Source organism: Agromyces ramosus (assembly GCF_004216665.1).
Lineage (GTDB): Bacteria > Actinomycetota > Actinomycetes > Actinomycetales > Microbacteriaceae > Agromyces > Agromyces ramosus.
The window spans coordinates 1-55,886 of sequence record NZ_SGWY01000003.1; the positions used below are offsets into that span (position 1 = coordinate 1).

General features: G+C 71.7%; 55 protein-coding genes and 2 tRNA genes (1 of these 57 running past the window's edge). 32 read left to right on the forward strand and 25 right to left on the reverse strand.

Translation table 11 applies throughout. The features are described from left to right. Nucleotides 1–545 precede the first annotated feature (545 nt). Nucleotides 546–1,382, reverse strand: coding sequence for an aldo/keto reductase (locus tag EV187_RS11905; protein WP_130353313.1), 837 nt, complete (start codon nucleotides 1,380–1,382; stop codon nucleotides 546–548). Nucleotides 1,383–1,709: 327 nt separating this feature from the next. On the opposite strand from EV187_RS11905, the gene hrpA reads away from it, so the two are divergent. After that, entirely contained in the window at nucleotides 1,710–5,741 is a 4,032-nt protein-coding gene (gene hrpA / locus EV187_RS11910; protein ID WP_130353314.1) for an ATP-dependent RNA helicase HrpA, read from the forward strand. Nucleotides 5,742–5,956: 215 nt separating this feature from the next. After that, on the forward strand, nucleotides 5,957–7,618 hold the full coding sequence (locus tag EV187_RS11915) for a M20/M25/M40 family metallo-hydrolase (RefSeq protein WP_207221835.1): 1,662 nt from the start codon (nucleotides 5,957–5,959) through the stop codon (nucleotides 7,616–7,618). 45 nt (nucleotides 7,619–7,663) lie between these two features. Here the strand turns inward: EV187_RS11915 and EV187_RS11920 are convergent, their stop codons facing one another. Further along, complete coding sequence (locus EV187_RS11920; RefSeq protein ID WP_165391175.1) at nucleotides 7,664–8,158, reverse strand: SRPBCC domain-containing protein; 495 nt, start codon at nucleotides 8,156–8,158, stop codon at nucleotides 7,664–7,666. Continuing rightward, on the reverse strand, nucleotides 8,148–8,525 hold the full coding sequence (locus tag EV187_RS11925) for an ArsR/SmtB family transcription factor (protein WP_130353317.1): 378 nt from the start codon (nucleotides 8,523–8,525) through the stop codon (nucleotides 8,148–8,150). Before EV187_RS11925 ends, EV187_RS11920 begins: the two co-directional genes overlap by 11 nt. A 97-nt stretch (nucleotides 8,526–8,622) precedes the next feature. On the opposite strand from EV187_RS11925, the gene EV187_RS11930 reads away from it, so the two are divergent. The 8 genes from EV187_RS11930 (at nucleotide 8,623) to EV187_RS11960 (ending at nucleotide 15,898) form a co-directional block, all read left to right on the forward strand. After that, complete coding sequence (locus EV187_RS11930) at nucleotides 8,623–9,831, forward strand: MFS transporter (protein ID WP_130353318.1); 1,209 nt, start codon at nucleotides 8,623–8,625, stop codon at nucleotides 9,829–9,831. A gap of 13 nt (nucleotides 9,832–9,844) precedes the next feature. Further along, nucleotides 9,845–10,678 (forward strand): aldo/keto reductase, encoded by an 834-nt coding sequence (locus tag EV187_RS11935; RefSeq protein WP_423190888.1) that lies wholly within the window; start codon nucleotides 9,845–9,847, stop codon nucleotides 10,676–10,678. A gap of 160 nt (nucleotides 10,679–10,838) precedes the next feature. Further along, on the forward strand, nucleotides 10,839–11,813 hold the full coding sequence (locus tag EV187_RS11940; RefSeq protein WP_130353319.1) for a DUF4349 domain-containing protein: 975 nt from the start codon (nucleotides 10,839–10,841) through the stop codon (nucleotides 11,811–11,813). Nucleotides 11,814–11,822: 9 nt separating this feature from the next. After that, nucleotides 11,823–12,986, forward strand: a complete 1,164-nt coding sequence (locus EV187_RS11945; RefSeq protein ID WP_130353320.1) for an acyl-CoA dehydrogenase family protein — start codon at nucleotides 11,823–11,825, stop codon at nucleotides 12,984–12,986. Between the two features lie 108 nt (nucleotides 12,987–13,094). Next, nucleotides 13,095–13,271, forward strand: a complete 177-nt coding sequence (locus EV187_RS18365; protein WP_165391176.1) for a hypothetical protein — start codon at nucleotides 13,095–13,097, stop codon at nucleotides 13,269–13,271. A gap of 3 nt (nucleotides 13,272–13,274) precedes the next feature. After that, entirely contained in the window at nucleotides 13,275–14,153 is an 879-nt protein-coding gene (locus tag EV187_RS11950) for an alanyl-tRNA editing protein (RefSeq protein ID WP_130353321.1), read from the forward strand. 46 nt (nucleotides 14,154–14,199) lie between these two features. Further along, nucleotides 14,200–14,694: a cation:proton antiporter regulatory subunit gene (locus tag EV187_RS11955; protein ID WP_130353322.1), complete on the forward strand. Its 495-nt coding sequence runs from the start codon at nucleotides 14,200–14,202 to the stop codon at nucleotides 14,692–14,694. A 10-nt stretch (nucleotides 14,695–14,704) separates the two neighbouring features. Beyond that, entirely contained in the window at nucleotides 14,705–15,898 is a 1,194-nt protein-coding gene (locus EV187_RS11960) for a cation:proton antiporter (RefSeq protein WP_130353323.1), read from the forward strand. Between the two features lie 65 nt (nucleotides 15,899–15,963). Here the strand turns inward: EV187_RS11960 and EV187_RS11965 are convergent, their stop codons facing one another. Beyond that, nucleotides 15,964–17,085, reverse strand: coding sequence for an LLM class flavin-dependent oxidoreductase (locus EV187_RS11965; protein WP_130353324.1), 1,122 nt, complete (start codon nucleotides 17,083–17,085; stop codon nucleotides 15,964–15,966). 200 nt (nucleotides 17,086–17,285) lie between these two features. On the opposite strand from EV187_RS11965, the gene EV187_RS11970 reads away from it, so the two are divergent. Continuing rightward, the gene (locus EV187_RS11970; RefSeq protein WP_165391177.1) at nucleotides 17,286–17,945 is read left to right on the forward strand and encodes an NADPH-dependent F420 reductase; all 660 of its coding nucleotides are present in this window, start codon (nucleotides 17,286–17,288) and stop codon (nucleotides 17,943–17,945) included. A gap of 23 nt (nucleotides 17,946–17,968) precedes the next feature. Here the strand turns inward: EV187_RS11970 and EV187_RS11975 are convergent, their stop codons facing one another. Then, nucleotides 17,969–18,379, reverse strand: a complete 411-nt coding sequence (locus tag EV187_RS11975) for a VOC family protein (protein WP_130353326.1) — start codon at nucleotides 18,377–18,379, stop codon at nucleotides 17,969–17,971. Nucleotides 18,380–18,389: 10 nt separating this feature from the next. After that, nucleotides 18,390–18,830, reverse strand: a complete 441-nt coding sequence (locus EV187_RS11980; protein WP_130353327.1) for a helix-turn-helix transcriptional regulator — start codon at nucleotides 18,828–18,830, stop codon at nucleotides 18,390–18,392. Nucleotides 18,831–18,908: 78 nt separating this feature from the next. On the opposite strand from EV187_RS11980, the gene EV187_RS11985 reads away from it, so the two are divergent. From EV187_RS11985 to EV187_RS11995, 3 genes are all read left to right on the forward strand, one after another. Further along, a complete protein-coding gene (locus tag EV187_RS11985; RefSeq protein WP_130353328.1) occupies nucleotides 18,909–20,249 on the forward strand; it encodes a M20/M25/M40 family metallo-hydrolase in 1,341 nt (446 codons plus the stop codon). Nucleotides 20,250–20,320: 71 nt separating this feature from the next. Continuing rightward, on the forward strand, nucleotides 20,321–21,769 hold the full coding sequence (locus tag EV187_RS11990; RefSeq protein ID WP_130353329.1) for an MFS transporter: 1,449 nt from the start codon (nucleotides 20,321–20,323) through the stop codon (nucleotides 21,767–21,769). 28 nt (nucleotides 21,770–21,797) lie between these two features. Beyond that, complete coding sequence (locus tag EV187_RS11995; RefSeq protein WP_130353330.1) at nucleotides 21,798–22,493, forward strand: DNA alkylation repair protein; 696 nt, start codon at nucleotides 21,798–21,800, stop codon at nucleotides 22,491–22,493. Nucleotides 22,494–22,543: 50 nt separating this feature from the next. Here EV187_RS11995 and EV187_RS12000 read toward each other — a convergent pair whose 3' ends face one another. The 5 genes from EV187_RS12000 to galU form a co-directional block, all read right to left on the reverse strand. After that, nucleotides 22,544–24,028 carry an MFS transporter gene (locus EV187_RS12000; protein ID WP_165391178.1) on the reverse strand — a complete coding sequence of 495 codons (1,485 nt, stop codon included), beginning with the start codon at nucleotides 24,026–24,028 and terminating at the stop codon, nucleotides 22,544–22,546. A gap of 94 nt (nucleotides 24,029–24,122) precedes the next feature. Next, nucleotides 24,123–24,195, reverse strand: a tRNA-Ala gene (locus EV187_RS12005). 56 nt (nucleotides 24,196–24,251) lie between these two features. Next, a complete protein-coding gene (locus EV187_RS12010; protein WP_130353331.1) occupies nucleotides 24,252–25,316 on the reverse strand; it encodes a hypothetical protein in 1,065 nt (354 codons plus the stop codon). A gap of 52 nt (nucleotides 25,317–25,368) precedes the next feature. Continuing rightward, nucleotides 25,369–26,031, reverse strand: a complete 663-nt coding sequence (locus EV187_RS12015) for a GNAT family N-acetyltransferase (protein WP_130353332.1) — start codon at nucleotides 26,029–26,031, stop codon at nucleotides 25,369–25,371. Between the two features lie 2 nt (nucleotides 26,032–26,033). Beyond that, complete coding sequence (gene galU, locus EV187_RS12020) at nucleotides 26,034–26,933, reverse strand: UTP--glucose-1-phosphate uridylyltransferase GalU (protein WP_130353333.1); 900 nt, start codon at nucleotides 26,931–26,933, stop codon at nucleotides 26,034–26,036. Nucleotides 26,934–27,007: 74 nt separating this feature from the next. Here galU and EV187_RS12025 point away from each other — a divergent pair, with 74 nt between their 5' ends. From EV187_RS12025 to mscL, 3 genes are read left to right on the forward strand one after another with little or no spacing between them, the layout of a single operon-like run. Then, the gene (locus tag EV187_RS12025; RefSeq protein ID WP_130353334.1) at nucleotides 27,008–27,586 is read left to right on the forward strand and encodes a 5-formyltetrahydrofolate cyclo-ligase; all 579 of its coding nucleotides are present in this window, start codon (nucleotides 27,008–27,010) and stop codon (nucleotides 27,584–27,586) included. 28 nt (nucleotides 27,587–27,614) lie between these two features. Beyond that, nucleotides 27,615–27,986, forward strand: coding sequence for an FmdB family zinc ribbon protein (locus EV187_RS12030; RefSeq protein ID WP_130353335.1), 372 nt, complete (start codon nucleotides 27,615–27,617; stop codon nucleotides 27,984–27,986). A 34-nt stretch (nucleotides 27,987–28,020) separates the two neighbouring features. Then, nucleotides 28,021–28,467 carry a large conductance mechanosensitive channel protein MscL gene (gene mscL, locus EV187_RS12035; protein WP_130353336.1) on the forward strand — a complete coding sequence of 149 codons (447 nt, stop codon included), beginning with the start codon at nucleotides 28,021–28,023 and terminating at the stop codon, nucleotides 28,465–28,467. Between the two features lie 21 nt (nucleotides 28,468–28,488). Here mscL and EV187_RS12040 read toward each other — a convergent pair whose 3' ends face one another. Beyond that, nucleotides 28,489–28,701, reverse strand: coding sequence for a hypothetical protein (locus EV187_RS12040; protein ID WP_130353337.1), 213 nt, complete (start codon nucleotides 28,699–28,701; stop codon nucleotides 28,489–28,491). Next, nucleotides 28,701–32,375 (reverse strand): AAA family ATPase, encoded by a 3,675-nt coding sequence (locus EV187_RS12045; protein ID WP_242609641.1) that lies wholly within the window; start codon nucleotides 32,373–32,375, stop codon nucleotides 28,701–28,703. The genes EV187_RS12040 and EV187_RS12045 overlap by 1 nt, the downstream gene beginning before the upstream one ends. 226 nt (nucleotides 32,376–32,601) lie before the next feature. Between EV187_RS12045 and EV187_RS12050 the strand changes: the two genes are divergently transcribed. After that, complete coding sequence (locus tag EV187_RS12050) at nucleotides 32,602–32,910, forward strand: rhodanese-like domain-containing protein (protein ID WP_130353339.1); 309 nt, start codon at nucleotides 32,602–32,604, stop codon at nucleotides 32,908–32,910. A gap of 77 nt (nucleotides 32,911–32,987) precedes the next feature. Here EV187_RS12050 and ald read toward each other — a convergent pair whose 3' ends face one another. After that, a complete protein-coding gene (gene ald / locus EV187_RS12055; protein ID WP_130353340.1) occupies nucleotides 32,988–34,088 on the reverse strand; it encodes an alanine dehydrogenase in 1,101 nt (366 codons plus the stop codon). A 130-nt stretch (nucleotides 34,089–34,218) separates the two neighbouring features. On the opposite strand from ald, the gene EV187_RS12060 reads away from it, so the two are divergent. Beyond that, nucleotides 34,219–34,722 (forward strand): Lrp/AsnC family transcriptional regulator, encoded by a 504-nt coding sequence (locus tag EV187_RS12060; protein WP_242609588.1) that lies wholly within the window; start codon nucleotides 34,219–34,221, stop codon nucleotides 34,720–34,722. Between the two features lie 39 nt (nucleotides 34,723–34,761). On the opposite strand, the gene EV187_RS12065 is transcribed toward EV187_RS12060, so the two are convergent. Next, nucleotides 34,762–35,829 (reverse strand): ATP-dependent DNA ligase, encoded by a 1,068-nt coding sequence (locus EV187_RS12065; protein WP_130353341.1) that lies wholly within the window; start codon nucleotides 35,827–35,829, stop codon nucleotides 34,762–34,764. A 181-nt stretch (nucleotides 35,830–36,010) separates the two neighbouring features. Between EV187_RS12065 and EV187_RS18370 the strand changes: the two genes are divergently transcribed. The 4 genes from EV187_RS18370 (at nucleotide 36,011) to EV187_RS12080 (ending at nucleotide 37,811) form a co-directional block, all read left to right on the forward strand. Next, nucleotides 36,011–36,175 (forward strand): hypothetical protein, encoded by a 165-nt coding sequence (locus EV187_RS18370; RefSeq protein WP_165391179.1) that lies wholly within the window; start codon nucleotides 36,011–36,013, stop codon nucleotides 36,173–36,175. After that, a complete protein-coding gene (locus tag EV187_RS12070; protein ID WP_130353342.1) occupies nucleotides 36,172–36,444 on the forward strand; it encodes a hypothetical protein in 273 nt (90 codons plus the stop codon). Before EV187_RS18370 ends, EV187_RS12070 begins: the two co-directional genes overlap by 4 nt. A 138-nt stretch (nucleotides 36,445–36,582) precedes the next feature. After that, complete coding sequence (locus tag EV187_RS12075) at nucleotides 36,583–37,287, forward strand: TMEM175 family protein (RefSeq protein WP_130353343.1); 705 nt, start codon at nucleotides 36,583–36,585, stop codon at nucleotides 37,285–37,287. 170 nt (nucleotides 37,288–37,457) lie between these two features. Further along, nucleotides 37,458–37,811: a DUF7882 family protein gene (locus EV187_RS12080; protein ID WP_130353344.1), complete on the forward strand. Its 354-nt coding sequence runs from the start codon at nucleotides 37,458–37,460 to the stop codon at nucleotides 37,809–37,811. Here EV187_RS12080 and EV187_RS12085 read toward each other — a convergent pair. The 3 genes from EV187_RS12085 to EV187_RS12095 all read right to left on the reverse strand — a co-directional run bounded on the left by EV187_RS12085 (nucleotide 37,750) and on the right by EV187_RS12095 (nucleotide 42,529). Beyond that, the gene (locus EV187_RS12085; protein WP_130353345.1) at nucleotides 37,750–39,102 is read right to left on the reverse strand and encodes an MFS transporter; all 1,353 of its coding nucleotides are present in this window, start codon (nucleotides 39,100–39,102) and stop codon (nucleotides 37,750–37,752) included. The two genes, EV187_RS12080 and EV187_RS12085, sit on opposite strands and share 62 nt — an antisense overlap. Nucleotides 39,103–39,105: 3 nt before the next feature. Beyond that, nucleotides 39,106–42,030: an alpha-mannosidase gene (locus EV187_RS12090; RefSeq protein ID WP_130353346.1), complete on the reverse strand. Its 2,925-nt coding sequence runs from the start codon at nucleotides 42,028–42,030 to the stop codon at nucleotides 39,106–39,108. A 172-nt stretch (nucleotides 42,031–42,202) separates the two neighbouring features. Then, nucleotides 42,203–42,529 carry an ArsR/SmtB family transcription factor gene (locus tag EV187_RS12095; protein ID WP_130353347.1) on the reverse strand — a complete coding sequence of 109 codons (327 nt, stop codon included), beginning with the start codon at nucleotides 42,527–42,529 and terminating at the stop codon, nucleotides 42,203–42,205. Nucleotides 42,530–42,545: 16 nt separating this feature from the next. Between EV187_RS12095 and EV187_RS12100 the strand changes: the two genes are divergently transcribed. The 3 genes from EV187_RS12100 to EV187_RS12110 all read left to right on the forward strand — a co-directional run bounded on the left by EV187_RS12100 (nucleotide 42,546) and on the right by EV187_RS12110 (nucleotide 44,678). Further along, nucleotides 42,546–43,022 carry an SRPBCC family protein gene (locus EV187_RS12100; RefSeq protein ID WP_130353348.1) on the forward strand — a complete coding sequence of 159 codons (477 nt, stop codon included), beginning with the start codon at nucleotides 42,546–42,548 and terminating at the stop codon, nucleotides 43,020–43,022. A gap of 240 nt (nucleotides 43,023–43,262) precedes the next feature. Then, complete coding sequence (locus tag EV187_RS12105; protein WP_130353349.1) at nucleotides 43,263–43,880, forward strand: hypothetical protein; 618 nt, start codon at nucleotides 43,263–43,265, stop codon at nucleotides 43,878–43,880. A gap of 15 nt (nucleotides 43,881–43,895) precedes the next feature. Continuing rightward, entirely contained in the window at nucleotides 43,896–44,678 is a 783-nt protein-coding gene (locus EV187_RS12110) for a PspA/IM30 family protein (protein ID WP_130353350.1), read from the forward strand. 57 nt (nucleotides 44,679–44,735) lie between these two features. Here the strand turns inward: EV187_RS12110 and EV187_RS12115 are convergent. Beyond that, a tRNA-Arg gene (locus EV187_RS12115) sits at nucleotides 44,736–44,807 on the reverse strand. A 91-nt stretch (nucleotides 44,808–44,898) separates the two neighbouring features. Between EV187_RS12115 and EV187_RS12120 the strand changes: the two genes are divergently transcribed. Then, nucleotides 44,899–45,939 carry a lactonase family protein gene (locus EV187_RS12120; RefSeq protein WP_165391180.1) on the forward strand — a complete coding sequence of 347 codons (1,041 nt, stop codon included), beginning with the start codon at nucleotides 44,899–44,901 and terminating at the stop codon, nucleotides 45,937–45,939. A 241-nt stretch (nucleotides 45,940–46,180) separates the two neighbouring features. On the opposite strand, the gene EV187_RS18560 is transcribed toward EV187_RS12120, so the two are convergent. The 4 genes from EV187_RS18560 to EV187_RS12140 all read right to left on the reverse strand — a co-directional run bounded on the left by EV187_RS18560 (nucleotide 46,181) and on the right by EV187_RS12140 (nucleotide 49,848). Further along, complete coding sequence (locus EV187_RS18560; protein WP_207221836.1) at nucleotides 46,181–47,107, reverse strand: CHAP domain-containing protein; 927 nt, start codon at nucleotides 47,105–47,107, stop codon at nucleotides 46,181–46,183. Nucleotides 47,108–47,240: 133 nt separating this feature from the next. Then, nucleotides 47,241–47,738, reverse strand: coding sequence for an HNH endonuclease (locus EV187_RS12130; protein WP_130353352.1), 498 nt, complete (start codon nucleotides 47,736–47,738; stop codon nucleotides 47,241–47,243). 359 nt (nucleotides 47,739–48,097) lie between these two features. After that, nucleotides 48,098–48,916, reverse strand: a complete 819-nt coding sequence (locus tag EV187_RS12135; protein WP_130353353.1) for a C40 family peptidase — start codon at nucleotides 48,914–48,916, stop codon at nucleotides 48,098–48,100. 239 nt (nucleotides 48,917–49,155) lie between these two features. Then, entirely contained in the window at nucleotides 49,156–49,848 is a 693-nt protein-coding gene (locus EV187_RS12140) for an iron-dependent transcriptional repressor DtxR (RefSeq protein WP_130353354.1), read from the reverse strand. Nucleotides 49,849–49,916: 68 nt separating this feature from the next. On the opposite strand from EV187_RS12140, the gene serC reads away from it, so the two are divergent. Both serC and EV187_RS12150 read left to right on the forward strand, forming a co-directional pair. Further along, on the forward strand, nucleotides 49,917–51,032 hold the full coding sequence (gene serC / locus EV187_RS12145; RefSeq protein ID WP_130353355.1) for a phosphoserine transaminase: 1,116 nt from the start codon (nucleotides 49,917–49,919) through the stop codon (nucleotides 51,030–51,032). Nucleotides 51,033–51,037: 5 nt separating this feature from the next. Further along, nucleotides 51,038–51,304: a DUF2530 domain-containing protein gene (locus EV187_RS12150; RefSeq protein WP_130353356.1), complete on the forward strand. Its 267-nt coding sequence runs from the start codon at nucleotides 51,038–51,040 to the stop codon at nucleotides 51,302–51,304. Here the strand turns inward: EV187_RS12150 and EV187_RS12155 are convergent. Beyond that, the gene (locus EV187_RS12155; protein ID WP_130353357.1) at nucleotides 51,280–52,137 is read right to left on the reverse strand and encodes a DUF3027 domain-containing protein; all 858 of its coding nucleotides are present in this window, start codon (nucleotides 52,135–52,137) and stop codon (nucleotides 51,280–51,282) included. The genes EV187_RS12150 and EV187_RS12155 overlap by 25 nt on opposite strands. Next, nucleotides 52,130–52,510 (reverse strand): cold-shock protein, encoded by a 381-nt coding sequence (locus tag EV187_RS12160; RefSeq protein WP_130353358.1) that lies wholly within the window; start codon nucleotides 52,508–52,510, stop codon nucleotides 52,130–52,132. Before EV187_RS12160 ends, EV187_RS12155 begins: the two co-directional genes overlap by 8 nt. Before the next feature lie 108 nt (nucleotides 52,511–52,618). On the opposite strand from EV187_RS12160, the gene EV187_RS12165 reads away from it, so the two are divergent. From EV187_RS12165 to EV187_RS12175, 3 genes are all read left to right on the forward strand, one after another. Next, complete coding sequence (locus EV187_RS12165; RefSeq protein ID WP_130353359.1) at nucleotides 52,619–52,894, forward strand: multidrug ABC transporter ATPase; 276 nt, start codon at nucleotides 52,619–52,621, stop codon at nucleotides 52,892–52,894. Between the two features lie 10 nt (nucleotides 52,895–52,904). Then, nucleotides 52,905–54,770, forward strand: a complete 1,866-nt coding sequence (locus tag EV187_RS12170) for a helicase-associated domain-containing protein (protein ID WP_130353360.1) — start codon at nucleotides 52,905–52,907, stop codon at nucleotides 54,768–54,770. 68 nt (nucleotides 54,771–54,838) lie between these two features. After that, on the forward strand, nucleotides 54,839–55,886 hold the 5' portion of the coding sequence (locus EV187_RS12175; RefSeq protein ID WP_130353361.1) for a DNA repair helicase XPB. The gene runs 596 nt beyond the window's last position; 1,048 of the gene's 1,644 nt are visible here — the first part of the coding sequence; it begins with the start codon at nucleotides 54,839–54,841; its stop codon lies off the right edge, out of view.

Sequence of the window (55,886 nt, forward strand, 5' to 3'; positions counted from 1 at the left end):
CCCACCCCAAAAGGGCAGGCCAAGAGTTGAATCTCTGACCGAGAACAATCATTACTGACTGTCCATCAATCCAAAGGAATCCCACCCCCACCAAAGGCAGAGGACAGGGTTCAAAAATTGGCATTGAACATAGTGCACGCTGTTGAGTTCTCAAGGAACGGACGCACCTGAGTTTCAGCCTCGCGGCCTGCTGTCAGGGCAACCTATCTATCGTACCACTTCCCAAGCAGGACTCGCGCCACACAGGGCGATCCTGCGACCGTCGAGGCGGTCGGGAGACACAACGCGAACGTTGGTTTCCGTGAGGAAGTGGAGTTTCATCTTAGGCTTGAAATCACCGAGTCGCAATGCGACTTCGAGGCTATTTGGCTAAGAATCTCGCCATCCGGCCGGGCCGCTTTCCGCTTCCCGCACCGCCGTGGCGATGAGTAAGAATTTACGCGGATCCCGGGCGCCTGCCAAATCAGGCTCGCATCCCGGGCGTGTCGCGGCATCGACTACGGAGGTCGGCACCATCGACCGCCTGATGGGCGGCCCTTTCGCGGTCAGTTCACCGCATCCGGGTGCGAGCTCACGCGCCCCTCGCGCTCGAGTCCGGTGATCGCGTCCATCTCCGCCTCGTCGAGCTCGAAGCCGAACACGTCGAAGTTCTCGGCCATGCGCTCGGGTCGGTTGGACTTCGGGAAGACGATGTGGCCGCGCTGCAGGTGCCAGCGGATGACGACCTGCGCGGGCGTCACGCCGTGGGCGCCGGCGGCATCCGTCACCTCGGGAAGTTCGAGCAACGGGTACTTGCCCTGGCCGAGCGGCCCCCACGCCTCGATGGCGATGCGGTGCTCCTCGGCGAAGGCGGCGGTCGCCGGCTGCTGGTGGTAGGGGTGCAGCTCGATCTGGTCGACGGCGGGCACCGTCTCGGTCTCGGCCAGCAGGCGCTCGAGGTGCGGCACGAGGAAGTTCGAGACGCCGATCGAACGCGTGCGTCCCGACGCTCGCAGTTGCTCGAACGCCCTCCACGTCTCGACGTACCGGTCGTTCGCCGGGGTCGGCCAGTGGATCAGGTAGAGGTCGACATGGTCGAGCCCGAGCCGCTCGAGGCTCCGATCGAACGCGTCGAACACCGACTGCGTGCCCTGGTCGTCGTTCCACAGCTTCGTCGTGACGAAGAGCTGCTCGCGCGGGATCCCCGATTCGGCGATCGCTCGACCCACCCCCGCCTCGTTGCCGTAGATGCGGGCGGTGTCGATATGGCGATAGCCCACCTCGAGCGCTTCGGCCACGATGCGCTCGGTCTGCTTCGGATCGACCTTGAAGACCCCGAAGCCGAGCTGCGGGATCGAGTTGCCATCGTTCAGTTGGACGCGCGGTACGAGCGGTTGGGTCATGTCCCCATCCCACCACGCGGGTCGCGGGCTCCGACAGGGCGGTTCGCCCGCCGCGAAGCGCGGTGCGGCCCAACCCGCGAGCGCCTCGGCCGGGAGGAACAGGATCACGAGCGCAGGCAGGCTGGCGAGCCAGGTCAGGAGGGCGGCGCATCCGACCAGTGCGACGCGCAGCAGCGGGAGGCCGACGAGGCGGTGGACGGGCGCGGGCGCGACGGAAACGGGTCGGATGCCGCCACCGCGCCGGCCGACGAGGCATCCGTTGGCATGCGGCCGTGTCTCGCACAGCGCGGTGCGCGGCGCACCCGCCGATGCACCGGCGGCCCGCGCATGGGCGCCGCGTGGCGCGCCCGGGACGCCGTACGATGGAGGGCTGTGCTTCCCGCGATCACCTATCCCGCCGAGCTGCCCGTCTCCGGCCAGCGCGAGGAGATCGCGCGCGCACTCCGCGACCACCAGGTCGTGATCGTGGCCGGCGCGACCGGCTCCGGCAAGACCACGCAGCTGCCCAAGATCTGCCTCGAACTCGGCCGGGAGTCGATCGCGCACACCCAGCCGCGCCGCATCGCCGCGCGCACGATCGCCGAGCGCATCTCGGAGGAGCTCGGCGTCGAGCTCGGCGGACTCGTCGGCTACCAGGTGCGGTTCACCGACCGCGTGAGCGAGTCCACTCGCATCAAGGTGATGACCGACGGGATCCTGCTCAACGAGATCCACCGCGATCGCGAGCTCCGCCGCTACGACACGATCATCATCGACGAGGCGCACGAGCGCAGCCTCAACGTCGACTTCCTGCTCGGCTACCTGAAGCGCCTGCTCCCCCGCCGCCCCGACCTCAAGGTCATCGTCACGAGCGCGACGATCGACCCCGAGAGCTTCGCCAGGCACTTCGCGGATGCCTCGGGCGAGCCCGCGCCCGTCATCGAGGTCTCGGGCCGCACCTACCCGGTCGAGGTGCGCTACCGGCCGCTGGTCGCGGAGTCCGGCGCCGGCGGCGCCGGCGAGGACAGCGACGACGAGGGCGCCGCGGCCGAGGACAAGGACGTGCAGCGCGGCATCCTCGACGCCCTCGACGAGCTCGAGCGCGAGTCATCCGGCGACGTGCTCGTGTTCCTCTCGGGAGAGAGCGAGATCCGCGACGCGGAGGCGGCGGTGCGCGCGCACGCGACGCGACGCGGCGGTGCGGGCGAGACCGAGGTGCTCCCCCTCTACGGACGCCTCTCGTCGGCCGACCAGCACAAGGTGTTCGAGCCGTCGAAGGTGGCGGGGCTGCGACGCCGGGTCGTGCTCGCCACGAACGTCGCCGAGACGAGCCTCACCGTTCCGGGCATCCGCTACGTCGTCGACGCGGGCACCGCGCGCATCAGCCGGTACTCGGTGCGGTCGAAGGTGCAGCGGCTGCCGATCGAGGCCATCTCGCAGGCGTCGGCGAACCAGCGCTCGGGCCGTTCCGGTCGCACGAGCGACGGCATCGCCATCCGCCTCTACTCGGAGGAGGACTACGAGCGGCGGCCCGAGTTCACCGATCCCGAGATCCTGCGCACCAACCTCGCCGCGGTCATCCTGCAGATGGCGTCGCTCGGGCTCGGCCGGATCGAGGAGTTCCCGTTCCTCACGCCGCCCGACAGTCGCGGCATCCGCGACGGCCTCGAGCTGCTGCGGGAGCTCGGCGCGCTCGACGAGGGCACGAACGGCGACGGGCCGCAGCTCACGCGCGTCGGCCGCCAGCTCGCGCGGCTGCCCATCGAGCCGCGGTTCGCCCGCATGGTGCTCGAGTCGAAGACGCAGGGCGTCTCGCGGGAGGTCCTCGCGATCGTGGCCGGACTCACGATCCAGGATCCACGGGAACGACCGCTCGAACGGCGCGAGCAGGCCGACGCCTTCCACGCACGATACGTCGACCCCACCAGCGACTTCCTCACCCTGCTCAACCTCTGGAACCACCTCGAGGAGCAGCAGCGACAGCTCTCGGGCAGCGCGTTCCGGCGCATGTGCAAGGCCGAGTTCCTGAACTACCTGCGCGTGCGCGAATGGCAGGACCTCTACCGCCAGCTGGTGCGGCTCGCCAAGCCGTTCGGCCTCCACGTGGCCGAACGAGCCGGCGAGCCCGATGCCGACGGCATCCACCGGGCACTGCTGGCCGGCCTGCTGTCCCAGATCGGCCTGCGCGACGACGCGAAGACCTCGAGCGGCCGCGGCGGGGCCGGCGCCGCACGCGAATCCGAGCGTCGTGGCCGCCGCCAGCAGGCGGAGTTCGTCGGCGCCAGGAACTCCCGGTTCGTGGTGTTCCCCGGGTCGGCGCTCGCGAAGAAACCGCCCGCCGCGCTCATGAGCGCCGAGCTCGTCGAGACCAGCCGGCTCTTCGCCCGGACGAACGCGGCCGTCGATCCCGCGTGGGCCGAGCAGCTCGCCGGCCCACTGGCCAAGCGCACCTACAGCGAGCCGCGGTGGGAGCGCAGGCAGGGTTCGGCCGTCGCCGACGAGAAGGTCACGCTCTTCGGCGTGCCGATCGTCGCGAAGCGGCGCATCCAGCTCGGCCGAGTCGACCCGGCGCTCGCGCGCGAGCTCTTCATCCGGCACGCGCTCGTCGAGGAGGACTGGGACACGAGCGGGCTCGACCGCCGGCTCTTCGCCTTCGTGCGTGCCAACCGCGCCCTGCGCCGCGAGCTCGGCGAAGTCGAGGAGCGCACGCGCCGCCGCGACATCCTCGCGGGCGACGAGGCGGTCGTGGCGTTCTACGAGGCGAGGGTGCCGGCGGATGTCGCGGACACGCGCACGTTCGAGCGCTGGTGGCGGGGCGAGCACCGTCGACGGCCCGACCTGCTCACCATGACGCGCGCCGACCTGCTCGGCGCCGAGGCCGACGCCGAGCGCGGCGACGGGTTCCCCGACCGCTGGCGCCAGGCCGACCAGACCTACTCGCTCGCGTACCGCTTCGAGCCCGGCGCGGAGGACGACGGCGTCACGGTGATCGTGCCCCTCGTGCTGCTGCCGCGCGTGGAGGCCGGCGGGTTCGACTGGCAGGTGCCGGGGCTGCGCGACGAGCTCATCACCGCGTTGCTGCGCACGCTGCCGAAGGTGCTGCGACGCCAGGTCGTGCCCGCGGCGGAGTGGGCCGCGAGGATCTCCGCCGAGCTGCCCGACGGGCCCGAGGGCGGCGCGGAACGCCAGCCGTTCAACGCGGTCGTCGCGAACGCCATCCGGCGCCTCACGTTCGCACCCGTGGACCCGTCGGACTTCGACCTCGAGCGCGTTCCGCCGCACCTGCGGGCGACCTTCCGGGCCGTCGACGAGCGCGGGCGCACGGTCGGGGCGTCGAAGGACCTCGCCGGGCTGCAGGCGCGGCTCGCCGACCGCACCCGCGACGCGGTGGCGAAGGCCGTCACGGCGACATCGCGCGGCGGGCGTCGCGGGCTGGAGGCCGCACGGCCCGACGCGGCCGCGTTCGAGGATGCCGCGGCATCCGCCCCCACCGCGACCCGGGGCCCCGCGATCGCCGAGCGATCGGGCATCACCGCCTGGGAGTGGGACGATCTTCCGGCCCACGTCGACACGCGCCAGGCAGGCAACGTCATCCGCGCCTACCCGGCGCTCGTCGACGCGAAGACGTCGGTGGCGCTGCGCCTCGTCGCCACGGCGGAGGAGCGCGACCGGGCGTCGCGCCGGGGCATCCGCCGCCTGCTCGTGCTCGCCACGCCCACGCCGGTGGCCTACGTGCAGGAGCACCTCTCGAACGAGGAGAAGCTCGCCCTTGCGGCGAGCGCGTACGCCGGGCCGCGGGCGCTCCTCGACGACTGCCTCGCCGCCTGCGTCGACGCCGAACTGCGGTCGCGGCATCCCGACGGGCTCCTGCGCACGCGCGCCGAGTTCGAGGCGGTGCGCGACGCGATCGGCGCCTCCGTCGTCGAGCGCATGTTCGAGACGGTCGGGCTCGTGGCCCGCATCCTGCGCCTCGCCCGGGAGGCCGACCGCGCGATCGCGGGCGCGTCGAGCATCCAGCTGATGGCCGCGCTCGGCGACATGCGGGCGCAGCTCGATGCGCTCGTGCCGACCGGATTCGTCTCGACGACGGGGCTCGAGCGCCTGCGGCACCTGCCGCGGTACCTCGAGGCGATCGTGGTGCGAGTGCGCAAGCTCCAGGAGAACGCCGGGCGCGACCGGCAGGCGATGAACCAGCTCGAGCCGTCGATCGCGGCGTTCGAGGCGGCCGGTGGTCGGATTCCGATCGATCCCGAGGCGCCGGCGCACCTCGTCCGCGTCCGCTGGATGATCGAGGAGCTGCGTGTCGGCCTCTTCGCGCAGGAGCTCCGGACGGCCGAGACGGTCTCGCCGCAGCGCATCACGAAGGCCCTCACCGGCTGACGCGTCGGGGTGGGCGGATGCGGCGCCGTTCGCGCCGCTCGCGCCGACTCGCGCCGATCCGCCGACGGCACGCGCGTCGATCCGCCGACGGCAAGGGGGTTGACCTCGGGAGCCGCGAGGGTGAGAGTGGTTCGCGGCCGGGGTGGCGCCCGCATCGACACGATCGACTCGACGTCACAGCGCCCGGTTCTGCAGAGTCGCAGGGAGAAGACAACGTGAAGAGAAACCAACGGATCGGGATCGGGGTCGTGACCGCCACGGCGCTGGTCGCCCTCGCCGCAACGGGCACGGCCGCCTACGCCGCGGTGCCAACGGACACGAGCGAGTTGCGAGAAGCGGTCACCGCCGACGCGATCATGGACCACCTCGCCGAATTGCAGAGGATCGCGGACGACAACGGCGGCACGCGTGCGAGCGGCACCGACGGGTACGATGAGTCGCTCGACTACATCGCCGGGCTGCTCGAGGCAGCCGGCTACGAGGTGACCATCCAGGAGTTCCTGTTCAACTCGTTCCGCGAGCTGTCGGACCCCGTGTTCGAGCAGGTGACCCCGAATCCGGTCACCTACGTGCCGGGCGAGGACTTCTTCACGGCCGAGTACTCCGGCAGCGGCAACGTCGAGGCCGAACTCCAAGCCGTCGACCTCGTGCTCCCGCCGGGCGCCGAGGCGAGCACGTCGACCAGTGGGTGCGAGGTCGAGGACTTCGCCGACTTCGTCGCGGGCAACATCGCGCTCATCCAGCGCGGCACGTGCGACTTCTCGGTCAAGGCACAGAACGCCTTCGACGCGGGCGCCGTGGGCGTCATCATCTTCAACGAGGGGCAGGAAGGGCGCACCGAGACGCTGAACCCCACCCTCGGCGACCAGTTCAGCGCCGACCTGCCGGTGGTGGGCACCTCCTTCGAGATCGGCAACGAGCTCGCCACTCTGCTCGAGCAGGGTGCGGTTGAGATCCACCTGGCGACCGAGACGCTCATCGAGCTCGACGTGCCGACGGCGAACCTCATCGCCGAGACGCCGACCGGACGCGACGACCGCGTCGTGATGGCCGGCGCCCACCTCGATTCCGTGGCCGACGGCCCCGGCATCGAGGACAACGGCACCGGTTCGGCGACGCTGCTCGAGATCGCGCTCCAGATGGCCGATCTCGAGATCGAGCCGCGGAACACCGTGCGCTTCGCGTGGTGGGGTGCTGAAGAGGCAGGCCTCGTCGGATCGCAGTACTACGTCGACTCGCTCACCAAGCGCCAGGCGAAGGACATCGAGCTGTACCTCAACTTCGACATGATCGGCTCGCCGAACTACGCCCGGTTCATCTACGACGGCAGTGGCGACGCGTTCGGCATCAAGGGCCCGAGCGGCAGCGGCAACATCGAGCGGACCTTCGAGGAGTACTTCTCGTCGCAGGGCCTGATCTCGGAGCCGACGGCGTTCGACGGTCGCTCGGACTACGACGCGTTCATCACCGCCGGCATCCCGGCCGGTGGCCTCTTCACGGGTGCCGAGGACGCCAAGACCGCGGAGCAGGTGGAGTGGTACGGCGGACTCGCCACCTTCGACGGCGAACCGGTGTCGTACGACCCCTGCTACCACCAGGCGTGCGACAGCATGGACCCGATCGGAGACGGCGCCGACGCAGGCCTCTACGAGGCGCTGAACGAGGTGTACGGGGGTGCGCTCGAGTACACCGACGACGCCGACGTCACCAGGATCACCAACGTGAACACGCTCGCGCTCGAGGAGATGGCGGATGCCGCCGCGCACGCGATCCTCACGTACGCGATGTCGACCGGATCGGTGAACGGCACGGCGAAGGCATCGCCGGTCGCGATGGAGAAGGTCGGCGACCGACTCGGCGCGCACTTCATGCGCTGACGGATGCACCGACGGCCCTTCCGCTCCTCGCGGGAGGGCCGTCGGTCAGCCTCCGGCCGCCGCGAGCCGCTCGGCGTAGCCCGGCGCGAGCTCCGCCACGCGACGCGCCCAGGCCTCGCGGTCGCGCTCGGCGTCGGGCTCGGCGAGATGACGCGGCAGCGCCTCGAGGTAGGCGTGCCAGCCCGGACCGTACTCGGGCCTGGTCACGTGCTCGTGCCGGAGGTGCAGGCGGGTGCGCGCGCCGTCGGGCTCGAGCACCACCGTGAGCAGCGTGGGCTGCTCGCCGACGACGGTCCAGGTCGTCGTGAACCCGTGCGGGCGATCGCAGGACGTGACCTCGCCGTCGCAGTAGACGGCGCCGTCGGTGTCGAGCGCCTGCCATCGTCCGCCGAGCCGGAACTCGCCCCGGTACGAGGCCATCCAGCGCGCGAGACGGGCGGGCGTGGTGATCGCCTGCCACAGGTCGTCGGGATCGGTGTCGTACACCTCGTGGAACTCGAGCAGCAGCCCGGGCTCGTCGGGAAGGATCTCACCCGTCACGGCCATCATCGTTCCTCTCGTCGGGTGCGCCGAGCGGCTCGGCGCGTCGTTCGCGCCGGCCGCGTGCGACCTCGGTGTGCAGGGCGGCGAGCCCCGCCTCCCACGTCCCGCGGTAGCGCTCGAGCTGGCGGCCCGCGTCGTCGATTCCGCCGGGGTCGATCGAGTAGAGGCGCCTCGCCCCCTCCGGACGAACCGTCGCGAAGCCGTGCTCGCGCAGGATGCGCAGCTGGCGCGAGACCGCCGGCTGCGTGATGCCGAACTCGCCGCCGACCACGGCGACCACCTCGCCCGCACTCGCCTCCCCCGCCGCGAGCAGGTCGAGGATCCGCCGACGCACCGGGTCGCCGAGGACATCGAAGGCATGCACGGGTCGATTATAACACTTTGTGTTTATATACGTCGAACCTGATGCGTGAGCGCGGCCCGTGCTGCCGCGGCATCCGCCTCGATAGAGTGGACGGACCGTGGGTAGCTACACCGATCTCCTCAGAACCTCGGGCGTCGCTCGCATCATCGCCGCCCAGCTGACCGCTCGGTTCCCCTCGGGAATGCTCTCACTCGCCTTCCTGCTGCACGTCGAGCAGCAGACCGGCTCCTACGGTGCGGCGGGCCTCGTGCTCGCCGCCACGTCGATCGGCCAGGCGATCGCCGGTCCGCTCACGAGTCGCCTCATGGGCCGGTTCGGCATGCGCCCCGTGCTCATCACGACGCTCGCGGTGTGCGTCACCGCCGTCGTGGCGATCGGGGTCCTGCCCCTCACCGTGCCCATGTACATGGGCGTCGGGTTCATCGCCGGGCTCTCGACCCCGCCCGTGCAGCCGGCGGTGCGCACCATCTACCCGAAGATGGTGAACTCCCGGCAGCTCACCCCGCTCTTCTCCCTCGACGCCTCGGCGCAGGAGATCATCTGGGTCGTCGGGCCGGTCGTCACCACGTTCGTGTCCACCCAGATCGGCACCGTCTGGGGCATCCTGCTCGCGGCGGCCATGATGGTCGTCGGCGGCATCTGGTTCATCTCCTCGCCCGAGCTCGGCCGGGTGCGCATCCCGCGGTCGAAGCGCCGCTTCGGCGTGGTGCTCAGCCGCCCGCCGGTCCTGCTTGCCACGATCGTCGGCTTCCTCCTGATCGGCGCCTGCGCCGCGGTCGAGGCCGGCGTCGTCGCGGCGTTCGGCCACGACGGTGCCGAGGCCGGCATCGTGCTCGCGATCTTCTCCGTCGGCTCGCTCGCCGGCGGACTCTTCCTCGGGCACGTGCCGATCGGCCCGTGGGCGACCGCGCGCCGGCTGTTCATCGTCTTCGCCGGCGTCGCGCTCGCCGCGTTCGCCATGGACTTCTGGTGGCTCTCGGTCACGCTCTTCATCGCGGGCATCGGCATCGCACCGGCCCTCGCGGTGCTGTTCGCGATCGTCTCGGCGAGCGTGAAGTTCAGCGACACGGCCGAGGCCTACGGCTGGGTCGGCACCGGCCAGCTCATCGGCGCCGCGCTCGGATCGGCGCTCGCCGGGTTCCTGATCGACCTGAGCGGCGCCCAGGGCGCGTTCTGGGCCGCGACCGCCCTCGCGCTCCTGGGCGTGATCGCCGCGGTGCTCGGCCGCCCGTGGCACCCCGACCTGCGGGGTCGCGACGCGAGCCCCATCCCCGACACCGAACCGGTGCCGTTGCAACCCAGCTGAGTAGGAGACCCGGATGCCCCAACCGATCACGCCCGCCCCGCGGCTCTCGCTCGCCGACGGCGCCATGATCCCCCAGCTCGGGTTCGGCCTCTACAAGGTGCCGGCCGCGGATGCCGCGCGCCTCAGCCGCGCCGCGATCGAGATCGGCTACCGGCACCTCGACACCGCCGCGTTCTACGCGAACGAGGCGGAGGTGGGCGAGGCCGTGCGCGGGGCCCCGGTGCCACGCGAGGAGCTCTTCGTCGCGAGCAAGGTGTGGAAGGACGACAACGGGTTCGACTCGACGCTGCGCGCGTTCGACGCGAGCATGTCGCGGCTGGGTCTCGACTCGCTCGACCTCTACCTCATCCACTGGCCGGTTCCGTCGACCGACCGGTACGTCGACACCTGGCGCGCGCTCATCCGCCTGCAGGACGAGGGCCGCGTGCGATCGATCGGCGTCGCGAACTTCCACGCGCACCACGTCGAGCGCATCGTCGCCGAGACCGGCGTGGCACCGGTCGTGAACCAGGTCGAGCTGCACCCGTGGCTCCCGCAGGCGGAGTTGCGCGCCTTCGACGCGGAACGCGGCATCCGCACCGAGGCGTGGTCGCCGCTCGCCCGCGGCCGCGTGCTCGGCACGCCGCTCCTCGACGACCTGGCCGACAAGCACGGCCGCTCGCCCGCGCAGATCGTGCTGCGCTGGCACCTCGAACTCGGCAACGTCGTGATCCCGAAGGCGTCCTCGCCCGAGCGACTGCGCGAGAACCTCGACGTGTTCGACTTCGCGCTCGACGCCGACGACCTCGCCGCGATCGCCACGCTCGAGACCGGCGAGCGCACGGGCCGCGACCCCGAATTCGACTGAGCCCGGGGCGTCGGCCGAGCCGTTCCGACGCGGCTGAACGACCCGCGGGCGCGGTTCGTTGGGGCCGCTCGGCGATTCACAGCGAAGCGCAATCCGATCGTGATCCGACTCCCAGCCGGGGTCCAGACATGCGGTTCGCGCGCCGCAATACAGTGAGCGCATGAGACGACTCGGACCCGCGGCGGCAGCGGCCGCGATCACCGCCCTGCTCCTCGCCGGCTGCTCGGCGGGATCCGATGAGTCGAGCGAACCGGCCGTCGACGCGCCGGCCGCGCCCGTCGCCCCCGAGCCCGGCAAGGTCGACAGCCAGACGGCCGAGGACGCCGCCGGGGGTGCCGTCGAGGCGCAGCCGGCCGACCGCAGCGTCATCACCACGGGCTGGGTGTCGATCACGGTCGACGACCCCATCGCCTCCGCCGAGGAGGCGGCCGACCTCGCCGAGCAGGCCGGGGGCCGCGTCGACAGCCGCACCGAGAGCCCGGGCACCGACGCCCAGCCGCCGAGCGCGTCGCTCACGCTGCGCATCCCCTCCGACGAGCTCGACGCGTTCGTCGACGAGCTGCGCGAGCTCGGCGCCGTGAACTCGGTGTCGATGAACGCCTCGGATGTCACGCAGCAGCGCCAGGACCTCGACGGCCGCATCGATGCGCTCACCGCCTCGGTCGACCGCCTGCAGCAGCTCCTCTCGGAGGCGACCACGATCGCCGACCTCATCGCGATCGAGTCGGAGCTCACCACCCGGCAGGCCGAGCTCGACAGCCTGACCCAGCAGCGCGACTGGCTCGTCGACCAGGTCGACTTCTCGACGATCACGGTCGACCTCGTGACCGAGGACGTCGCCCCCGACCCGCAGCCCGACGACTTCTGGAGCGGGCTCGTCAGCGGCTGGAACGCGCTCGTCGCCTTCGCGAGCTGGCTCGGCGTGGCCGTCGGGGTGCTCCTGCCCTGGCTGCTCGTGGGGCTCGTCACCACCGCGGTCATCGTGGCGATCGTGCTGCTCGCCACGCGGCGTCGGCGCAGGGGACCGACCCCGTCGGCGCCGGTGCCACCCGAGCCGGCTCCCGCCGAACCGGCCGGCGCGACGACCGCGACGGGCGCCCCGCATGACCCGCACGACGGGCGTCCTCGGGCGTAGTCTGGCGTCGTGAGCGCGACGCCGGAGACCCTGCTGAACGACGACCTCCTGGAGCGGGTGCGCGAGCGCGCCGCGGGGTACGACCGCGAGAACGCGTTCTTCACCGAGGACCTCGTCGAGCTGCGCGAGGCCGGATACCTCACGGCGCTCGTGCCGGTCGAGTCCGGCGGCCTGGGCTGGGGCTTCGACGACGCGGTGCGGGCGCAGATGCGGCTCGCCGGCGCCGCTCCGGCCACCGCGCTCGCGGTGAACATGCACCTCGTGTGGACGGGCGTCGCGAAGATCCTGCGCGACCGAGGCGACGACAGCCTCGACTTCGTCCTCCGCGAGGCGGGCTCCGGCGAGGTCTTCGGCTTCGGGATCAGCGAGGCCGGCAACGACCTGATGCTCTTCGGCTCGCGCACGACCGCGGAGCCGCAGGACGGCGGCGGCTACCGCTACTCGGGTCGCAAGATCTTCACGTCGCTCTCCCCCGCATGGACGCGGCTCGGCACGATGGGTCTCGACACGGCGTCGGCGGATGCCCCGAAGATCGTGTACGGGTTCGTCGACCGGGAGGACCCCGACATCCGCATCCTCGACGACTGGGACACGATCGGCATGCGTGCCACCCAGAGCCGCACCACCGTGCTCGACGGGGCGTACGCCGCCCCCGACCGGATCGTGCGCCGGCTCGACCCCGGCCCCAACGCCGACCCGCTCATCTTCGGCATCTTCGCGAGCTTCGAACTGCTGCTCGCCGCCGTCTACGCCGGCATCGGGGCGCGCGCGCTCGACCTCGCCGTCGCCGCGGCGCACCGGCGCACCTCGATGAGGCGCGACGGCGCACCCCTGTCGCAGGATCCCGACATCCGCTGGCGGATCGCCGACGCCGCGATCGCGCAGGACGCGCTCGAGCCGCAGCTGCTCGCCGTCGCGCACGACCTCGACGGGCTCGTCGACCACGGGTCGCGCTGGTTCGCGAAGCTCGTCGGCATCAAGGTGCGGGCCACCGAGACCGCCAGGCAGGTCGTCGACCAGGCCGTGCGCGTATCGGGCGGATCGTCGTACTTCGCCGGCTCCGAGCTGGGTCGCCTGCACCGCGACGTGCTCGCGGGCATCTTCCACCCCTCCGACGACGAGTCGGCGCACAACACCGTTGCGAACGCCTGGCTCGGCCCGATCGACGCCTGACCCGCTCGCCCGCGGGGCGTGGCCGGCCCGGCACCCCGCATCGGAGCGCGCCCGCGCACTAGACTGGCGGAGCCGGCGCCGCCGCCGCATCACCACCGGGAGGTCCTCGTGAACGTCGTCGCTTTCCTCATCGCGATGGGATTCTTCGTCTTCGGCATGTGGGTCCTCAGCATCGCCCCCGAGCTCGCGGGGTTCGAGGCGGCCACGTTCTTCGGCGGCATCCTGTGCGTGGCCCTCGCGGTCGCGATCCCGGTGAACCTCCTCGGCCGCGCCGACGGCGTCTGACGGGTGACGCTGCCCGAGCGCGACACGCGCGTCACCTACCCCGACGGCGCCCTCCGCGCGACGACCCGCGTACTGCACGTCGCCCCCGCGGGCGACGGCCGGCTCGCCGTCATCACCGAGACCACGAGCTTCCACCCCGTCGACGCCGCCTGGCCCGACCAGCCCGCCGATGCCGGCGTCATCCGCTCGGGCGCCGCCGAGTTCGCGGTGCGCGATGCGGTGGTCGCCGCGACCGACGGCGAGGCGCTGCACCTCGGCGCCGACATCCCGGTGCGCAGGGGCACCGACGGGTGGGCCTTCGTGGTCGCGCACCTCGTCGACGAGGGCTCCTCGATCGCCGAGGGCGAGAAGGTCGAGATCGAAGCGGATGCCGCGTCGCGTCATGCCCTGTCGGCCGGGCACACCGCGTGCCACCTCGCCGCGCTCGCGCTGAACCGGGTGCTCGCCGACCGCTGGTCGAAGCCCGCCCGTGAGGACGCGCTCGGCAGCCCCGACTTCGACGGCGCCGCGATCGCCTCGTCGCGCATCCTGCCCAACGGGTCGGTGGACCGGTACCGCCTCAACAAGTCGCTCCGGCGCGCCGGGTTCGACACCGCGTCACTGCAGGGCGACCTCGACGGACTGCGACGCGATGTCGCCGCGCAACTCGAGCGGTGGGTCGCCACCGGGGCGTCCGTGCGGGTGGAACGCGAGGGCGACGGACTCACCGATCGGCGCTCATGGGTGTGCGAGCTTCCCGACGGCACGGCGCGCATCGCCTGCGGCGGCACGCACCTCACGTCGCTCGCCGAGCTGGCCGAGGTCGAGCCGTCGTTCACCGTCGTGGACGACGCCGGGACCCCGGTGCTCGAGATGGCCAACGCGGTGGGCATCCGACACTGAGCGCCGGGTGCCGGAGACACCCTCCGGCGGGGTTACGATAGCGCTCGTGGGTATACATATCGAGAAGGTCGACCTTCCCGGGATCGGCATTCGCCACGACCTCGTCACCGAAGGCGGTCGACGGATCAGCGTGGTCTCTCACCGGGACGGCGAGCGCGACCTCGGCGTCTTCGACGTCGACGACCCCGACGCCTGCCGCGACTCCATTCCGCTGAACGACGACGAGGCTGCGGCCCTCGCCGACGTGCTCGGCGCCTCGGTCATGCTCAGCCGGCTCACCAGCCTCAGCGATGAGACCGCGGGCCTGTACACCGAGCAGATCGCGCTGCCGACGGATTCGCCGTACCTGAATCGCACCCTCGGCGACACCAAGGCGCGCACGCGCACGCACGCGTCCATCGTCGCCATCGTCCGCGACAGGGAGATCATCCCCTCCCCGACGCCGGCCGAACCGCTGCGCGCGGGCGACGTCATCGTGGCCGTCGGCACTCGTGAAGGACTCGACGGAGTAGCTCGACTGCTCTCCACCGGCCCCGGCTGAGGCGGCCGGCATGCACGAGACGACGCTGCTCCTCATCGAAGTCGGCGCGCTGCTTCTCGGCATGAGCCTGCTCGGGCGCCTCGCGCTCCTGATCGGCATCTCGCCGATCCCGTTCTACCTGCTGCTCGGCCTCGCGTTCGGCGAGGGCGGCCTCATCCCGCTCGACGCGAGCAACGAGTTCCTGCAGACCGGGTCCGAGATCGGCATCATCCTGCTGCTCGCGCTCCTCGGCCTCGAGTACACCGCGACCGAGCTCTTCGGGAGCCTGAAGTCCGCACGCCTCCCCGGCATCCTCGACGGCCTGCTGAACGCCCTGCCCGGCGCGGCGCTCGCGCTGCTGCTCGGCTGGGGACCGGTGGCGGCGGTTGCCCTCGCGGGCGTGACGTGGGTGTCGTCATCGGGCGTGATCGCGAAGCTGCTGCGCGATCTCGGTCGCCTGTCGAACCGTGAGACGCCCGCCATCCTCGCGGTGCTCGTGATCGAGGACCTGGCGATGGCCTTCTACCTGCCCGTCCTGTCGGCGATCGTCATCGGCGTCAGCCTGCTGCAGGGCGCGATCTCGGTGGCGGTCGCGGTCGGGGTCGTGGCGCTCATCCTCTACGTGGCGCTGCGGCACGGACACATCGTGTCGCGTCTCTTCCCCGCCGACCAGTACGAGCCGCTGCTCCTCGGCGTGCTCGGGCTCACGATGCTCGTCGCCGGCCTCGCGGCCCAGGTCGGCGTCTCGGCCGCGGTCGGCGCCTTCCTCGTGGGCATCGCGCTCTCGGGGCGGGTCGCGGCGAACGCCAGCCAGGTGCTCACGCCCCTGCGCGACCTCTTCGCGGCCACGTTCTTCGTGTTCTTCGGACTCACGAGCGACTCGTCGGGCCTCGTGCCGATGCTGCTACCGGCGCTCGCGCTGGCAGTGGTCACGATCTTCACGAAGCTCATCACCGGCGCGTACGCGGCGCGGCAGGCCGGCGTCGGCACGCTCGGCCAGTGGCGCGCCGGCCTCTCGCTCGCCCCGCGCGGCGAGTTCTCGATCGTCATCGCCGGCATCGCGGTCGCGGCGGGCGTGGCCCCGGCCATCGCGCCGCTCGCCACCGCCTATGTGCTCATCACGATCATCGCGGGCACGTTCCTGGCACGGCTTCCGGATGCCGCGTGGTTCCGCGCCGCCGTGCGACGGCGAGCCGCCGCGCGGCCGGCCGCCGGCCCCGCCTGAGGATTCCGCGGCGGTACGGCGCTACCACGCCGGCGCCGACGCCGGACGCCGGCGTCGAGGAGCGATCAGTCCCGCGCGTGCTCGGCGGCTGCCGCGGCATCCGCTCGATCGGCCGCCGCGACCGCGTCGAGCTCGGCGTCCGCGCCGTCGGCCGCCTCGAGGAGCTCGCGCACGCGTGGCACGACGAGGGTGGCGTAGCGCTCGATGCTCCCCATCATCGCCTCGTGCGGAAGCGTTCCGTTGGAGTACTTCAGGTCGAACCGCACCGCGCCGATCGTGCGCATCGCCGCGGCGATCTTCTGCGCGACGTTCTCGGGCGATCCCGCGTAGAGCGCGCCGTTGCGACCGGCCTCGTCCTCGAAGTGCTCACGGCTCACGGGACCCCACCCGCGCTCGCGGCCGATCCGGTCGATGATGACCTTGTAGTGCGGCCAGAGGGTGTCGAGGGCCTCCTCGTCGGTGTCGGCGATGAAGCCGGGCGAGTGGATCGCGACCGGCTGGAGCGGATTGCCGAACTGGGCGAGCGCGCGACGGTAGAGGTCGGCGAGGGGCGCGAACCGCGCCGGGCTCCCGCCGATGATCGCGAGCACGAGCGGGAGCCCGTAGTGCGCCGCGCGCACCACGGACTCGGGGCTGCCGCCCACGCCGACCCAGGTCTTCAGGCGCCCGTGCTCGACGGGCGGGAAGACGAGCTGATCGGTCAGCGGGGCGCGGAGCTCGCCGCTCCACGTGACGGGCTCCTGCGGGAGCAGCGCGGCGAACAGGTTGAGCTTCTCCTCGAAGAGCTCCTGGTACTGGTTGAGCTCGAACCCGAACAGCGGGAACGACTCGATGAACGACCCGCGGCCCAGGATCACCTCGGCGCGTCCGCCCGAGAGGCCGTCGAGCGTGGCGAAGCGCTGGAACACCCGCACGGGGTCGTCGGAGCTCAGCACCGTCACCGCGGAGCCGAGGTGGATGCGCTCGGTGCGCCCGGCGATCGCGCCGAGCACCACCTCGGGCGCCGACACCGCGAACTCGTGGCGGTGGTGCTCCCCGATGCCGAAGAAGTCGAGGCCGAGCCGGTCGGCGAGCACCGCCTCCTCGACGACGTTCCGCAGCACCTGGGCGTGCGGCAGCGGCGACCCGTCGGGTCCCGCGGTCACGTCGCCGAAGGTGTCGAGTCCGAATTCGTAGCGCTCAGCCATCGTCCTGCCCCATTCCGCGTCTCCATACGTACGCATGTCCGCCGCAACCCCCGTCAGGCCGAGACTATTCCCCGCACCGCCGGCGAGACCAGCGGCCGAGCGGATGCCTCGACCCCCGAGCCGGGGGAATGCGCCCGGCATTCCGGGCGTTGCCGGATGATGTCGACGCATCGATCGCGCGCGTCGGCGAGAATGGAGGCGTGGACGTGACGGACCGGCCGGTCATCGGGATCTTCGGCGCGGGGAAGGTGGGCACCGCCCTCGCCCGACTCCTCGTGGCATCCGGATACGACGTGCTCATGACGGGCTCGCCGCGGCAGACCGCGCTCGACCTGCTCGTGTCGGTGGTCGCCCCCGGCGCCCGCGTCGTCCCGCCCGCCGACCTCGTCGCGCACGCCGACGTCATCATCGTGGCCGTGCCGTTCGGCAAGGCCGGCACCGTGCCATGGGAGGACTTCGGCGGCCGCATCGTCGTCGACGCCATGAACTACTGGCCACCCGTCGACGGGCACATCACGGCGATCGACGAGGACGACCGCACGACGAGCGAGATCAACGCCGCGCGCAACCCCCGGGCCCGGGTCGTGAAGTCGCTCAACCACCTCGGCTACCACGAGATGGAGGACGACAGCATGGACGCGGGGTCGCCGCTGCGCCGCGCCCTGGCCGTGGTCGGCGAGGACGCCGACGCGCGGGCCGTGATCGCGCGCATCATCGACGACCTGGGCTTCGACGCCGTCGACGGCGGCGGGCTCGCGAACGGCCGCGCCCTCGAGCCCGGGCACCCGGCGTTCGGCCGCGAGCTCTCCGCGAGCGAGCTGACGGCGCTCCTGTCGCCCGCCGCGCACCTCGCCGCCTGACGAGCCGACCGCCGCGCGACGGGTCAGGCCGAGGTCGCCTGCGAGATCCGGACGGTGTTGCCCGACGGATCGCGGAACGCGCAGTCGCGCGGGCCCCACGGCTGGTCGATGGGCTCCTGCAGGACCTCCGCGCCGGAGGCGCGCACGGTCTCGAAGGTCGCGTCGAGGTCGTCGGTGGCGAAGACGAGCATCGGCAGGACACCCTTGGTGAGCAGCTCCTGCATCGCGTCGCCGTCGGCCTTCGAGCGGCCGGCATGCGGCTCGGAGAGCACGATGCCGAGGCCGGGCTGCGCGTCGCTGCCGAGCGTGACCCAGCGGTACCGCCCGGAGGCCACGTCGTTCTGCACTTCGAGGCCGAGCGCGTCCCGGTAGAAGGCGAGCGACTCGTCGACGTCGTTGACCGTGACGTTGGTGTACTGGAGTGAGATGGTCATGACCCCGACGCTACGCCGCGGCCTCGCCCGTCGCTTCTCCGATCCTGCTCGATGCGCTGCGCACCGGGCGCGTGTGCGCCTTGGCCACGCAGGACGGCATGGCGTTGACCGCGTCGTGCTCGCGGCTCCGGTAGGCCGTCGGGGTCTCGCCGACGATCTCGGCGAACCGCGAGCTGAACGACCCGAGGGAGGTACAGCCGACCGCCATGCAGGCATCCGTGACGCTCGCACCGGCGCGGAGCAGCGCCATCGCGCGCTCGATCCTGCGGGTCATCAGGTGGCCGTACGGCGTCTCGCCGTAGGCGGCGCGGAACCGGCGCGAGAAGTGCGCCGGCGACATGAGCGCCTCGGCGGCCATGGTGGGGACGTCGAGCGGCTTGGCGTACTCGCGGTCGATCAGGTCGCGTGCACGTCGCAGGTACGCGAGGCTCTCGAGCTCCTGCGGGGTCATGATCCGACCGTAGCATCCGGCGCGTCCGGCGTCAGGAGCTCGGCGATCCGCGCACGCCGGATCTCCTAGGGTGGAGCAATGCCAGACCCCGTGACCGTGCGACCGGGCGCTCCCGAGCGGCTCGCGCGCATGGTGCAGCTGCCCACCGTCTCAGCGGACCTCGAGCAGCGGGGGCTCGCCGACTTCGATCGCTTCCGCGACCTGCTCGCTGAGCTCTACCCCCTGGTGCACGAGCACCTGGCGTTCGAGCAGGTCACCGACCTGGGACTGCTGTACCGCTGGCCGGGGCGCGGCGACGGCGATCCGGTGGTGCTCATGGCCCACTACGACGTGGTGCCGGCGGTGGAGGCCGACGGCTGGACCTTCCCGCCGTTCGAGGGCCGCATCCACGGCGGATCGGTACACGGGCGGGGAACGCTCGACGACAAGGGGCCGCTCCTCGTGCTGCTCGAGGCCGTCGAGAACCTCCTGGCCGACGGGTACTCGCCCGCCCGTGACGTGTACCTCTCGCTCGGGGGGAACGAGGAGAGCCACGGCGCAGCTGCGGCGGCGATCGCCGACCTGTTCCGCGAGCGCCGCCTCACGCCGTGGCTCGTGCTCGACGAGGGCGGTGCGGTGGTCGACGCGCCCCTGCCGTTCGTGAAGGTGCCGGCGGCCATGGTCGGCGTCGGCGAGAAGGGCGTGCTGACGCTGCGCCTCACCGCCCGCGGCGATGGGGGCCACGCCTCCGCGCCGCCCGCCACGACCCCGACCGCCCGCGTCGCCCGCGCGGTGCACCGGCTCTCGCCGAACCCGTTCCCGAAGCGGATGCCGCGCTCGATGCGCGCCATGCTCGCCACGTTCGTGCCGCACACCCGTGGCGGATCCCGACTGCTGCTGCGCACCCTCATCGCGCTGCCCCGGGTCACCGCGCGCGTCTTCGCACGGCTCGGCGGAGAACCGGCCGCCCTCGTGCACACGACCGTCGCGGCGACCATGCTCGAGGGAGGCACGGCCGCGAACGTGCTCCCCGCGAACGCCGTGGCGACGCTCAACCTGCGCATCGCGGTCGGCGAGACCGTCGCCTCCGCGACCGCACGGGTCCGGCGCGTCATCCGCGACCGGGCAGTGGCCGTCGACGTCGTGGAGGGCTCAGACCCCTCGCCCGAGTCACCCACCGACAACGCCCAGTTCGCCGCCATCGCCGCTGCGGTCGGCGAGGCGTTCCCAGAGGCCACCACCGCGCCGTACCTCATGATGGCGGCGACCGATTCGCGGTGGTTCCACCGATTCTCCCCCGCCGTCTACCGGTTCGCCCCGCTCGCGATGACGGCGTCGCAGCGGGCGTCGATCCACGGCGTCGACGAGTCGGTCACGATCGACAGCCTCGAGCGCGGCGAGCGCTTCCACCGAGCCCTCATCACGTCGTTGCCGGCCTGAGTCGCCCCGCCGACTACGGATCGGGTCATCCGACCCACTAGGGTGAATCCACCCCCAGCGAAGGAGCCTCGATGACGCGCGCTGCCAGACTCGGACCCGTCGCCGCGATCGTCGGCTTCCTCGCGTTCGTGGAGTTCACGAGCGGCATCATCCAGGGCTACTACACGCCCCTGCTCACCGACATCGCGCGGCACCTCGGCATCCACGACGCCGACGTGAACTGGCTCGAGGGCACCCAGCTCATGCTGTCGGCCCTCGTGGTGCCCGCCTTCGCCAAGCTCGGCGACATGGTCGGGCACAAGCGCATGCTGCTGTGGTCGACGGCGGTCACGGCGGTCGCGTCCACGGCGCTCGCCTTCACCGACCAGTTCTGGGTGTTCCTCGTGGCGTGGGCGCTGCAGGGCTTCTACGTGGTGTGGCTGCCGTTGGAGATCGCCCTCGTGTGGTCGCGCAGCCGCTCGGCCGACCGCCCCGCGGCCATGACCCGCAAGGCGGCGGGACTGCTGGTGGCCGCCCTCGAGGTCGGCGCCATCGCCGGGGCGCTCTCTGCGGGCGCACTCGCCGAGGTGCTGCCGATGCAGGTCCTGCTCCTCGTGCCGGCCGTCGCCGTGGTCGCGTGCTTCTTCGTCGTGTGGCTCGGAGTCAAGGAGTCGCCCGACCTCGCGGGCGGACGGCTCGACACCGTCGGGCTCGTGCTCATCTCGCTCGCGCTCCTCTCGCTCACGGGCGGCCTCAGCTTCATGCGCCTGAACGGACCGGCCGATGCGCTGAGCTGGGGACTGGTCGCCCTCGGCGTGCTGCTCGTCGTGCCGTTCGCCCGATTCGAGCTGCGGCACCCCGACCCGCTCATCGACGTGCGCATGTTCCGCTCGCCGTCGCTCTGGCCGGTGTTCCTCACCGCCGGGCTCTTCGGCGTCAGCGTGCTCGGGGCGCAGGCGCCGCTGTCGACCTTCGCGCGCACGGATGCCGCGCAGGTCGGCTACGGGCTCGGCGCCTCGAGCTTCCAGACCTCGCTGCTGATCGGGGCGTACGTGCTCTCGCTGGTCGTCGGCGCCATGCTGTTCCCGCTCGCCACGCGATGGGTCACACCGCGCATCGCCCTCATCGGGGCGAGCTCGCTCGTGTCCATCGGCTACCTGCTGTTCCTGCCCTTCCACGAGGGCTACGGGCAGGTGCTCGCGAACATGATCATCGCGGGCATCGGCTCCGGCGCGCTCGTCGCCGCGCTCCCCGCGGCTGCGGCGGCGGCCGCACCGGCCCACCAGACCGGCGTGGCCACCGGCCTCACGAACTCGGTGAAGACCGTCGGCGGTGCGATCGCCTCGTGCGTGTTCGGGCTCGCGCTGCTCGGCGCCGCCGGCGAGGCGGCCACGGGCACCGCAGGATCCTTCGCTGGCTACGTCACCGTCTGGCTCGTCTGCGGCATCACCGCGGCCGTCGCGGCGGTGCTGCTCGCGTTCGTGCCGAAGCTCGCGTTCTCCGACGCCCCTGCCGCCGAGGCCGCAGCGGTCGTACGCTGAGTCCCCGACGACCGGGAGGAGCCGCACCATGACGGATGCCGCAGCGCTGATCGCGAACCTCGAGGGCATGGCGAGCGCGGAGGAGCGCCGGAAGTACACCCGCTACTTCCCGCTCGACCCCGACGCGCCGTTCATCGGCGTGCGGATGGGCGCCGTGTTCGACCTCGCGAAGACCGCCCTCGACCTGCCGGCCGCCGAGCTCGAGGCGCTGCTCGAGCAGCCGACCCACGAGGTGCGCGCGCTGGCGTGCAGCATCATGGGCAAGTCCGCCGCACACCGCCGCACCACCGAGGATCGTCGGACCGAGCTGTACGAGCTCTACCTGCGCCGCCACGACCGCATCGACCAGTGGGACCTGGTCGACCTCGCGGCCCGCGACGTGGTGGGCGGGTACCTCCTCGAACGCGACCGCGCGCCGCTCGCCCGTCTCGCGGCATCCGGATTCTGGCCCGAGCGGCGCACGGCGCTCGTGGCGACCTTCGCCTTCCTGAAGCGCGGAGAGGTCGACGACGCGTTCGCACTGGCCGAGCTGCTCGTCGACGACGCGGAGCCGCTCGTGCAGAAGGCCCTCGGCTGGGTGCTGCGCGCGGCCGGCGACCTCGACCGCGAGCGGCTCACCGCATTCGTCGAACGGCACGCGGCGACGATGCCGCGCGTCGCGCTCCGCGCCGCGATCGAGCACTACGCGAAGGACGACCGAGCGCGGATCCTCGCCATCCGCTGAGACGCGGGGTCGGCGGGACGCGTCGGCATCCGCCGCCGCCGGGTCGGCCCTCAGGCGAGCGACCGCTTCAGGCGCCGCCGTGAACCGAGGTCGAGCAGTCCCACGCCGAAGGCGATCGCGATGAAGAGCGCGACCGCGGTCATCCCGAAGCCGTACGCGTCGTGGTAGACCGCGAGGTCCTGCGTCTCGGCCGTGCCCGTCTCGCGGTAGATCGTCGCGTAGAACAGCGACAGCGCAACGGCCGTGCCCACCGCGGTGCCGATCCGCTGGCCGAGCTGGCCGACCGACCCGGCGAGGCCGCCCTGCTTGACCGGGATGTCCGCGAGGGCGAGCGTCTGGTTCGGCGAGATGACCAGGCCGCCGCCGAAGCCGGCGATGACCATCGCGCCCGCCATCGCCCACGGCGTGAGCTCGGGCGGTGTGTACAGCGCCGCGAGCACGAGCAGGCCGATGCCGACCAGCACGGTCGCGAGGCCCCACACCACGAGGGGGCGGCCCAGCCGGTTCACGAGGTTGCCGCCGATCCACGACGACACCGCGCTCGTGAGCGCGAATCCGATGCTCACCATGCCGGCGAACACCGGTGCGAGGCCCAGGCCGTGCTGCAGGTAGAGCGTGGTGAGCAGGAACATCGAGGGTGCGGCGGCGAAGTACCCCGATGCGAGGACGGTGCCGTTGCGATAGGAGCTCACGCCGAACAGCGCGAGCGGCACGAGCGGGTGCCTGCCGGATGCCGCGTAGTGCCGCTCCCACGCGACGAACGCGCTCGCGGCGAACACGAACACGACGAGAAGCCACCACCGGGCCGGGTTGTCGTCGGGCGACCCCGTGGTGAACAGGAACGGCCACATCAGCGCGACGACGGTGATGCCGAACAGCAGCAGGCCGACCGGGTCGAGCTCGAGCTTGCGCGAGGAGGGAAGGCGCGTCTCGGGCAGCAGCCAGAGCGCGAGCGCGATCGCCGCGAGCGAGAGCGGCACGTTCATCCAGAAGATGCCACGCCAGCCGTCCTCCGGGCCACCGATCGCGATCGCGAGGCCGCCGAGGGTCGGCCCGAAGGCCGTGGCGACGCCGATGGTGGCCCCGAACAGGCCGAACGCCTTGCCGCGCTCGGCGCCCTGGAACAACTGCTGGATCAGGCCGAGCACCTGCGGCATCTGGATGCCGGCAGCGACCCCCTGCAGGAGCCGGGCGATGAGCAGCACCTCGCCGGTGGGCGCGAGCGCGCAGGCGAGGCTCGTGAGCGTGAACAGGCTGAGGCCGATGACGAAGAGCGTGCGCCGCGATCGCTGGTCGCCGATGCGGCCGGCGGGGACCAGCGTGAGGCCGAACGTCAGCACGTACCCCGACACGATGAGCTGCAGCTCCGTCGACGTGGCGCCGAACGCCGCCTCGATCGACGGCAGCGCCACGTTGACCTTCGTCAGGTCGAGGATCGTGAGGCCCGCTACGGCCACGCACACCCAGTAGGCACGCCAGCGCTTGGCATCCGACAGCGGGATCGACAGCGTGGGCGGTTGCGACGGTTGCGACATCCCGTCCACCCTACGCCCGGGTCATCCGCCGTCAGCGCATCCGCCGTCAGCGACGAAACGAGGCCGGCATCCGGGTGGATGCCGGCCTCAGAAGTGGACCCAGGGGGATTCGAACCCCCGACCTTCTCATTGCGAACGAGACGCGCTACCAACTGCGCCATGGGCCCGAGCGAGAACGAGCCTACCATCCCCGCGAGGGTGGTTCGAACCGGTGCGGCGGGGGTCAGCCCGCCTGCCGACGACGTCGCAGCACGGCGTCGAGGTCGTCGAAGGCGGGGCTCGCATCGTCGACGATGCCCATGCGGGCATACGGGCTCGCCGGCTCCGCGGCCTGCTCACGGCGAGCGGATGCCGCGGGCGCGTCGGGCTGTCGCAGCGGCCGTCGCTCGATCGTCGCGACCTGGGGCTCGAGCTCCTCGACGCGACGCGCGAGCTCCGCGTCGGCGGCGACGCGCCGCAGCTGCTCGGCCGCCTCGATCGACGCCATCGCTGCTGCGGCGATCGTGCCGCGGGAGAGGTGCAGCGGCTTCGGCAGCGGCTGCGGCGTCCACTCGTGCGCCTCGTCCTCGGCCTCGGGCAGGTCGATCGGCTCGAACGGCACCGACTCGGGCACGGCGACGGGCACGGCGACGGGCGACGCGATCCGCACGCGGGCGAGTCGCACGAGTCCGGCGAACGCGACGACGATGCCGAGGGCGCCGCCGCCCGCGATGTAGGGCGAGGCGCCGAACGCGGCGGCCACCACCCCGCCGACCGCCGTGAGCAGGGAGGCGAGCAGCAGGAGGGAGCAGAGCCCACGGCGCCGGCGCAGGGAGCGGCGCCGACGTGCGACATCCGCCGCCGTCACGCCGACCGGCGCGGGCTGGGGCGATGACGCGGGCGCCGCCTCGAACGCCATCGCCGTCGCCGTCGCCGGGATCGTGGCGATCGGCTCGGTGATCGTCTCCTGCGCGGCGGCCGCGAGTTGCCGTGCCGCTTCGGCGGCCTCCTCGGCGGCGCGACGCTCGGCGATCGCGAGGTGCTCGGCCGCCTCGGCCGCCAGCCGGGCGGCAAGTTCGTGCTCGTGCAGGATCCTCTGCTGCGAGGCCACCTCGCGAGCCGTCGCCTCCACGCGCACCGCCTCGGGCGTCTCGGCCGTCTCGGCGAGGATGCGGAGCGTCTGCTGCAGCCGCACCGCGTTGCGCTCGGTGTCGAGGTACTGCCGGCGGCGCAGCCAGCTCGGCAGCAGGTACGCGATCCAGAGCGCCGCGGCCGCAGCCACGAGCACCCCTCCGCCGATCACGTCCATGCGACAACGCTAGGTCACGGTGGACGAATGGCCCCGCTCGACGCGGGCGTGTTCAGCGATCGGCGACGTGCAGCGGGTACGCGGCGGCGGCGCGGTCCTCCGGGGTGACGCGGGCCGCATCTTCGGGCACCCGTCCGTCACGCCAGCGACGCAGCACGCCCCGGGGCACCTCCTCGGCGACGAGCGCGAACGCGAAGTGATCGCGCCAATCCCCGTTGATGTGGATGAACCGCCGCCGGAGCCCCTCGTAGCGGAATCCGAGCTTCTCGACCACCCGCAGCGACGGCTGGTTCTCGGGCCGGATGCAGATCTCCATGCGGTGCAGGCGCAGCACCGAGAAGCAGTAGTCGGTGGCGAGGGCGACCGCGGTCGGGGTGATCCCGCGGCCGGCGACGGCCTGGGAGACCCAGTACCCGATCGTCGCCGACGAGAGCGAGCCGAAGGTGATCGACGAGACGTTCAGCTGCCCGACGAGCTGTCCGTCGACCTCGATGACGAAGGGCAGCGCATGGCCGCTGCGGGCGTGGGCCAGCAGGTTGCGGATGCTCGCTCGGGTGTCGATGACCGAGCCGCCGCCCGGGTACGTGGCCTCCCACTGACGCAGCCACCCGCGATTGTCGAGGAGCACGCGTTCGAGCGCCTTCGCGTCGCGCGCTCGGATCGGCCGCAGGGTGACGTCCCCGTCACGCAGCGTGGGGATCGCGGCCGCCGCCATGGTCAGTTCCGATCGAAGCCGGCGACGTACTCGACGAGCCAGGGTCTGAGGTCGGGTCCGAGGTCGTCGCGATCGGCCGCGAGCTGCACGACGGCCTTGATGTAGTCGAGCTTGTCGCCGGTGTCGTACCGGCGCCCGCGGAAGACGACGCCGTAGACGCCGCCCGTGCCCTCGACGTCGCCCGCCATCTCCATGAGCGCGTCGGTGAGCTGGATCTCGCCGCCCTTTCCCGGGGCCGTGTGCTCGAGGATGTCGAAGACCTCGGGCTTCAGCACGTAGCGGCCGATCACGGCGTAGTTCGACGGGGCGACGTCGGCCGCCGGCTTCTCGACGAGGCCGGTGATGCGGACCACGTCGGGGTCGTCGGTCGTCTCGACCGCCGCGGCGCCGTAGAGGTGGATCAAGGCGGGGTCGACCTCGAGGAGGGCGACGATCGTGGCTCCGCGCCGGTCGTGCTCGTCGAGCATGCGGGTGAGGAGCGGATCGCGGGCGTCGATGAGGTCGTCGCCGAGCAGCACGGCGAACGACTGGTCGCCGACGTGCTTGCGGGCGCGGAGCACCGCATGCCCGAGCCCCTTCGGGTCGCCCTGGCGCACGAAGTGCACGTCGGCGAGGTCGCTCGACTCCTGCACCTTGGAGAGCTTGGCTCCGTCGCCCTTCTGCGCGAGCGTGTGCTCGAGCTCGGCGACGCGGTCGAAGTGGTTCGCGAGGGCGTTCTTGTTGCGCCCGATGATCATGAGGACGTCGTCGAGCCCGGCCGCGACGGCCTCCTCCACGACGTACTGGATCGCCGGCTTGTCGACCACCGGCAGCATCTCCTTCGGCATCGCCTTGGTCGCCGGGAGGAACCTCGTACCGAGGCCCGCCGCAGGGATGACGGCCTTCGTGATCCGTTGAGTCATGCGGACAGCGTAACCGGATGTCGCGCCACGGCGCGCGGGAGGACCATGGGACGCATCGTCCTAGGATGTGTGCCATGCCCGACGATCCGGACGTCCAGAAGCGCGTGCTCCGCGCCGAGCTCCGCGAGCGCAGGCGGAACATGCCGGCGCACGAGCGCGAGCTCGCGACGGAGGGCCTCACGGCCCGTCTCGAGGAACTCGTCGGATCGACGGGCGCGGAGTCCCTCTCGTGCTACCTCTCGATGCCGACCGAGCCCGACACCCGGCCGTTCGTCGACTGGGCGGAGGCCCGCGGCATCCGCGTGCTGTTCCCGATCACCCGCGAGGACGGCCTGCTCGACTGGACCGTCGGCGAGGAGGACGTCGAGTCGCTCGGGCTCCACGGCGTGCCCGAAGCGGCCGGCGAGCTCCTCGGGCCGATGGCGATCAACGACGTCGACCTCATCCTCGTTCCCGCCGCCGCCGTGGACGCGACCGGCATGCGGTTGGGGTGGGGGCGGGGCTATTTCGACAAGACCCTCGGTTCGATGGGAAAATGTCCTCCGGTGTACGCCGTCGTCTTCGACAGCGAGTTCGTCGAGCAGGTGCCGCGCGAGGTGCACGACCAGGCCGTGAACGGGGTCGTGACGCCGACGCGCATCATCGCGTTCTGAGCGTCGCGCCACGATCCGGAAGAGTCTCATGCCCACGTATTCCTACCGCTGCACCGAGTGCGACAACGCATTCGACATCCACCAGGCGTTCACCGACGACACGCTCACCGTCTGCGAGGTGTGCGGCGGTCGCCTCCGCAAGCTCTTCAACACGATCGGCGTGACCTTCAACGGCTCGGGGTTCTACCGCACCGATTCGCGCGGCGAGGGCACGGCGTCGAAGTCGGATGCCGCGGGCGGCGGTTCCTCGTCGAGCGGATCGTCCGGCGGCTCGTCGTCGGGCGGCTCCTCGGGCTCATCGGGCAGCTCCTCGGGCTCATCGGGCGGGTCCTCCTCCGGCGGCTCCACGTCGGGCGGCTCGGGTTCGTCCGGATCGGGGTCGTCCGCTAGCGTGGCCTGACGTGCCGGAGCAGAGCCAACGTCGAGGAGGGTCCGTGCTCAAGGGATTCAAGGAGTTCATCCTCCGCGGGAACGTGATCGAACTGGCGGTCGCCGTCGTCATCGGCGCCGCGTTCACCGCGGTCGTCAACTCGATCGTCGCGAACCTCATCAACCCGCTGATCGCCGCGCTGTTCCGGGCCGACAGCCTGGACAACGCGCTCGTCATCAGCATCCCGACCCTCGACGGCCAGACCGCCGACGTGAGGATCGGCGCGGTGCTCGGCTCCATCCTCACGTTCGCCATCGTGGCCGCGGTCGTGTACTTCGTGTTCGTCCTTCCGATGAACCACCTGAAGGAGCGTGCGGCGGCCAAGCGCCAGGCGGGCACGCCCGACGCGGACGAGCCCGAGAACGAGCTGACGGTGCTCTCCGAGATCCGCGACCTGCTCGCCGAGCGCCGCGGCGCCGAGTCGGTGAGCAGCGGCACGCACTCCGAGTAGCCCGGGGGATCCCCGCGGCGGTCACCAGTGCGGCGGTCGCTCCCGGGTGATGCGATCGTCGTCGGGATCCGGCCGGGTGCGCTTGCGCGTGCGCTTCGGGCGCGGGTCGGGTTCGGGCTCCGCCGCCGGCGCGGCCTGCTCGGGGGCCGGATCCGACCCGGGCGCGGGCGTCAACCGCGCGCGCCGCGCGGTGCCCTCGGCGCGCTCGACGCGCTGCCGCGGCTCATCGGACATCAGCCGGCCGCGGCATCCGCCGGTCGGGCCTCGGGCTTGCCGAGGAGCGTGGCGACGCGGTTCGCGACCGCCTCGGGGTTGCCGAAGAGCTCGAAGCTGTGCACGCGGAGGTAGTGCCAGCCGAGGCGGCGCAGCACCTCGGGGCGGAGCCGCAGCGACTCGCGCAGGCTGAGGCCCGTGAAGGCCTCGTCGGTCTCGACGACCACGGCCTTGCCGGCGTGGGCCGCGGCGAGGGCGAGCCGTCCACGATGACCGACGCTGACCCGGATGCCCCGGCGCGCGAGCCGGGCGGCGAGGTCGCCCAGCATCGAGGCACCGGCCTCGCCGTCGACGTCGGCCGCGGCGCGCTCCTCGGTCTGGGTCAGGATGTTCGCGAGGGCGAGCACGCCGTGCGACTGGCGCTCCTCGTCGATGTCCTCGGGGCGGAACGCCGAGACGAGGTCCATCGAGCGCCGTGCCCTGGTCATGCCCACCGCGAGGAGGCGATCGCCGCCCGGCTCGCCGAGCGAGCCGAAGCTCGACAGCAGCCGGCCGTGCGGGGTGCGCCCGTAGCCGACCGAGAAGATGACGCGGTCGCGGCTCTGCGCCACCGCCTGCTCGAGCGTGAGCACGGTGAACGGCTCGGCCCGGTCCTTCAGGATGAAGTCGGAGAGGTCGGTGCGCTTCGCGAAGGCCGCGAGCACCGCCTGGTGCACGCGTGCCGCGTGGCGGGCGCTGGCCGTGATGACCATGAGCGACTCGCGCGGACGCTTCACCGCGTGCTCCATCACGAGCTCGACGACCTTCGCCACCTCGGAGTCGATGCTCTCGACCGTGCCGGTGACGGCGTCGGGCAGCCCGTTGCCGCGCACGTAGTGGAGTCCGAGGCTGCCGTGGCCGAGGAAGCTGCCCGCCCACGGGAGCGACTCGATGCGACCGGCGTAGAACCGGCGGTTCACGAGCTCCGCCAGGTCCTCGCCGCCCGCCCGGTAGCTGCGGGTGAGGGTGAGGGTCGGCAGGAGCTCGCCGAGGCGCGCGAGCGCCGAATCCGCGTGGAGGGCGTCGACGCCGTGCTCGGTGGCCCGACCGGCGCCGTGCTCGGCATCGTCGATGCCGGTCTCGAAGAGCGTCGGAGTCTGGGTGACGGGGTCGCCGAAGGCGATCACCTGCTTCGCCCGGCGGATCGCGCCGAGGTTCTCGGCGATCGTCGTCGACCCCGCATCCACGAGCACCACGGCGTCGAAGGCGATGTCCTCGTCGATCTCGGGCACCTCGTAGGGCGACGCGAGCCACACCGGCGCGAGTGCCCGGAACAGGTGCGGCGTGCCCTCGTGCAGCGACTCCGGGCGCACGCGGTCGCCCCGGAGCATCCGCTTCAGCCGCTCGGCCTCGTCGGGGTGGTCGACCAGCGCGACCTTCCAGTTCTCGGCGAGGTGCCACGCGAGCTGGGGTCCGGCGGCGGAGGCGTGCGCCTCGTCGACCAGGCGGAAGTCGCCTTCGAGTCGATCGAGCACCGTGGTGTTCGCGCCGAGCAGTGCCCGGTCGTTCGCCAGCATCGCCTCGAGCACCGACTGCCACCAGGCGAGCTCGAGCTCGGCGGCCACGGCCTTCTCGGGCACGTGGCGCTTCGCCAGGTCGAGGAGCAGCGGATCGAGTCCGAGGTCGCGCAGGCGCGACAGCACGGCGGTGCGCTCCTGCAGGTTCGTCAGCACCTCCGACTCGGCGGCGAGTCCGGCGAGGTTCGCGATGAGCTCGCGCACGGGCCGCGCGGCCAGCTGCCGCGGCGTGCCGACCACCCCGAGCGGCCCGTCGAGGGCCGCGAGGTCGGTCGCCACCGTGCGGAAGGCGACGTGCACGTCGTCGATCCCGACCGGCACGCCGGGAATGGCGCCGGCCTCCGAGTACCGCTGCCACAGGGTGCGCTGCTGCTGGATGCCGCGAAGCGCGGCGTTGAGGTCGGTGACGTGCACGCCGGGGCGCACGTACTCGAGCGCGAGGCGGCGCAGGCGGCGACGGTTGGCTCCCGACATGCCGGGCGAGTCACGGCGCGACGAGGTCGCGGCGATGAGCTCGCCGAGCGGCCGGTCGAAGACCGACGGGAGGAAGCGGTCGAGGGTCTCGCGCACGTCGAGGAGCAGGCGCAGGAACACGCCGAGCTCGGCGACCGACTCGAACGGACGCAGCCGGGTCTGCGCGATGAGGCCGCGACCGCGCTCGAGGAGCCGTGGCAGCTCGGTGGCGCTCAGCCGCTTCGCGAGCTCGTGCGCGTGGGTGGCCTCGTCGGACGAGGTGAACGACGCGCCATACCAGGGCGAATCGCCCGGGCCGTATCGGAACTCGCCGAGCTCCGCGGCCCGCGCGAGGTCGCGCGCGACGCGGTCGCGGCCGCCGGCGAGTGCGACGAGGGCGGCGTGATCGAGCCGCGCGGTCGTCGACGGCGGCAGCGGGACCAGGGCGAGCCGAGCGAGCTCCCCGAGCGCGTCGAGCACCGAGACGTGCAGCTCGGGGTCGCGCCGGGTCAGCGCCGCGCGGTAGTCGAGCAGCACCTTGCGCAGCCGCACGAGCGCGTCGTCGACGTCGGCCACACGTGGCTGCTCGGCCTTCTCGTTGCGCGAGATCGACTGGATGAGGTCGCGGCGCAGGCTCGCGGTCGTGACGGCCACGCCGCCGAGTCCGACCTGACCCAGGCGATGCGCGATGCCGTCGAGGCTCGCCCGGCGCGCGCCGACGACGAGCACGCGCTTGTCCTTGGCGACGAGGGCGCCGATCGAGTTCACGATCGTCTGCGTGCCTCCGGTGCCGGGGAGCGTCTTCACGACGAGGGACGAGCCGGATTCGACCTCGGCGACGACCTGCTCCTGCTCGGGGTCGGCGTCGAGGAGGAGGGTGTCGGTCGACGGGGGGCGCTCGTCCTGCGCCACGGGCCTGGCGCGCTCGCCCTGCTCGGCGAGGGCGGCCCGCGCGGCCTGGTTACCGGCGATCGCATCGATGAGCGGGTGGTCGAGTCTCCGCACGTCGGCGGCCATGGCCGGCCCGACCTCGGCGAACGAGGACACCACGAGCCGCGGCGCGACGTGGAACCACGGCAGGTGCGAGGTGAGGCCGCGCAACCGATCGATGACGGGCTGCGGCTTGAACACGCCGTTCGTGATCGCGAGCGCGACGAACGCCTCGGCGTCGAGCGTGATCTGGAACTGCTCACGCAGCTCGCGGGCGAGCGCGGGATTGAGGAACGGCTGGCCCTTCAGCTTGAGCTCGAAGTCGCGGCCGTAGCGGCGGATGGCGAGCGGTCGAAGCAGCACTGGCGCGAGGTACTCCTCGCCGGCGTTGCGCCACGACGCGAGGCCGATCGCGAGGTGCACCGACTCGATCCCGCGCACCGAGCGCAGCTCGATTCCCTTCTGGGTGATCTCCGCCGCGGCCAGGCGGGCGTTGCGCAGGGCGAGCTCGTCGCGGATGAGGCTCGAGAGCAGCGTCGACTTGCCCGTGATGAACTGGGGCAGGCCCCCCGGATGGGTCGTCGAGAGCTCGATGCGCGTGCGCGGCGTGTCGACGAAGCGCACGAGCGGCGACCGACCGCCGACCTCGGCCAGCTCGCCGTGCCACCGGCGCCAGGAGGGCTCGGCGACGTTCCCGGCGACGAGTCCTGGGTCGCCGAGGCTGAGGCCTTCGGGGCTGGTGATGTCCTGTCGCATGGGATCCGGGGTGAGGCGTTCGGCTGCGGCATCGGGCTCGGACCCGAGGATGTCCTCCTCGTCATGGTTCCGATCGAGCCGCCGCACACGGACACCATACGTGGCTTCGCGCGGAATCACGGGAGCATCGCCGCATCCGACGGGTTTCGGCGCGGGTAGGGTGGCACCGGCGGCGGATGCCCCCGCGCCGCCGCCTCGACCGGCATCGACCCTGCAGGAGCCGCCCATGCGAAGCATCACCCCGTCGGAGGTGCACGCCGCCGACGACCCCTACATCCTCGACGTGCGCGAGCCCGACGAGGTCGCGCAGGCCCGGATCGAGGGCGCGCGGCACATCCCCCTCGGCTCGCTCACGGCACGTCTCGACGAGATTCCCCGCGATCGCGCCGTGTACGTCCTCTGCCATGTCGGCGGCCGCAGCGCGCAGGCCACGCAGTACCTCGAGGGCAACGGCTTCGACGCGGTGAACGTCACCGGCGGCATCGTGGGCTGGTACCGGGCCGGCCTGCCCGTCGTCATGGGCGCCGAGTCCTAGGCAACGGATCCGACGGCACGAGGCGCCGACCCGGGTCCTCCGGATCGACGCCTCGTCGTGCGTCGGCGGCCGCGGCGTCAGAGCGCCGCGTGCAGCTCCAGGCCGTGCGCCTTGGCGACGCCCTCGTTGGTGAGTCGACCCCGGGTTGCATTCAGGCCCTTGGCGAGCGCCGCGTCCTCGGCCAGCGCGGCCTGCCATCCGAGGTCCGCGATCTTCATCGCGTAGGGCAGGGTCGCGTTCGTGAGGGCGGGCGTCGACGTCGCGGGGACGGCGCCGGGCATGTTCGCGACGCAGTAGAAGATGGCGTCGTGCACGCGGTAGGTCGGCTCGGCGTGCGTCGTCGGGTGCGAGCCCTCGAAGCATCCGCCCTGGTCGATGGCGATGTCGACGAGCACGGCGCCCGGCTTCATGGCGGCGACCATCGCGTCGGTCACGACCTTCGGCGCGGCGGCGCCCGGAACGAGCACCGCTCCCACCACGAGGTCGGCGTCCTTGAGCTGGCGCGCGATCTCGTAGGACGAGGAGGCGAGGGTCTTGATGCGGTGGTCGTAGCGTGCATCGAGCTCGCGCAGCTTCGGCAGCGAGATGTCGAACACGGTCACGTCGGCGCCGAGGCCGAGCGCGGTCGCGGCGGCCTGCTCGCCGGCGACGCCGCCGCCGATCACGACGACCTTCGCCGGAGCCGTGCCGGGGACGCCGCCGAGGAGCACGCCGCGGCCGCCCTTCGACGCGTGCAGCGAGGCGGCGCCGACCTGCGGGGCGAGCCGGCCGGCGACCTCGCTCATCGGGGTGAGCAGCGGCAGGGACCGGTCGGCGAGCTGCACCGTCTCGTACGCGATGGCGGTGACCCCGGAGTCGATGATGGCGCGTGTGAGCGGCAGGTCGGCCGCGAGGTGGAGGTAGGTGAAGAGGGTGAGGTCCTCGCGCAGGAAGCCGTACTCCTGCTCGATCGGCTCCTTCACCTTGAGCACGAGCTCGGCCGACCAGGCCTCTGCGGCGGAGCCGACGATCGTCGCGCCCGCCTCGCGGTACTCCTCGTCGGTGTAGCCGGCGCCGACGCCGGCGCCCGCCTGGATGTCGACACGGTGGCCGCGCCCGACGAGGGCGTGCACCCCCGCGGGCGTCATGGCGACGCGGAATTCGTTGTTCTTGATCTCTGCGGGCACGCCGACGTGCATGGTGGTCTCCGAATGCTGTGGGTGGAATTGCCTCAATCGTCGCCTGTTGTTCGCTGTTTCGGAAGCCCTTCCGCATGATGTTCGCTAGGATCGTCGGTATCCATTCACTTGTTCGGAAGGATGCCCCTCCGTGGCCGACGCACCGCAGATCAGCGCACCCGGCCGGATCGAGCTCGACGACGTCGATCGGCAGATCGTGGCGATCCTGCACGAGAACGCCCGCATCCCGAACGTCGAACTGGCCCGCGAGGTGGGCATCTCCCCGTCGACCTGCCTCGCGCGCGTCCGCTCCCTCCGCGAGCGCGGGGTGATCGTGCGCTACACCGCCGAGATCAATCCGGCGGCGCTGGGCTTCACGTTGCAGGCGCTCGTGAGCGTGCGCATCCGGCCGGGGGCACGACACCTCATGGAGCAGATCTCCGATGAGCTCCGGCAGGAGCCCGAGGTCGCACAGCTCTTCTTCCTCGGCGGCACGGAGGACTTCCTCATCCACGTGCGCGTGCGCGACAGCGAGCACGTGCGCCAGTTCGTGCTGAAGAACCTCTCCGCGAACCCGGCGGTCGCGCTCACCGAGACGAACCTGGTGTTCGAGCACCACACGGCGCTCTCGGCGGGACTTCGCGCGGTGCTCTGAGCCCGGCGGCCACGTGGCATCCGCCCGCCGGCGTGCCGCTCACCCCCGCAACGGCAGGATCTCGGACAGCGCGAGGTCGTCGGGCGACTCGAGCTGCTCGTAGGTGCAGCTCTCCGGCGTGCGGTCGGTGCGCCACCGCCGGAACTGCGCGGTGTGCCGGAACCGATCGCCCTCCATCTTCTCGTAGGCCACCTCGACGACGAGCTCGGGACGCAGGGGCACGAACGAGAGGTTCTTCCCTGCGTTCCACCGGCTCACGGCGCCCGGCAACCGCGTCGACTGGTGCGCCTCCTGGTCGGCCCACTCCCCCCATGGATGCTGCGACAGGTCGTCGGCGACGAGCGGCTCGAGCTCGGCGACGAGGCTCGCCCGCCTGGCCATCGGGAACGAGGCGGCGACGCCGACGTGGTGCAGCCGGCCGTCGTCGTCGTAGAGCCCGAGCAGGAGCGAACCGACGATCCCACCGGTCTTGTGCCACCTGAAGCCGGCGACGACGCAATCCGCCGTGCGCTCGTGCTTCACCTTGAACATCGTGCGCTTGTCGGGCTGGTAGGTGCCGTCGAGCGGCTTCGCCACGACGCCGTCGAGGCCTGCTCCCTCGAAGCGCGTGAACCAGTCGTTCGCCTCGGCCAGGTCGGCGGTCGCGGGCGTGACGAACACGGGGTCGGATGCCCCGGCGAGCGCCTCCACGAGTGCACGCCGGCGATCCGCGAACGGCTCGTCCATCAGGTCGTCGTCGGCGATGGCGAGCAGGTCGAACGCGACGAACGAGACCGGGGTCTGCTCGGCGAGCATCCGCACCCGGCTGTCGGCCGGATGGATGCGCTGCTGCAGCGCGTCGAAGTCGAGCCTCCCGTCGGAGACGAGGATGATCTCGCCGTCGACGACGCAACGCGGCGGCAGGTTCTGCCGCAGTGCCTCGACGAGTTCGGGGAAGTACCGCGTCATCGGCCGCTCGTTGCGGCTGCCGAGCTCGATCTCGTCGCCGTCCTTGAAGACGATCGTGCGGAAGCCGTCCCATTTGGGCTCGACGTGGCCGACGTCGGGGATCTCCTTCACGGATTTCGACAGCATCGGCGCGAGGGGCGGCATCACCGGGAGGTCCATCCGTCCATCTTGCTGCGCCGGCGCCGACTCCGCAGCCCCGAGTCCGCCATCCGTACCGACGCCCGGTGGGTAGCACCGGCTCGCGGGCGGGTCAATCCCCTGCCCCCGCGGCACGGGCGTGCGTAGCGTCGGAGCTGGCCGACCTAGTTGGCGCGGTCGGCCGCGAGCGAGGAGAGCACCGATGAGCGACCCCGACCCTACCGATCCGAAGGCGGCCGACGAACTCGATGCCGCGGTGGATGCCGCCGAGCGGCATCAGCGTGCCGAGGAGGACGCCGACGCCGACGAGCACGTCGTCATCCGCGACCCCGAGACCGGCCACGTCGCAGAGGAGCCGGCGCCATGAGCTCCGTTCTCGACGACCCGGCCCACGACGAACGCCCGAGGCAGGGCAACATCCTTCCGCCGATCGGCATCTGGTGGCCGATGCTCGAGCGGCCGCTGCAGCGCGAGGTGCTGGAGAACCTGGAAGCGCCGCTCCGCGGCGCCGTCGTGCGACGCATCTACGACCTCTGCGAGCTCGAGGGCGAGCCGATCCCCCGCGGCGGGCTTCGGCTCGGCGTCAACGAGCGCGCCTACATCGCCGGCTGGATGCACGCCGTCGACTGGAACTGACCCCTCGGTCGGGCGTCGCCCGGGTCTCGTCCACGGATGTCGCGGCTGCGGCATCCGCGCACGCGTGCTCGCACGGGCGGAACGGCACCCCGGCGCGTCGAAGGCCGCTGACGCCGCCGCGCGGGGCACACTCCTGTCGTGGAGACTGAACCGGCGACCGCCGAACGGCACTACGCGCGCGACACCCTGGAGTTCGCGCGCGCCTTCACGTTCTTCGACGCGGTCTACGCCTTCGCGCTGACCCTGCTCGTCGTCAACATCGACCCGCCGGAGGCGGCGGACTGGACGAGCCCGTCCGCGCTGCTCGGCAGCGGCCTCGAGTGGCAGCTGCTCGGCTTCGCGATCAGCTTCTCCGTGATCGCGGTGTTCTGGCGGGTGAACCACCGGATCGTCGCGGGCTTCCGCGCCCTCAGCCCGGGCACGATCACGGCGAACCTCGTGGCCATCGCATTCGTCGTGCTCATCCCGTTCTCGACCCAGGGCGTCAGCGACGTCGAGACCGCCGACGCCCCGCTCGCGGTGGCCGTCTACGCCCTCGACATCAGCTGCGCGGTGCTCGCGCAGGCGGCGTTGTTCTACGTCGCGCGGCACGACGGCGTGCTCGCGCACCCGCTTCCCCGACGCGCCGATCGGGCGAAGCTGCTCGACACGCTGACGATCCCGGCGATCTTCCTCGTCTCGATCCCGATCGCCTACGCCTGGGGCGCCGATGCGGGCCGGTGGACGTGGGCGCTGCTCATCGTGGTCGGTCCGATCAGCGGACGCCTGACGTCCCGCCGGGTGGCGCGGATCGTCGCCGAGGACGCCGCGGCCCGCGGCATCCGCTCGGAACCCGACGCCTGACGTCGATCACGCGGGCACCCGTACGTCCCGTCGGCACGACCGGACACGAACCAGACGCGCCCGGCCGAAGTCAAGACCCTCCCGCGAATCCGATACGGCGGAAAGGATGTTCCGACCCGGCTCCGCGCACTCCGCGCGCGTCGATCGCCGGCGTCTGCGAACGGAGCGGAATGGGCACGTTGGTCTACGACAGCGGTGTTGCGGCGGAACTGGACGATCGGACGCTCGCGCACCTGCAGGTCATCATCGTGAACAAGCTCCGCCGGCAGGAGAGCTTCCCGTTCACATGGAACGATGAGCGCCGGTCGATGACGGTCTGGCTGAGCCCGAACACCCCGATCGCGTTCGTGTACCACGGCAACCGCCCGCCCCGGCTCAACCGGGCATGGCTCGAGGACCTCGCGCTGATGGCGAACTCGGTGGGCGGCCTCGTGGTCGTGCCCGAGCCGTCGGACGACGCGCTCAGGGCCGAGGCGCCGGAGGTGCTCCCAGCCGATAGAACAGGAACGGGATCGCCGAGATGAGGCAGCTGGCGGCGGGCACCAACGTGATCGAGGCGAAGACGAGATCCTGCATCGCGGGCGTGACGGTCACCCCGGCTTCATAGCCGGCCATCACCACGAACGCCCCGAACACGAGCACGGCCAGTGCGTTCATGATCTTCGTGGCGAAGGTCAGGCTGGCGAAGGAGATGCCGTCGTTGCGCACGCCGAGGCGGCGCTCCGCGTCGTCCACGGAATCGGCGATCATCGTCGCCTGGGTCACGAGGAAGATCCCGAGCGTCAGGCCGGTCAGGAAGATGAAGACGAGGATGGCGCCGAGGTTCGCGAAGCCCACGAGGTACATGGCCACGTACAGGGCGGCGGCGACCAGGGAACTGCCCACGATCAGGGTGCGGCCGGTGAGGTGGCGCAGCAGGAGCGGGGTGAGGAACGACGAGACGACCATTCCCAGGATGATCGCGGCGCCGACGAGGGTGAACGTGCCCTCGTCGCCGTAGGCGATCACCACGAACACCGCCCCGCCCGCCTGCACGATGAACCGGCCGAAGCCGAGCACCGAGCCGAGCAGCACCATCAGCAGCGGCGTGTTCCTGAACAGCGTCGTCGCGAGCTGGCGCATCGAGAGGCCCGTGGATGCCGCAGTGGTCTGCCGCTCGCGGGTGAAGAAGAAGGCGAGCAGGAACACCGCCATCCCGAGCACCGAGGTGATGAAGACGGCGAGGGACCAGCCGCTCGACGTCGTCTGCGGTCCGGAACTCAGGAGACGCGCCAGCCACGGCATGCCGAGCGTGGCGAGTCCGAGGGCGATGGCCCCGAAGGCGCGCACCATCCCGATGACGCGCGTCCGTTCGACCGGATCGCTGAACGCGGAGCCGATGAGACCCCAGAACGGCACGTCGCACACCGTGTACGCGAGGCTCCAGAGCACGTAGCAGACGCCGAAGTACACGAGCTTCACCGGTTCCGCGGTGTCGGGGACGGTGAAGAGGAGTCCCGAGAGCAAGGCGACCGGCGCGGCCGAGAAGAGGATGTAGGGACGCAGCTTGCCCCATCGGGTGCGGGTCATGTCGATGATGCTGCCCATCACCGGGTCGAGGATGGCATCGACGATCTTCGAGACGGTGATGATGACCGTGACCACGGCCAGTCCCGCCGTGCTGATGCCCGCGTACTGCAGCAGGTACACGAGGATGAACGTGGACACGGTGGTCAGCACGAAGTTCTGGCCGAAGCCCGCGCTGATCACCGCGATGCGCTGACGCCGCGGCGCGACGGCGGGCCCGGTCGACGTCTGCTTCGCGGTCGCGGTCACGGTTCAATCCTCCAGCAGGATCGTCTTGATCTCGAACGGGCGGAACGCGAGCCGCCCGAGGTCCGCCTCCCCGGCGGGCCGCTCGATCAGGTCGGTCTCGCGCGCGGTTCGGTGCGGCAGGTCGACCCGGAGCCTGGTCGTGGTCGGGCGTCCCAGGCTCTCGTAGAGACGCAGCACCACTCCCTCGCCCTGCTCGGCAACCTTCACGGTCTCGATGATCACACCGGGGTCGTCGACGACCGCGACGCTGTCGAACCGCACGCCCTCGGTCATCCGCAACGGGTTGTTCAGGCGGTAGGCCTCGCGCACGACCTTGGCGAGGTCGCCGTCGTCGAAGGGGCAGAACGCATACGTGAAGCGATGGATGCCGCGATCGGCGGTCCGGTCGGGGAACGTCGGCGAGCGCAGCAGGTTGAGGCTCAGCAGGCCGTTCTTGGCCCGATGACCGTACTTGCCGTCGTTGAGCAGCGCGAACCCGCCGCCGGCGTCCTCCGTGGCGATCCACTTGTGCGCGCACACCTCGAACTGGGCCTTCTCGACGGCGTCTCGCTCCGTCGTGACCCGCTCGATGTGCCCGAACTGGATCTCGCAGCGCACCGACTCGCCGTAGTGCGTCGGGCGGAACTCGGCCCGGAGCATCCGATGCCGCTCGTGCCAGTCCACCTCGGTGTCGAAGCGCACCACGTCGCTGCCCGCCTCGAGGACGACGCGCTGGTCGATCGTCAGGGTCCGTCCGCGGTACACCTGGCGGCGCACCGCGACGGGGCCGTCCACCGTCGTCTCCACGTGGCTCACTCGCAGCACGCGCGGCGGGGCGTCCACGTAGTCGGGCTTGATGTCCCAGGCGTTGAACGGCCAGACGTAGGGATCCCTGTGCACCACGAGTCGGTTCAGGCCGCCGGCGGCGTGCTCCGCGCCGTCGCGGTCGAGGCACGAGGCGATCGCCCCCGTGTCGTCGAATCGCAGGGTCAGGATGCCGTTGCTCAGGGTGTCGGCAACGGATGCGAGCTCGGGGAGCGCCTCGACGGGCTCCAGCGGCACCGCGGCGTACGGCGGCACCTTCGCGTGGAACCAGCGCTCGTCGTGCCTCACGAATTCGCTCCGAGGCAGGCTGGTGAGGTTCAGTGCGGTGGGCGAGTCACCCTCGCGCGGCAGGCGACCGACGAGGCGGTCGGCGTACGCGTCGAGGCTCGCCTCGATGCGCTCGTAGGTCTCGGTCGCCTCGCGGTTGACCCGCGCGATCGACGAGCCCGGGACGATGTCGTGGAACTGGTTCAGCAGCACCTCGCGCCAGTGCTGCTCGAGCACGGGCCGGCTGTCGTCGTGCGCGAGCACGGCGAGGGCCTCGGCCTCGTGCAGCTTGCGCTCGACGAGGCGGTTGTGCCGCTTGATCCGGCCCTGCGTCGTGTAGGTGCCCTGGTGCGTCTCGAGGTACAGCTCGCCGACGTGGGTGTGCGCGAGGTCACGCCGCTCGAGCGATCGGAAGAAGCTGCCGGCCGAGGAGTACTCCAGCCGCGGGAGTCCTCGGAGACTCCGCTCGCGGCGCGTGAGCTCGTGGTGGATCTCGTTCGGGCCTCCCCCGCCGTCACCCGATCCGTAGACGAGCAGCGCCGTGTTCAGCGCGCGCTCGGGATACTGCCTGATGCCCGTGAGCAGGTTGTCGGCTGCACCGCGGCTGTTGTAGTCGCCCTCCGGCGGCATGTGCACGAGCACCGTGGATCCGTCGATGCCCTGCCAGTGGAAGGTGCGGTGCGGGAAGTCGTTGATCTTGTTCCAGGCGAGCTTGATCGTCAGGAACCAGTCCATTCCGGTGCCCCGGAGGATCTGCGGCAGGTTGCCGTTGTACCCGAAGGTGTCGGGGAGCCAGCAGAGCCGCAACTGGTCGTCGGTGAGCCCGAACTCCTCCTGGAGGAAGCGTCGACCGACGAGGGCCTGCCGCACCAGCGACTCCCCCGACGGCAGGTTCGTGTCGGGTTCCACCCAGAACGAGCCCTGCAGCTCCATGCGCCCCGCAGCGACGGCGCGACGCATCCGCTCGAACAGGGCCGGATGCCGCTCCTTCATCCACGCCATCTGCTGCGGCTGCGAGGTGCCGTAGACGTAGTCGTCGCGTCGGTCGATCGCGTTCAGCGCGCGGACGTAGGTGCGTGCGGCCTTGCGCCGCGTCTCCCGGAGGGGCCACAGCCAGGCCATGTCGAGGTGACCGTGGCCGACGGCGCTGTACACGAACTCGCTCGTCGATGGCTCCGACAGCCGCTCGGCCAGTGCCGCGCGCGCGCCGGTGGGATCGCCCTCGGTGAAGCGGGCGTCGGCGTCGCGGAGGGACCGGCGCAGTCCGGATTCGAGCGCGGGGTCGTCGGTCGCGCCGGCCAGCACGAGCAGCGTGAGGTAGTCGTAGTAGAGCGCGTGGACCTCGTCGTCGCGGGTCGCGAGGTGGGCGCCGTGGTAGACGGCCCGGCCCACCTCGTAGAGGATCCAGCCGTTGTACGTGACGTCGGCGAAGAACTCGATCCTGCCCGACGTGGCGTCGACGTTCAGCACCGGCCGGAACCGGGCGCCGCTGTTCGGCAGGTCGCCCTGCTGGAACACGGTGCTCACCGAGTCGAGGAGCTCACCGTCTGCCGAGTGCACGAGGCCTTCGCCGCGGATGCCGAGCATCACGACCGGGTGATCGACCCCGGCGGGCACGTCGCCCGTGATGTGCAGCCACGCGCAGTCGAACACCCCGCCCCAGCGGGTGCCGGGCCGCAGCGGCGCGAACGCCGTGCGGTCGAGCTCGTCGAACGGGATCGGCTCGGCCGAGCGGACGATCTCGGCGTCCAGCGTCGCGACGGGCGCGTAGATCCGCCTGCGGATGCGCATGAGCCGGCGATACTCTCGGGGCTGCTGCACACGGAGGCCGAAGAGCCACGACGCGAACCCCGCCATCCGTGCCCTCTCTGCCCGATGGGCCGCCTCGGATCCGCCGCTCCACTGCGGGACCGGATCACGTCGGCGGCTCGCGGTCGTCAGTCTATGCCAGTGCGTGAACCTCGAAGCGGAGCTCCGGCAGCACGTTCGGATCGGATCCGGGCGGGACGGGAGCGCCCCGCGCGACGACTCACTCGGCGTCGCCGAGCCGCTCGAGGAGGTCGACCGCCGCGCGGGCGTAGTCGCTGATCCATCGATCGTGGATGCGCTTGATGGGCAGCGGCGCGAGGGCGAGATGCCGCTCCCGGCCGATCCTGCGTCCCGTCACGAGTTCGGCGCGCTCGAGGACGCGGAGGTGCTGGAGCACGGTGGTGCGATCGAGGCCGGGGAACCGCGCGCAGAGCTCGCCCGTGGTGCACGGGGAATCCTTGAGTACATCGAGGATCCGGCGACGCGTGTGCGAGGCGAGCGCCTTGAAGACGAGATCATCGGACCCCTTGCCGCCACCGGGTGACATGTTGTAAAACTACAACATGAACGAGGAACGCCGGCTCGACACGCTCGGCTTCACCGTTTCCGGTCGCATCGCCAGGCCCGTGGCCGAGGTGTACGAGGCCGTCGCCGACCCCGAGCAGCTCTCGAAGTACTTCACCACCGGTGGGGCACGCGGCCGACTCGAGGCGGGCGGCGAGGTCACCTGGGACTTCCATGACTTCCCGGGCGCCTTCCCGGTCACCGTCGTCGCGGCGGACCCGCCGCGACGGATCGTGATCGAGTGGGAGGGCGAGGCGACGACGGGCGACCGGGGCTCGACCACCACCACCTTCGAGTTCGAGCCGGTCGACGACGGCGCGAGGACCCTCGTGACGATCACCGAGGCGTCCTGGCAGGTCACTGCCGACGGGGCGAAGCACGCATTCGGCAACTGCGCGGGTTGGACCGGCATGCTCGCCGCGATGAAGGCCTGGCTGGAGCACGGCATCAACCTGCGCGACGGCTTCTACGCCTAGGACGCCACGGACGGCCCTCGCGCAACGCCTCCTTCGCACGCGAGCGGGCGGCGCCGGCACCGCCCCACTCGCACTCGAGCGGCGCCGGCGGCACTGCCCCTTCCACGTGGACTTGCCGCGAACGCTTCCGGATGCGCCGAGGTGGGCTTACGATATATCGCGTCATGGGTTCGCGTTATATCGCGTCATGATCAGGATGCCGGTGCGTCGATGCTCGGCCCGGAACGGGGAGGTGGTCGGGTGACCGGCCTCGAATGGGTGCTCGCGGCACTCGCGATCGTCATCCTGCTGGGAATCTGCGGGATCGTCGCGCTCGTCCTCATCATCCGATCGCTCTACCGCCGGATCCGCCGCAGTCGCGCCGTCGGCGGCGCCGTGCTGCGCACCCGCGCCCGCGTGAGCCGAGGGCCGCAGCGGACGATCCTCTCCCTGCGCGTGCGACTCGAGCAGTCCCTCGACAGCGGAAAGGCCGCGGTCGAGCTCGCGGCTCGGAGCGGTGGCCCGCGGGGCGACCTCCCGCGGCTCTACCGTCGCATCGAGCAGGAGGGCATCGCCCTCGACCTGCAGCTCCAGCTGATGGAGAGCGAGGCCGACGCCGCCGTGCTCGCCGCGGACCTCCCCGCCGCCACCGACCGCGTCGAGCAGGTCGTCGCGCTGGTGCGCCGGCTGCGCTCCGCCGTCGCGTCGGGCCTCGCGGGACTCACCGACGACACGCTCAGCACGCTGGGCTCCGAGATGGACCGGGAGGTCGCCGCGCTGCATGCCGGCGTGCAGGAGCTGCAGGCGCTCAACCGACGCGACGGATTCGCGGAACCGACCCGGCCGCCATCGACCGATCGCCTCCATGGCTCGAGATAAAAGGGGAACACCATCATGAGCAGCAACACCTCACGCGTGAAGACGATCTTCCGGAGCAAGACGTCGAAGGCCCTCGACAAGGTGGAGGACCCCCGCGACACCCTCGACGACAACTACGACCAGCAGGTGAAGCTGCTCCACCAGGTGCGGCGGGCCGTTGCGGAGGTCGCGACCGCGAAGAAGCGCATCGAACTGCAGGGACAGGAGATGGGCAGCCGCTACCAGCGCCTCGGCAGCCAGGCCAGGGAGGCGTTGGCGCAGGGGCGCGAGGACCTCGCCCGCGCGGCGCTCGAGCGTCGTGCGCTGCTCGAGAACCAGGTCGCGAAGCTGCAGCAGCAGTTCTCCTCGCTCGAACGGCAGTCCTCGCAGCTGCAGGAGCGGGAGCGAGTCCTCACGGAGCAGGTCGGCGCGTTCCGCATCGAGAAGGAGACGATCAAGGCCACCTACACGGCCTCCGAGGCGCAGGTGAAGGCGAACGAGGCCGTGTCCGGCCTGAGCAACACCATCACGGAGGTCGGCAGCAGCCTCGACCGCGCGCGCGATCGGGTCGCGCAGATGCAGGCTCGCGCGGCCGCCACCGACGAGCTGCTCGCCAGCGGAGCGCTGACGGACCTCACGGCCGCGCCCGATGCCGACATCGAGCGGCAGCTGGCCGCCGTCTCGGCGAAGGCCGACGTGGACCGCCAGCTCCAGGCGCTGAAGGACGCCAACCCCTCGGCCGCCGCGCCGGCCTCCGAGCGCGGTGGCTCGGCAGCCGACGGCTGGCTGGGCATCGGACAAGGCACGCCCCAACCCTGAGTCGACGGCGGCCGCGAGGCGGGTCATGCGAGCGCGCGTCGCCGTGCATGTCGTGGGTGCCCCTGGAGGGACTCGAACCCCCAACCCTTTCCTTAGGACGGAACTGCTCTTCCATTGAGCTACAGAGGCTGACCGCACGAGTCTACCGGCTCGCGATAACGTGTTCAGCGGCGTGCGAGACGCCGACGAACGCGGCGGTGCCGCGGGAGGAGAGGGCGACGTGGCGCAGGCGGGGACGACGAGGTTCTGGGTCGGCGCGTCGACGCTCGGCTCCCTCGGAACGGCGGCTCGAGGCATCCGACCGCTGGATGTCGCGGTCGACGGCACGGCGACGCTCGGCGACCCCGTCGACGTGGGACCGAATCCCATGTACCTCGCGGTCTCCGGTGCCACGGGCGTGCTCGGCATCCTGCACGAGCTCGCCGAGGGCCTCGTCTCGACCTGTACGATCGAGGGCGATGCACTCCGCCCGTTCGGGCTGCCCGGCGCGACGGATGCCGCGGACCCGTGCCACCTCGCCTTCGACGAGTCGGGCTCGTGGATGTTCGCGGCGAACTACACGGGCGGGCGCCTCACGGCGCACCAGGTCGCACCGGATGTCGCGGCCGACGCGACGCACGCCGTGGTGTTCGCGGGTGCGGGCCCGGATCCCGAACGGCAGGCGTCGCCGCATCCGCACCAGGCCGTGGTCGACCGCGCCCGGGACCGGTTGCTCGTGCCCGACCTCGGCGCCGACCGCGTGCGCGTGCTCGGGCTCGGCGCGATGCCCTCAGAGCTGGCGCACGACGCCTCCGCCGACCTCGTGGTCCACGCGGGCGCCGGCCCGCGGCACCTCGTGGTCGTCCGCGACCTGGCCGTGGTGGCGAACGAGCTCGACCGCAGCGTGAGCGTCATCGACCTGGTCCGCGGGCGCGAGGTCTCGGTGATCCCCGTCGACGAGCGCGTCGAACCCCGGGGTCTCGGGCTCTCCGCGATCCGCCTCACGAGAGCGGGCACGGTGCTCGTCGGGGACCGCGACGCCGACGCGCTCGTCGCGCTGCGCCTCGATGCCGACGCCGGTACGCTGGCGCGCGTCGCGTCGATGCCCACGGGCGGGCGGCATCCGCGCGACCTGCACGTCACGCACGACGAGCGATTCGCGCTCGTCGCCGACCAGGGCTCGGACTCGATCGCCGTGATCGCCCTCGACCGCGGCGTGCCCACGGCGGTGGTCTCGACGATCGGCACGCCGGCGCCGGCGTGCCTCGCGCGGGTTCCCTGACCGGCGCGGTGCCCAGCTGCCGTCAGTTGTAGCCGAGGACGACGATCGCGGAGGTGGTCGGCGCGAGCTCGTCGACGAACCCGATCTCCTCGAGTCGTGCCTCGTCCAAGGGCTGCGTCATCGCCGTCACCTGCTCCTCCGTGGAATGAGCTCCAACGCTACCCGGAGAGTGACGATGGCCTCACTGTCCGAGTCGTCCAACTTCGGTGGCCGTTTTCGCCATGTCGTCGACAATGCGGCGTCAGACGGGCGGGTAGAGGTAGATCGCCGAGCCGTTCGGGATCACCCGCACGTGGTACGAGTGGTCGCTGTTCTGGTTGTACTCCTCGATCGTGACCGTGCCGTCGCCGTTCACCGACTGCACGTACGCCACGTGGTTGTACGGGAACCAGGCCACCGCGCCGACGATCGGGTCGCTGCTCGTGGCCCAGCCGTGGCGAGCCCATTCATCGGCCCACGCGTAGGCGCTGCCCGAGGCGAGGTTTCCCCAGGTCCACTTCCAGGGCGCGCCCGTGACGCCGGCATCGCGGTTGAGGCGCCAGGCCACGAAGTCGACGCACTCCCGGTAGTAGTACCGGAGCGGCGACAGCCCGCCGCCGTAGTCGTCGGGCGTCTCGTTCCACCACGGGTAGTCGTCGCCCTCGGCCTGCTGGGCCGGCGTGTAGTACGCGCCCGAGCGGTTCAGCTGTGCCCCGTAGGTCGCACGCTCGGCCTCCTCGGCCGCCGCGTCGATCTCGGCCTTGGTGGTGACCGCGAACGCGTCGCTCGAGACCGGCGCACCGCTCGCGAGCGCCGACACGTCGACGTTCTGCGCCTCGGCGACCGAGAGGCTGAAGACGCCGGATGCCTCGAAGCCGCCACCGGGCATGATCGCGTAGGCGGGGAGCGCCACCGTGCCGACGATCGCGGGCACCACGAGCACGGTGGCGAACACGCGGGCGGGGCCGTTGCGGCGAGTGGGACGCTGCGGCGCGAGGGCCGCCCGGGCCACGTCGCCGCCGGGTGCCGCGCGGCGAGCCGAGGTCACGGGCGCGCCGGCAGCGGCATCCGCTCGAACCGCGCGTGCACGACGACCCCGCTTCGGGGCGGAACGACGTGCGCGACCGCGATCGACCGTTCGTCGCTCGGAGCGCGTCGGCTCGTGGGCGTCGTTCTCGTCACCGTGCAACTGTTGATCCTCCGGACCCCGCTCGAGGCCGCAGGGCAGCCCGGAACGGGTTGGCTTCGTTGGTGGTCGCGGAGGTCGGGGGTCTCCGGACTCGTTCCACCATAGGGTACGTCGGAGCCGATGTCACGGAGCGTCAGGCGGCCGTGGCGAGGTACTCGTGCCACTGCGGGAGCGGTCGCTCGAATCCGCGCACCACCCAGCTGCGACCCTGCGGCATGCCGGGCGTGAAGCGCAGCTCCCAGCCCATCTCGGCGGGTGTGTGGTCGCCCTTGGTGTTGTTGCAGCGCAGGCAGCAGGCCACGAGGTTCTCCCACGTGTCGCGACCGCCGCGGGAGCGCGGCAGCACGTGGTCGATCGTCGCCGCCGATCGGCCGCAATAGGCGCATCGGTGCTCGTCGCGCCGGAGCACGCCGCGCCGGCTGACCGGCACGGCGTGCACGCGCGGCGTGCGGACGTACCTGGTCAGCAGGATCACGCTCGGACGGTCCCAGGAGCCGCTCGCCGCGCACACCGGATTCCCCTCCTCGTGCAGGATGACGGTGGCCTTCTGGTTCATCACGAGCAGGAGCGCCCGCTTGAAGGAGACGACGGCGAGGGGCTCATATCCGGCGTTGAGCACGAGTGTGCGCATGGGGTGCCTTTCGATCGGGGCTGGATGGCTTCCAGCCGCGTGAACGGATCGACGCGCCGAGCGCACGACGGCGTGCCGGAGGGGAGGTCGCAGGCCCGCGCGATCGACCCGGAGAACGAAGAACGGGCACCGTCATGAAGACAGTGCCCGTCGGAGCGTTCGCCCGGATCGTGCTCGGCTGACTGCTGCGCCGTTGGTGGAACTGGGCGCGCACATCCGTGGAATGGATGCTGCGCGTCTCGACCATCGGCTTCCCCTGCCCGGCTCTCGGATCGTCAGGGTTCAAGGGTACGGCACGAATGGCGTGCCGGGTCACCCCGGCACGCCATTCACAGCTCGCGTCACGCGATGTTCACGGATCAGATGCGCACGATGTAGTAGTCGCTCGTCCAGATCGGCTGCGTGCGGACCACGGTGCCCTCGTACGGGGCGTGCAGGATCATCCCGTTGCCCGCGTAGAACCCGATGTGCCCGGGCATCACCACGAGGTCGCCGGGAACGGCCTGCGACTCAGAGATCTGGGTGCCCGCCGCGGCCTGGCTGGCGGAGGAATGGGGCAGGCTGATGCCGAACTGCGCGTAGACGTACTTGACGAGGCCCGAGCAGTCGAAGCCGGCCGGCGTCGCGCCGCCGTACACGTAGGGCACGCCGAGGTACTGCTGGGCGACGGCGAACACGCTGGCGGGATCGGCGGACCCGTACACCGGGGACGCGGCGAGCTCGTCGGCGGAGAGGCCGGAGTACCCGGCCGCGTAGGAGGCCATCTGCGCCTCCGCCGCCTGGCGGGCCGCTTCGGCCGCCGCTGCAGCCTCGGCGGCGGCGCGGATCTCCTCGCCGGTCGTCGCCGAGAACGAGTCCTTGGTCACGGGTGCGGCGATGACGTCGTCGGTGACCTCGACCGTCTGGGCCTGCGCCTTGGTGAGCGCCGTCTCGGCGGAAGTGCCGAACTGCGGGCCCTCGCTTCCGGGTGCGAACGCGTACGCGGGGATCGCCAGGGTGCCGACGATGCCGGCGGCCACGGTCATCACCACGACGTTCGCCACGCCGCCGCGGCGGAGTCGTCGAGCGGTCGACGGCAGTGGTCTCGTGGCGACCTGCTGTGCGAGGTCCGAAGTGCGGGTAGCCGGGACCTTCGAGACGGGAGACGCCTTCGAGAGGGCCCCACGTGCGGTGTCCATGGTGGAACGTCGCCGGGGGAATCGAGCCAAAACGTGTACCTCCGCCGCCCCACGGCACTTGCTGTCGTCCCACCTGGTGCGCGCAAGGCGCTTCCACGGGTTCCGGATCGAGCGGTGGGCGCTTGGGGGCGATCCCGATCCTGTTCCGCCGACTGGCTTCGTGCCGGCGGACTCGATCGAGAATACGCGAGGGACGGCCGAATGTCACATTCTGATCACGGTGCGTCCGTGATCAGGGATTATTCCCCGACGAAGATGTGACCGGCGACTTCGCTGGGAAGCTCGAGGCCGCCGTCGACGCCGTCGACCTCCACAAGGACGTACGGCCCGGAGTTGCTGAACGTCGCCCTGGCGCCCGGAACGACACCCGCGTGCTTGAGCTGGCCGAGCAGCACGGGGTCGAACTGCACCGGCTCCCCGAGGCGTCGCACGACGCCGCGCACGGGCTGGTCGGTCTCGGAGACGGCATCGAGCACCCGGACCACGCCGGACATGAACGGATCGGCGGGCGGCAGGCCGAGCTCCTCCAGTCCCGGGATGGGGTTGCCGTAGGGCGACTCGCGCGGCTGGCCGAGCAGCTCGATGAGCCGGCGCTCGACCTGCTCGCTCATCACGTGCTCCCAGCGGCATGCCTCGTCGTGCACGTACTCCCAGTCGAGCCCGATCACGTCGGCGAGCAGGCGCTCGGCGAGCCGGTGCTTGCGCATCACGTGCACCGCCTTGCTGCGTCCGTCGGGCGTCAGCTCGAGGTGCCGGTCGCCCGAGACCACGACGAGGCCGTCGCGCTCCATGCGGGCGACGGTCTGCGACACGGTGGGCCCGGAGTGGCCGAGACGCTCGGAGATGCGCGCGCGCAGCGGCACGATGTTCTCCTCCTCGAGATCGAGGATGGTGCGGAGGTACATCTCCGTCGTGTCGATGAGATCCGTCACCAGAAGCCCTCCCTGTCGCAGCCCGTCATCAAGCCTAGCGGCCACGGCCCCCTCGCTAGACTCGTGCCATGCCGCGCCTCGTGATCCCCAGCGACCTCCTGCCCGCCGACGGCCGTTTCGGCTGCGGCCCGTCGAAGGTCCGGCCCGAGCAGCTGGCGCACCTCGCGGCCGAGGGTCCGCGCCTCCTGGGCACGTCCCACCGCCAGGCGCCCGTGAAGGACCTGGTGGGTCGCGTCCGCACCGGGCTGGGCGATCTCTTCGCCCTGCCCGAGGGCTACGAGGTCGTGCTCGGCAACGGCGGGTCCACCGCGTTCTGGGACGCCGCGGCATCCGGCCTCATCGAACGGCGTGCCCAGCTCTGCGCGTTCGGCGAGTTCGGCCAGAAGTTCGCCGGGGCCGCTGCGGCCCCCTGGCTCGAGGCCCCCGACGTGCGCACGGCCGACGCCGGAACGCGCTCGCGACCCGAAGCCGTCGAGGGCGTGGATGTGTACGCCTGGCCGCACAACGAGACCTCCACGGGGGTCATGGCGCCGGTCACGCGGGTCTCGGCCGACGCGGGCGCCCTCACCGTGATCGACGCGACCAGCGCGGCCGGCGGCGTCGCCGTCGACCCCGCCGAGTTCGACGTCTACTACTTCGCGCCCCAGAAGAACTTCGCCTCCGACGGCGGCATCTGGTTCGCGCTCCTCTCCCCCGCGGCCCTCGAGCGCGTCGAGCGCATCGCCGCGAGCGGCCGTCACATCCCCGAGTTCCTCTCGCTGAAGAACGCCGTCGACAACTCGCGTCTGAACCAGACGCTCAACACGCCCGCGCTCGCGACCCTCCTGCTGATGGAGGACCAGGTCGACTGGATGAACGCCTCGGGCGGGCTCGCCTGGGCCGACGCGCGCACGCGCGAGTCGTCGTCGGTGCTCTACGAGTGGGCCGAGCGCACCGCGGTGGCCACGCCCTTCGTCGCGGATGCCGCGGACCGATCGCAGGTCGTCGTCACGATCGACTTCGACGACTCGACGGATGCCGCGCGCATCGCCGCCGTCCTGCGCGAGAACGGCATCGTCGACACGGAGCCGTACCGCAAGCTGGGGCGCAACCAGCTGCGTGTCGCGACCTTCACCGCGATCGAACCCGACGACGTGCGCGCGCTCACCGCCTGCATCGACCACGTGCTCGAGCGGATGGACTGAGCTCCGTGCGGCTCTGGCTGAGCGAGTCCGAGCGGCGCCCCGACCCGGCGCCCGCTCGTGCGGACGCGCGCAAGGCCGTGCTCGCGGGCACGATCGCGTGGCTGGTCGCGCTCGCGCTCTCGCTCCTGTTCCGCGCGCCGCTGGAGGCCGCCGGCCTGGGCTGGCTGCTGTGGGCCGCCGTCACCGGCAGCGTGCTGGGGCTCGTCGGACTCGTCGTCGTGCAGGCGATCCGTCGCCGGCTCGGGCGTCAGGAGGCCGGCTCGGCGGGCTGATCCGCCGGTCGTTCGCCCGCGGCGTCGTCGTCTTCGTCGTCGTCCGAGTCGTCGTCTTCGTCGTCGTCCGAGTCGTGGTCGTCCGAGTCGTCGCCGTTGCCGTCGTCGTCCGAGTCGTCGTCTTCGTCGTCGTCCGAGTCGTGGTCGTCCGAGTCGTCGTCGTCCTCGTCCGAGTCGTCCTCGTCGCCCTCGTCGGCCGAGTCGTCGAGCGCATCGATGTCGATGCCGTCGAACTCGTCGTCGCCGTCGTCGTGTCCGAACGCGGCGTCGAGCTCCGCGTCGTCGTCGAGGTCCACCGCGTCGTCCTCGTCCTCGTCGTCGTCGTCGTCGTCGAGATCCTCGTCCTCGTCATCCGACTCGAGGCCGTCGTCGAGGTCGGCGTCGTCGTCGGTCCCGTCCTCGTCGCCCTCGGTGTCGCCGCCGGCCTCCGTCGCCGCAGCGGCGGCGGCCTCCTGGGCGGCGCGGTAGTCGGCGAGGCGCTCCGACCAGGGCACCCACTCGGGTGCGAGGAGGGCGGAGTCGCCCGGCATGAGCTCGGTCTCGAGCACCGTGGGCTCGCCGTCGTCGACGCGCGCGATCGTGACGCTCCATCGCCACCCGGGATACCCCGCGAGGTCGGACGCGAAGAGCAGCGTCAGCACGTGCTCACCTTCGACGAGATGGCCGACGACGGATCCGACCGTCTCGGCCGGGGTGACCTCGAGGAGCGCCCGGCGCGCGAGGTCGACGGAGTCGAGCAGCACCGCGTCGGCGACGGCGGGAGGCGCGGCATCCGCGACCTCGACGGCCTCGATCGCCTCGATCGCGTCGGCCTGCCCGGGCTGCTCAGGCATCGAGATCGTCTGCCACCTTGCGCAGCACCGCCGCAACGGTGCGCGCCTTGGACTTGTCGGGGTAGCGGCCGCGACGCAGGTCGGCGCCGATGCCGTCGAGCACCTTCACGACGTCCTCCACAATGATCGCCATGTCGTCGGCGGGCTTGCGGTTGATCTTCGCGAGGCTCACGGGCGCGTCGAGGACGCGCACCGACAGGGCCTGCGCGCCGCGCTTGCCCTCCGCGACGCCGAACTCGAGCCGGGTGCCCGCACGCACGGTCGCGCCGGCGGGAAGAGCGGATGCGTGGAGGAAGACCTCCTGGCCGTCATCGGAGCTGATGAAGCCGAATCCCTTCTCCTCGTCGTAGAACTTGACCTTGCCGGTGGGCATCGTGTGAACCTCGCTCATGTCTGGGGGCGCGCCGAAATCGTGGCCCGTCCAAGGTCCAGTCTAGGAGTCCTCGACGCCGGCGACGGCCCGCTGCCCTATTCTGGAGACGTGAGCGATTCCGGCCCCATCACCCAGCATCGTGCCGAACGCGTCCTCGCCTTCATGTTCGTGGGCATCATCGGCATCTCGATCCTCGCGTTCATCGCCGTGATGATCGGCACGCTGGCGGGCGCCGGAGCGGACGACGGGTTCAGCCAGGGCGTCTGGCCGATCGTCCTCACGCTCCCCCTGTTCGGGCTCCCGATCGCGTTCCTGCTCCTCATCGCCCTCCTCATCGTGAACGGCGTACGCCGCACCCGCGCCTCGCGGGCCGGATCGAGCTGACCCGCGGCCGATGCTCGAGCTCGCCGCACGACTCCGCGGGCTGCCGCGAACGGAGCTCGCGTCGGCACTGCAGGCGCGCGAGTTCGATGCGTCGGCGGTGCGCGACCTCTTCGACCTCGCCGAGGTGCTCCTCGCCCCCGACTCCGTCGACCACTGCCTGAGCCGGCTCGATCGGCGCCACCTCGCGGTGCTGGCCGCCGCGTCATCCGTGGCCGACGAGCACGGCGACGCCGCGATCGACGTGGTGCAGGCCGAGCTCGTGACGCTCGGGGCATCCGCAGAGCTGTCGGATGCGACGACCGCCCTGCTCGACGAGCTGGCCACCGCCCTCCTGGTCGTGCTCTCGGAGGTGCGCGTGCACGTGCCGACCGCCGTGACGGCGCGGCTCGCCATGCACACGCCGCGGGACATCCCGCCCGCCGAGGAACTCGCGGCGCCCGCCCCTCCGGTGCTCGTCGGCGTCGACGACGTGGACCGCAGCCTCCTCGAGCGCCGTGCCGCCGAGACCGCCTACGCCACCGTCGCGGCCACCGCCGAGCTCCTCGCCGAGCTGGGCACGCAACCCGCTCGCGAGCTCGCCAAGGGCGGGCTCGCGCTGCCCGACTCGAAGCGGCTCGCCGAGTCGAGCGGCATCCCGCTCGAGGCGCTCCCCCGCCTCTTCCACCGCGCCGACGAGGCGGGCCTGGTCGTGCGCGACGGGGCGTTCTGGCTCGAGTCCGATCTCGGCGCCGAGTGGACGCAGCAGAGCGCGGCCGCCCGCTGGCGCCGTCTCGCCCAGTGCTGGCGCGACCGCATCCCCGCCCCGCTGCGCGAGCTCGTCGCCCGTCGCAGCGAGACCCTCACGGCGACCGATCTCCGCGACGACGTCCGGTGGTTCTACCCGGCCGGCGGCCGCTGGATCGACGAGGGGCTCGACCGCCTCGTCGGCGACGCCGAGTCGCTCGGGCTGGCCGTGTCGGGCGAGCCCATCGAGCCGGGCCGCCTGGTGCTCGCCGGCGACATCGACCGGGCCGCGCGGCTGCTGGCCGCCCACTTCCCGCCGCAGGTCGACAAGGTCTACCTCCAGCACGACCTTTCGATCGTGTCGCCGGGCCCGCTCGAGCCCGCCCTCGACGCGCGGCTCCGCGGCTTCGCCGACGTGGAGGGGCGCGACCTCGCCTCGACGTACCGCGTCAGCGGGGCATCCGTGAACCGCGGCCTGGCGGCCGGTGAGTCGGCCGACTCCATCCTCGAGTTCCTCGGCGGGCTCTCGCTCACGGGCATCCCGCAGCCGCTCGCGTACCTCGTCGGCGAAGCCGCCGCGAGGTTCGGCTCGGTGCGCGTCGCAGCCGCAGCCGAAGCGGATGCCCCGGCACGCGCCGCCATCCGCTCCGACGACGAGCAGCTCGTGCGCACGCTCGCCGTCGACCAGTCGCTCTCCTCCATCGGGCTGCGGCAGACCGGCCCGAACCGGCTCCTGTCGCGGTTCACCGCCGATGTCGTGTTCTGGGCCCTGTCCGATGCGCGGTACCCCGTCGCCGCCGAGGACGCGAACGGCGACATCATCCGGCTGCGGCGCCACCGGCTCGCTCCCGCGCCGCCGCCGCCACAGAAGACCGACCCGATCGCCGCGCTCCTCGACCGCGTGCTCGCGACCGGCGACGAGGGAGCGACCGAGCAGGCGTGGCTCGCCCGGCAGCTCGAGGCGGCCGCACGCGCCAAGGAGACCCTCACCGTCACCGTGCGCATGCCCGGCGGCCAGACCGCCGACTACCTGCTCGCCCCCGCGAGCGTCGCGAACGGGCGCCTGCGCGCCCGCGACCGCAAGGCGGACATCGAGCGCACGCTGCCGCTGTCGGCGATCGCGGCCGTCTCGGCCGCCCCGACCAACGTCTAGCGACGGCCCTCGGCCCGAGCTGCGCCGAGCGGCCGTGCACCCATGAACCGGGCGTAGACTCGAACGCTATGTCAGACGGCCCCCTCATCGTGCAGAGCGACCGCACCGTGCTCCTCGAGGTCGCGCACCCGCTCGCGGAGGACGCGCGGCACGACCTCGCGGTCTTCGCGGAGCTCGAGCGCGCACCCGAGCACGTGCACACCTACCGCATCACCCGGCTCGGACTGTGGAACGCACGGGCCGCCGGCCACGACGCCGAGGACATGCTCGGCACGCTCGAGCGGTACGCGAAGTTCCCGGTGCCGCAGACCGTCGCCGTCGACATGCGCGAGACCGTGGCACGCTACGGCCGGCTCGTCGTCGACCGCACCGACGACGGCGCGCTGCGCCTGCACTCCTCCGACATCGCCGTGCTCACCGAGGTCGCGAATGCCAAGCGCATCGCACCCCTGCTCACGGAGCGCATCGACGACGACAGCTTCCTCGTGGCGGCGTGGGCGCGGGGCGCCCTCAAGCAGGAGCTCGTGAAGCTGGGCTGGCCGGCCGAGGACCTCGCCGGGTACACGCCCGGCACGCCGCATCCGATCGAGCTCGACCAGACGAGCTGGCACCTGCGCGACTACCAGCAGAAGGCCGTCGACAACTTCTTCGACGGCGGATCGGGCGTGGTCGTGCTGCCGTGCGGGGCCGGCAAGACGCTCGTGGGCGCCGGCGCGATGGCGACGGCGAAGACCACCACCCTCATCCTCGTGACGAACACCGTGTCGGCCAGGCAGTGGCGAGACGAACTGCTCAGGCGCACGAGCCTCACCGCCGAGGAGATCGGCGAGTACTCGGGGCAGGTGAAGGAGGTCAAGCCCGTCACCATCGCGACCTACCAGATCCTCACGGCGAAGCGGAAGGGCGAGTACGCCCACCTCGCACTGCTCGACGCGCTCGACTGGGGCCTCGTGGTCTACGACGAGGTGCACCTGCTGCCGGCGCCCGTGTTCAAGCTCACCGCGGAGCTGCAGGCCCGCCGGCGGCTGGGGCTCACCGCCACGCTCGTGCGCGAGGACGGCCGCGAGGGCGACGTCTTCTCGCTGATCGGGCCCAAGCGCTTCGACGCGCCGTGGA

Bases quoted from the DNA above. Each gene is read 5' to 3' on its own strand.
- EV187_RS11905 (WP_130353313.1), bottom strand. From the start codon at position 1,382: ATGACCCAACCGCTCGTACCGCGCGTCCAACTGAACGATGGCAACTCG.
- EV187_RS12030 (WP_130353335.1), top strand. From the start codon at position 27,615: ATGCCCACGTATTCCTACCGCTGCACCGAGTGCGACAACGCATTCGAC.
- EV187_RS12025 (WP_130353334.1), top strand. From the start codon at position 27,008: ATGCCCGACGATCCGGACGTCCAGAAGCGCGTGCTCCGCGCCGAGCTC.
- EV187_RS12170 (WP_130353360.1), top strand. From the start codon at position 52,905: ATGCTCGAGCTCGCCGCACGACTCCGCGGGCTGCCGCGAACGGAGCTC.
- EV187_RS12110 (WP_130353350.1), top strand. From the start codon at position 43,896: ATGAGCAGCAACACCTCACGCGTGAAGACGATCTTCCGGAGCAAGACG.
- EV187_RS11975 (WP_130353326.1), bottom strand. From the start codon at position 18,379: ATGACCATCTCACTCCAGTACACCAACGTCACGGTCAACGACGTCGAC.
- EV187_RS12155 (WP_130353357.1), bottom strand. From the start codon at position 52,137: ATGCCTGAGCAGCCCGGGCAGGCCGACGCGATCGAGGCGATCGAGGCC.
- EV187_RS12095 (WP_130353347.1), bottom strand. From the start codon at position 42,529: ATGTCACCCGGTGGCGGCAAGGGGTCCGATGATCTCGTCTTCAAGGCG.
- galU (WP_130353333.1), bottom strand. From the start codon at position 26,933: ATGACTCAACGGATCACGAAGGCCGTCATCCCTGCGGCGGGCCTCGGT.
- EV187_RS11995 (WP_130353330.1), top strand. From the start codon at position 21,798: ATGACGGATGCCGCAGCGCTGATCGCGAACCTCGAGGGCATGGCGAGC.
- EV187_RS18370 (WP_165391179.1), top strand. From the start codon at position 36,011: ATGAGCGACCCCGACCCTACCGATCCGAAGGCGGCCGACGAACTCGAT.
- EV187_RS12130 (WP_130353352.1), bottom strand. From the start codon at position 47,738: ATGCGCACACTCGTGCTCAACGCCGGATATGAGCCCCTCGCCGTCGTC.
- EV187_RS11935 (WP_423190888.1), top strand. From the start codon at position 9,845: ATGCCCCAACCGATCACGCCCGCCCCGCGGCTCTCGCTCGCCGACGGC.
- EV187_RS12010 (WP_130353331.1), bottom strand. From the start codon at position 25,316: ATGGACGTGATCGGCGGAGGGGTGCTCGTGGCTGCGGCCGCGGCGCTC.
- EV187_RS11960 (WP_130353323.1), top strand. From the start codon at position 14,705: ATGCACGAGACGACGCTGCTCCTCATCGAAGTCGGCGCGCTGCTTCTC.
- EV187_RS12050 (WP_130353339.1), top strand. From the start codon at position 32,602: ATGCGAAGCATCACCCCGTCGGAGGTGCACGCCGCCGACGACCCCTAC.
- EV187_RS12015 (WP_130353332.1), bottom strand. From the start codon at position 26,031: ATGGCGGCGGCCGCGATCCCCACGCTGCGTGACGGGGACGTCACCCTG.
- hrpA (WP_130353314.1), top strand. From the start codon at position 1,710: ATGGGCGCCGCGTGGCGCGCCCGGGACGCCGTACGATGGAGGGCTGTG.
- EV187_RS11965 (WP_130353324.1), bottom strand. From the start codon at position 17,085: ATGGCTGAGCGCTACGAATTCGGACTCGACACCTTCGGCGACGTGACC.
- serC (WP_130353355.1), top strand. From the start codon at position 49,917: ATGCCGCGCCTCGTGATCCCCAGCGACCTCCTGCCCGCCGACGGCCGT.
- EV187_RS12045 (WP_242609641.1), bottom strand. From the start codon at position 32,375: ATGCGACAGGACATCACCAGCCCCGAAGGCCTCAGCCTCGGCGACCCA.
- EV187_RS12100 (WP_130353348.1), top strand. From the start codon at position 42,546: ATGAACGAGGAACGCCGGCTCGACACGCTCGGCTTCACCGTTTCCGGT.
- EV187_RS11940 (WP_130353319.1), top strand. From the start codon at position 10,839: ATGAGACGACTCGGACCCGCGGCGGCAGCGGCCGCGATCACCGCCCTG.
- ald (WP_130353340.1), bottom strand. From the start codon at position 34,088: ATGCACGTCGGCGTGCCCGCAGAGATCAAGAACAACGAATTCCGCGTC.
- EV187_RS12040 (WP_130353337.1), bottom strand. From the start codon at position 28,701: ATGTCCGATGAGCCGCGGCAGCGCGTCGAGCGCGCCGAGGGCACCGCG.
- EV187_RS12080 (WP_130353344.1), top strand. From the start codon at position 37,458: ATGGGCACGTTGGTCTACGACAGCGGTGTTGCGGCGGAACTGGACGAT.
- EV187_RS11980 (WP_130353327.1), bottom strand. From the start codon at position 18,830: ATGACCCCGCAGGAGCTCGAGAGCCTCGCGTACCTGCGACGTGCACGC.
- EV187_RS11990 (WP_130353329.1), top strand. From the start codon at position 20,321: ATGACGCGCGCTGCCAGACTCGGACCCGTCGCCGCGATCGTCGGCTTC.
- EV187_RS12135 (WP_130353353.1), bottom strand. From the start codon at position 48,916: ATGGACACCGCACGTGGGGCCCTCTCGAAGGCGTCTCCCGTCTCGAAG.
- EV187_RS12070 (WP_130353342.1), top strand. From the start codon at position 36,172: ATGAGCTCCGTTCTCGACGACCCGGCCCACGACGAACGCCCGAGGCAG.
- EV187_RS12090 (WP_130353346.1), bottom strand. From the start codon at position 42,030: ATGGCGGGGTTCGCGTCGTGGCTCTTCGGCCTCCGTGTGCAGCAGCCC.
- EV187_RS12065 (WP_130353341.1), bottom strand. From the start codon at position 35,829: ATGGACCTCCCGGTGATGCCGCCCCTCGCGCCGATGCTGTCGAAATCC.
- EV187_RS12000 (WP_165391178.1), bottom strand. From the start codon at position 24,028: ATGTCGCAACCGTCGCAACCGCCCACGCTGTCGATCCCGCTGTCGGAT.
- EV187_RS12160 (WP_130353358.1), bottom strand. From the start codon at position 52,510: ATGCCCACCGGCAAGGTCAAGTTCTACGACGAGGAGAAGGGATTCGGC.
- EV187_RS11985 (WP_130353328.1), top strand. From the start codon at position 18,909: ATGCCAGACCCCGTGACCGTGCGACCGGGCGCTCCCGAGCGGCTCGCG.